We start from the raw sequence: 54,423 nt of genomic DNA, 5'->3' as shown, positions 1-54,423 counted from the left end.
AATGGCCGATCCGCGTAGTGCAAGGACCGATGAACAGCCATCCACCGGGACGCTCAATACGCGCATAGCATTAGGACCCAAGGCGTTTCTGATCGACATCAAGAGTCCCGAGTACATAGGAGATGCAACAAGCTACATCGACGAGAGAGTACAGCGATCGAAAGCAGGCGACAGCCAGGCAAGCTACGAAATACACGCAAGGGTTGCCAGTTGCAAACGCGCCCTCGATCCCGGTGACGACGGTGAGTACAAGGTGTACTCATCCATGGGTCTTGCCGAGCAGTTCTCGAGGCGTATCGAAGAAGAAATCGAGAACTGCAAGGCGATTGCCGAACGAACCGACATCACGGGAGAAAACTGGCTGTCACTGGCAGCCGCCCAAGGGTCGATTGAAGCCCGACTTATGTACGCCCAGAACCCTCGTGCGGCCATCGGCGATCTCACTGACGTTCTGTCAGACCCCAGCAGGCTGATCGACTATCGCCGGAACGCTGTGGAGTATCTAAGCGAATCTGTTTCCTCAGGGAACGTGGATTCGATCGAAGCTCTCGCAAACATCTATGACAGAGGAATAGTCGCCGAGCGCTCCTACACCAAGAGTCTCGGCTACTGGATGGCCCTGCAGCGCGTGCATCCAAGCCAGTACTCCGCGGAATCGATAAGCCGCCTGTCCAGCAGCATGCAGACAGAGCAGATCATTCATGCGCAAGAGCTCTCAAGTGATATCTACCGATCATGCTGCGAACGACTCTCGATTGATAATCCTACGCACCAAGAATAGACAGACGGCTCAATCATGTGAAGACGAAGATACTTATTGCGGCAATCGCAGTCCTGGCAGCAGTCGTCGCACTTCCATTCGCGCATGCGACCTGACCCCTCGGAAACGCTTCATCCGTATTCGGCCCAGCGTCCTGCGCGCAGTGCCGTGGACAAACCCCACTTCCAGATACAGCAACCAGAGTTTTTCTGACCAGATACACGCAGGTGACGAACAAGAACAATTCTGGAACCTTCAAGGAATCCATTCAACCAGGCTCCAAGGTCATCGTCTGCAACGCGTCCCACTGCGTGACCTACCAAATGACCGATAGCCAGGACTGGAATGGGGCTTCGCGTGAGCCCATCACGACGAGCCATCCCCCTCGCGGCGGCGGCGGGAATGGGAATGGCGGCGGAGGCGGCGGCGGCGGCGGCGGTTACACCGGGCCCATCAGTGGCGGCAGCCATGGCGGAGGGGGCGGCGGAGGGTCCGGCAAAGTCACCGTCGGGCCGGCCAAACCGTCCCGCCCCACCCACGAGGATTGACGGAGCTACGCGATAGCGTCATTGGCCTGCTTCTGCAGGCCAATTCACGCGCGAGCAGCCACATACCCGACTGCAAAGCATGGGACACAGACTCAGCGCCGCTTGATCGGCGTCACGCTCTGCACCCGGCCGTCGTTGCGCATCATGCACAGGAAGCGGCCCTCGGGATAATCGATGATCAGTTCCTGGTAATCGGTGCCGACCGGCACCTGGGTCACCAGCGTGCCCTGTGCGCCTTTGCTTGCATTGCACGAACCGAGCGCGGTATCGCCCGCTGGCGCGCGGACTGCGGCCTTGGACATGTTGCGGAACGTCGCGCGGCAGCCGCCATTGACCCAGACCGAATGCCGCGACAGGCCCCAGTTGCTGCCCTGCTCGCAACGGGTACGGCTGAGCTGGCGCACGATCTCCACATTGCCACGCGTGTCCATGTCACAGGACACCTGGCGCTGGTCGGTGGATTCGCAGGTCACCTCGCGTGGCAGTGCTGCATCGTCATCGCGATCCTGATCACGGTGGTGCCTGCCGCCTTCCACGGCAGCCGCCGGCGTGCCGTTGTTGCTGACCTGGCAGATGCCGTTGGCACCGCCGCGTCCGGTGTAGCTGACCTGCGGCGTACCGTCGTCACCGGTGCTGATTGAAAGCGTGGTGCCGCTGCTGGCATCGCGCGCTTCGAAGTAGCGATCGTTGAAGCGCTTGAGCGTGGTTTCGCGGCCCTGCACGTAGACCGGCCCGCCTTCGTCTGCATGGACATCCAGCCCACCGGGGCAGCTGGCATTGAAGAACGGCACGGCGGCCATCGCCGGTGCTGTGAAGGCGCTGGCGAGCAGCGCGACGGTCAACGGCAAGCGGTGGCGGCGCATGGTCAGCTTCCTTGTGAGGAGTGAGCGGAGGGCGCCAGTATGGGGGCTGCCGGAGTTGCTCGACCGTGAGGAATATCAAGCAACCGATCACGGACTGCAGACCACCGCCATCAGGCCAGCGCTATCATCGGGCGCATCACACGGACGTCCGGTATGCACACATGACAGCTCCTCCCTTCGACCACGCGCAGCAGCTGCTGCTGGCGCTGCAGCAACGCATCCACGCCTTCACCCTGGACAGCGCGGCTGAGCATGAGCTGGACATCGAGGACCCAGCCAGCCCGCTCTGGGAAGACCTACAGGAACGGGTGACCGTGGCGCCATTGTACGGCGGCCTGCACGTGGAGTTCTTCGGCAACCCATGGGAAGAGCCATTCGCATGGACGCTGGCCTGCCTGTCCGACCAGCGCGTGGCCGATGCGATCATGTCGCTGTCGTTCACCGGCCCGGACGAAGGGGCCAATGGCACGCGAGTGGGCGTTCACCGCGCTGCTGGACAGCGATGTGCGTTTCCCGCGCCTGCGCGCATTGTCGATCTCCCCCACAGAGCCGGCCGACCACAACATGTCGCTGGTGCAGCGCGCGGGCACCATCATGGAAGAAGACGGCGAGATCGCCCGCTTCGTTTCCAAGGCCCCGTATCTGAGCGAACTGGTCGTGCCGAATGCACCGGACGCCGCGTTCTTCGAGGTTCCGCTGCCACACCTGCACAGCCTGCGCATCGGCGGTGGCTCTGACACCCAGCGCTTCATCGACAACCTCGCCGCATCACGCAGCCTGCCTGCCTTGGGCCTGCTGGATTTTTGCGAATCGACGGAGCTGCAGTTCTCCTGGGCCGACGCGCGCGTGGCTGAAGCGGTCACGCCTTTCGCGGCCTATGAGCGCTTGTTCGCCAGCGATGCCTTCGATGCGCTGCATACCTTCCGGTTGCGAAACAGCGCGTTGGATGTGGCGCAGCTGCAGACGCTGCAGGCCATGCGCCCACGGTTGTCGTTCATGGTCATCCAGGCCGCGACGGGGGGCTATGTCAGCCATTTCGCCAAGGATGTGTTTCCGTGGCGCCACCTGGTGCCGGGTGATCCGGGGACGCGTTGATCGCCGCGCGGGTGCGTATGATGGTTGAGTGGGCCGCTTGGTGACGCGGTTAGGTTGGCTTGACACGGCACGGCGGCGTTACGCCGCACGATCGCGGCGCTACGGCCTGCTTCAGGCTCTAATAGTACGCCGCGCAGGATGTCGTTTTTGCCTTGGGATTGGCCACGACAAGCCAATTGCGATAATTCATTTTTCCTTTCAAACAGCGCGATGCCATCGGAACAATCGACTGGCACCCCGTGATTCTGCGTGCGCATGATGAATCGCCATCGACAACGGATGGCCGGGGCTTCCAATCCCGAATGAGTTGAGTTGTTTACGCTTGTCAGCCGGCGCCACCACCTCGGGGGTGGCGTCGGCTGGCAATCCGTCTGCTGCGTTACGGCGGGCGGTGCGTGGGGGCCTCGCGCCCACCGGCTTCTCAACTCACCGGTATTGGAAACCACGCATCGTCCGCCACCCCCTGCGGTGGCGCCTCTCTTGTACCCGAGGATGCCCACATGCCCGTTCCTGACTATCCCTATCTGACCGCCACGCTGGGCGACGCCGCCGAACGCCTGCCCCCCGAGCTTGCGCAGCCGTTGGAAGCCGCGTTCGCCGCCGCCGTCGATGTCCCGGACCCCATCACGTTGCAAGGCTGCCTGCTGCGCATCCGCAATGGCGATGGTGCCGACGGTCAGCCGTGGCGCGGGCCAACGCTGACACCCGGCCAGGGCATGGCCATGGCACGCGCCGACCGCGCCGCTGCCGGGCTGACCACCTTGCTGGAAATATTCCACGCCGCCGAGCGCGTGCGGGTCGATGGAGGCGACGAGCAGCAGATCGGCGACGGAACGCGCGAAGGGCTGCTGCTGGCGTGCCGGGGATTGGCGGAGTATGTGGAGCTGCAGCTGCATGCGGCGTAGGCACACAGACACTAGCCGGCCCCATGCAACAAAAGGGGCAAGGGAGATTGTCGGGAGATGGTGCCGCTTATCCGAATCGAACGGATGACCTACTGTTTACAAGACAGTTGCTCTACCAACTGAGCTAAAGCGGCACGGGGTGAAACGCCGACGGCAGCGCCGTGGTTTGGGAATTCTAGCGCAGTCGCGTGCATTCCAGCGACCGTTGCTGCGCGGCGCCACTGCGCTGCTGCGCCTGGGCCGGTTCGCTGCCGGTGGCCAGCTGCCCTTCCAGCCACCATTGGCCGGCATCGCCACTGGCCACCAGGCGCGGCTGGAAGCCGGCGGCCTGCACCGCGGCCATGCGCCGTTCGGCGCCCTCGCGGTTGCGGTACTGGCCCAGCGCAATGGCGTTGGTCTCGTCGCCCTGGCTGATGATGTAGTAGTCGCTCAGCCCGGCAGCGACGATGCGCTTGACCGTGGCCTGCGCGTCATCGCGGCTGGCGGCGGCGGGCAGCAGCACGCGGTAACGGGCGCTGCCGCTGGCGGCGGGCTGCTCGCGCAGGCGCACCTGGCCCAGCAGGTTGCCCGCACGACTCTGCGCAGCGCTGGCAGCGGCGCGGTCGGCGAACGGGCCCAGCGCCAGGCAGCGCGGCGGTACGGCCGGGGCTGCGGGTTTCTCAGCCACCGGTTCGGGCGCTGGCTTGGCGACGGCGGCCATCGGCTCAGGCGCCTTCACTGGTTCGGCTGGCTTGCTGGGTGCTGCAGGTGTCGCCGCTGCGGGTGTGGGTACAGCGGCCACTGCGGTAGCCGGCGCCGCCTCACGCTCCACCAGTGCTTCAGTGGGTGCCGCTGCCGAGGCCTGCGCGGCCACGGCCGCATCGGTGCCACCGGGCAACCAGCGCAGCTCGGCCACGCCGGTCGGGGGCGGTGGCAACGGCGCGCGCGCGGGTTCATCGCGCAACAGCCACCAGGTGGCAACACCAAGATTGAGGATCGCCAGCACGACGATCAGGGCACGGGTCAGCATGCGCCGATACTAGCCTGCGGGCTGGTGCACCGCCCAGCGGGCGAGGCCATCCAGCACCAGCGAGGGGTGGTAGTCGGCGCCGTCCAGCAGCGGCATCAGCGCGGGTGCGCCACCGCCGTGCACCAGCAGCGACGGCATGACGCCCAACAGCGCCTGTGCCTGGCGGGCGCTGCGTTCAACCAGCGCCACGGCGGCACCATCGCAACCGGAGGCCAGCGCATCGGCGGTGTCGTTGGCGAATTCGCTGTAGTCACCGCCGCTGGCCGGCAGCTGCACCGCGCGCGCGTGCAGCGCCTCGCGCATGGTGGTCGGCGAGGCGGAAATGCGTCCACCGTGATGCTGGCCGTTGGCATCAAGCAGGTCGATGGTCAACGCGGTGCCGACACCGACCACCAGCACCGGCCGCTGTGCCTTGGCGGCAGCCAGCAGCGCCAGGAAGCGGTCGACACCGAATTTTTCCGGTTTGGCGTAGGCAATGCGTACACCCGCACACTGGGCGCTGGTGCGCACTACATGCACGTGCTCGAAGCGACGCTGCAGCTGATCCAGCATCGCGCTGGTCAGCGATGGCGCGGCGACGCTGGCCACAAACGCGGTGCCGCCACTGGGCAGGCTGTGCGGCGGTTGCCCGGCCATGCCTTCGGCGCCATGTGCCCAGGCCTGCACATCACCGGCACGGTCACCCTGCAACGGCGCGAACTTGAAGCGCGAATTGCCCAGATCGAACAACCAGTCGCTCATGCTTTTCTCACACTGACTTCGCCGGCATGCAGCAGGCGCTCGCGGCCATCGATGCGCACGCGCAGCGCGCCATCGTCAGCCAAGCCGAGCGCGGTACCGTGCTGCCATTCGCCATCCAGCTGCACGCGCACTTCGCGCCCGGCCAGCATGTCGAACGCTGCGTAACGCAGCAGGAACGGCGCCAGCCCTTCCCGGTCGAATTCCTCCAGCGCCGGTAGCAGCCGTGCCAGCACCGCGGCCACCACCGTGTTGCGATCCACCGACGCGCCGGCCAGTGTGTCCAGGTCCACCCACGGCTGGGTGATCTGTTCGGCGAAGGCCGGCGGCATGTGCACGTTGATGCCGATGCCGATCACTGCACGCGCCGGGCCGGCGTATTCGCCACCACCCTCGGCCAGCAGGCCCACCAGCTTGCGGCCATCGACCAGCACGTCGTTCGGCCACTTCAGCTGCGCCTGCGTGTAGCCCAGGTCGTGCAGGGCTTCGGCCACGGCGACGCCGGCGACCAAACTCAGCCCGGCCAAACGGCCCAGGCCACCCTCGAACAGGCGCAGCACCGACAGATACACATGGGCGGCCAGCGGCGACGCCCAGGTGCGCCCGCGACGGCCACGGCCGCCAGTCTGGCGCTCGGCCAACAGGACGCTGACACCGCGCTGGGGCGCGCTGCAGCGCAGCAATTCGGCGTTGGTGGAGTCCACCGTCCAGGCCACCTGCAGGTCGTGCAGCAGTGCTGCGGCCTCCTTGGGCAGGCCGGCGCGGATGGCCCCGGCGTCCAGCAGGTCGACCGGCCGGGTCAGCCCGTAGCCCTCGCCTGCGCGACCTTCAACCTCGACGCCAGCGGCCCTAAGCCCTTGAATTCGCTTCCAAATGGCGGCCCGGGTCTGGCCCAGCTCACGGGCCAGGGCGTCGCCGGACAGGCGACCGGCAGCGAGTTTGGCCAGCAATTGGCGATCGTCCACGGCAGCCTCCACAAGGTCAGGACGGAATTATGCGGGAAACCCGCCAGCGGCGCCCGCCGGCCCCGGTTCCGGCGGGCTTCCAATCTGGCTCCGGGTTCGGGCTAGAATCGGGAACTCACCTTCCCTTAACGTGGATGTCGTCAATGCGCCGTTATGCCCATTGCCTGATCCTGCTGACGATGCCCTTCGCGGCATCTGCCACAGCAGCGCTTGATGACAGCCGTGGCGCCTGCGTCTACTCGGCCAGCGATGCAGCCTCGCAGCGCACGCCGACCACCGCGCCGACAGCGACGGCCGCCAAGCCGGCACCGGTACGTCCGGCCGCCGCGACCAGCAGCGGCGGTGGCGGTGACGACGATGTACTGCAGCGCATCCGTGCGCCGAAGTGGCACAGCTACCTGCCGGGTATGTTCCGCTGATCAAGTCGTTGCTGCAGTGGTTGCGGCCCGCGCCGCGACCGATCGAAGACGCACACTGGAACGATGCCTGCCACCGCGCAGCGTGGTTGCGCGGCCTGGACGACGAACGGCATGCACGCCTGCGCGCGCTGACCACGCGCTTCCTGCATGAGAAGACCATCTCCCCCATCGGCGACCTGCAGCTGCAGCCGGCCGATGGCGTGCTGCTGGCCGCACTGTGCTGCCTGCCGCTGCTGGAGTTCGGCGAGGTGGGGCTGGAAGGCTGGTCGCAGCTGATCGTCTACCCCGATGCGTTCCGCGTGCATCGCAGCCATATGGACGCCGCCGGCGTACTGCATGAGTGGGATGACGAGCTGATCGGCGAGTCGTGGGACAGCGGTCCGCTGATTCTTTCGTGGGCCGATGTGCAGGCCGACCTGGCGGCACCGCATGAGGGTTACTGCGTGGCCGTGCATGAGATGGTGCACAAGCTGGATGCGCTCGACGGTGCGATGGACGGCACGCCACCGTTGCCGCGTGCGTGGCAACGCGAGTGGGCAGCTGACTTCCAGAGATCGTACGACGCGTTCTGTGCGCAGGTGGATGCCGGCGTGGAAACACGGATCGATCCGTATGCGGCCGAGGCGCCGGAAGAGTTCTTCGCGGTGGCCAGCGAGTACCACTTCTCTGCGCCGGACCTGCTGGCCGAAGCGTTGCCGGAGGTGGCTGCGCATCTGCGGCGGTTCTATGGTGAGCCGCCGGCAATGGTCGGGTGATTCATCCGTCCGCCGGGCATGCCCGGCGCTACCCGAGGGTCTACGTCGACCGGATCGGGTTGCAACGGATCGTTACGGCCCCGGCGGCAGCCGCACTTCGAAACGGGCGCCGCCCAGTTCGCTGGAACGGGACACCTGCAGCTCGCCGCGGTAGTCCTTGATCAGGTCCTGCACGATCGACAGGCCGATGCCGTGGCCCTGTACGCGCTCATCGCCGCGCACGCCACGCTGCAGCACCTTGCCGATGTCCTCCGGAGCAATACCCGGGCCATCGTCATCCACCGCCAGCAGCAGACCGGCGCGACGCGCATTCGGCGCCGGCAACGGCTGCGCGGTCAGCAGCACGCGGCGCTTGGCCCACTTGAACGCGTTCTCCAGCAGGTTGCCCAGCAGCTCCTGCAGGTCGCCCGGTTCGCCGTGGAAGCGCGCGGCCGGGTCGATGTCGAATTCGCACAGTACGCCCTTGGACGCATAGACCTTCTCCAGGCCGCGCACGATTTCCTCGGCGTTGGATTCGATCGGCAGCGGTGCCGAGAACAGCTTGTGGCCCGACGAGGCCGCGCGTGCCAGCTGGTAGGACACCAGGTTGTTCATGCGCTGCAGCTGCACGTCCAGCTCTTCGCGCAGGGCGCCATCGCCAGCGCCGCTGTCCATCTGCGTACGCAGCACCGCAATCGGCGTCTTCAGGCTGTGCGCCAGGTCGGCCAGGGTATTGCGCTGGCGTTCCAGGTTCTCACGCTCGCCCTCGATGAAGGCATTGATGCTGTCGGTCAACGGCTCAAGCTCGCGCGGGTGGCGCTCGCTCATGCGCTCGGTCTCGCCGCGCTGGACCTTGGTCAGTTCGGTGATCACCCGCCGCAACGGGCGCAGGCTCCACTGCAGGATGACTGTCTGCAGCAGCAGCAGGATCAGGCCGATGCCGCCCAGGTAGAACCAGACCCGGCTGCGGAACACGCGCAGCTGCGCGCCCAGCGCGCGCGAGTCTTCCATCACGTAGATGGTGTACGGGAATTCGGTGGCCGGGTCGGCGTCGGCATCCCACACCAAGCCTAGGCCATAGCGATACACCGAGCCCTGGCTGCCGTCGATCTGGATCATCGGCAGCGGGCCTTCGAATACTTCCTGGCGCGGAGCCAGCAGGCCGCCGCCGACGGTGGGCAGCATCGGGCCTTCGGCGGACATCGAATTGCCCTTGCCGTCGGGCATGACGACCTGCAGGTACAGGCCGCTGCCGGGCACGTCGAAACGCGGATCCGGCGGCTGCTCGCGGATGTACAGCGAGCGGTCGCGGGTGAAGTCGATGCCGGCCGCATAGGCGGTGGCATAGTTCTTCAGGCGCTCGCGCAGGTTCGCCTTCGCCGTATCGGCGAAGGCGGCATCAAGCGCGTAACCGGCCAGGGCCAGGAACGCGACCAGACCCACTGACGCGGCGAACATCTGGCGCGCCTGCAGAGAGCGCGGCCGCCAGCGTCGGAAGAACCACAGACGGCCGGACATCGTTTATCGCCTGTTGAAGGCCTCAGCCCTCGTTACGCGGAATCGCGAAGCGGTAGCCACGACCGCGTACGGTCTCGATCGGCTTCAGTTCGCCATCCGGGTCCAGCTTCTTGCGCAGGCGGCCGATGAACACTTCCAGCACGTTCGAGTCACGATCGAAGTCCTGCTGGTAGATGTGCTCGGTGAGGTCGGCCTTGGAGACCAGTTCACCGGCATGCATCATCAGGTACTCCAGCACCTTGTACTCGTAGCTGGTGAGGTCGACATTGCTGCCGGCCACGCTGACGGTCTGCGCTGCCAGATCCAAGGCAACCGGACCGCATTCCAGGGTCGGCTTGCTCCAGCCGGCGGCGCGGCGCAGCAGCGCGTTGACGCGGGCCAGCAGCTCTTCCACATGGAACGGCTTGACCAGGTAATCGTCGGCGCCCTGCTTCAGGCCCTCGACCTTGTCCTGCCAGCTCGAACGCGCGGTCAGGATCAGCACCGGGAACTTCTTGCCTTCGTCGCGCAGCGCCTTGATCAGCTCCATGCCCGACATCTTGGGCAGGCCAAGGTCGATGATGCCGACGTCGAACGGCACTTCGCGGCCCATGTACAGGCCTTCTTCGCCGTCCTGCGCTGCATCGACGGCAAAACCTTCGCGCTTGAGCCGGGCTGCCAGGGTCTCACGCAGCGGGGCTTCGTCTTCGACCAGAAGGATACGCATGAACTCTCCCTAGTGTGCTGGGTGCGGCCCGGAGGCCTGTGGGTACGGGTTGATAGCGACAACTATCCCTGTTCAGGGGTTATCGCCGCGTAGTGATGACATATCCGACCGCGGCGTGCGCGGCTGTGAACGTGCCGGGGCGGGGTCGTCCATGTAGCGGACCCGACCGCGGTCGTCCATGTATTTGACCCGGTTGATGTCACGACCATCGAACGGCACACGCTCGGCGCCCAGGATGTGGCCACCGGTGGTGCGCTGCACGCGGCGCACGGCATCGGACAGCGAGCGCTCGTTGCTGGCGCCACGGCCTCCACGCTCCATCATTTCTGCGCGCCCCTGTTCCCGCTGCGGGTCCTGCGCCAGCGCCGAAGACAGCGGGGCAGCCGCCAGGACCACGCAGGTGGCCAAGGCAATACAGCGGTGGAAGGGAGCGGAAGACATCGATGCGATCCTAGCCGAGCACGGCGATTCGTTCAAAAGTCGTAAATCCGGGCACCGGAATGGAACCCGGCGTTTTACAAATCTTTTGCAAATTCTTGGTTTCGGGCAGTGAATCCGGTCTGAACTTTTCCAGATGCTCCAGACCGTTGTTCAGCTAAGTGAACATTCGGGACGAAACGGCCGCCCTTGTCAAGTCAGGAATGTGACTGACGTCACGCAGCGGCGCGATCGGCTTCGCGTTCGGTGACTGCCAGCGCCTGCTCGATCAACGTCCAGTCGGCACCGGGACGATGGGCGCCCTCGCTCAGCACCTGGCGGAATGCGCGGCCGCCGGGCTGGCCGTGGAACAGGCCGAGGATGTGGCGGGTGATGTGCTTGAGGGCCAGGCCCTCGCCCAGGCGGGCTTCGATGTACGGGCGCAGTGCGCGCAGCAGCTCGCCGCGCGGACGCAGTGGCGCGCCGGTCTGCAGCGCTTCCAGCTGATGCAGCAGGTAGGGGTCGTGGTAGGCTGCGCGACCGAGCATGACGCCATCGACGTGCGCGGCCTGCGCCTGCACCGCCTCGATGCTGGCCAGGCCACCATTGAGCACCACCGGCAGTGCCGGGCGCTCGTGCTTCAGCCGGTAGGCCCAGTCGTACTTCAACGGCGGAACCTCGCGGTTCTCCTTCGGCGACAGGCCCTTCAGCCAGGCATTGCGGGCGTGCACCACCACCATCGCGGCGCCGGCCTCGACCTGGCGGTCGACGAAACTGGCGAATACCTCGTAGTTGTCGTCTTCGTCCACGCCCAAGCGGCATTTCACCGTCACCGGGATGTCCACTGCCTCGACCATGGCCGACACGCATTCGGCCACCAGCACCGGCTCGCGCATCAGGCAGGCACCAAAGCGCCCGGCCTGCACGCGGTCGGACGGGCAGCCGCAGTTGAGGTTGACCTCGTCGTAGCCCCAATCGGCGGCGATGCGCGCGGCCTGCGCCAGCAGCGCCGGATCGCTGCCACCGAGCTGCAGTGCCAGCGGTTGTTCGCTGGCATCGAAACCGAGCAGGCGCTGGCGATCGCCATGGATGACCGCATTGGCGTGCACCATTTCGGTGTACAGCCGCGCACCCGGCGCCAGCAGGCGGTGGAACACCCGGCAATGGCGGTCGGTCCAGTCCATCATGGGAGCGACGGACAGGCGCAGGGAATCAGCGTAACGGGCGGTGGCGGACGTCATCGGGCGGTTGATCGTGGAGACTGGCATTGCCAGTGAGATCAATAGTTTACACCGGGCGGATGAATGGCGGCGGGCAGCCGGGGATGCAGGCCGGGTTGCCGCTGCCGCCCTTGCGTGGGGATACTCGGTACGCGAGTTCCTGTTGCACCGCATCTGTTGGAAGGGAAGCCACAATGAAACCGACTGCATCCTCGCTGGCGGGCTCTGGCCTCGCCTGCCTCACCCTGCTGACGGTGCTGGCTTTGGGCAGTGGTTGCAGCAGCGTCCGCGACGCACGCCTCGCCGAAATCAGGCCGGGCCCACGATGCGACCTCACCGAAGGCGCCACCTTCGACAACCGGCCGTCCTACCTGTCGGAAGGACAGGAAAATGCGCCCGTCGGCGCGCTTTCCAGGCTCTTTGGCGTCTACAACAAGGACATCCACCAGGTCACGATCCGCCAGGAGGCGAGCCGGCTGGTGGCCCGCTTCCATGCCGCCGACGGCACCGGCATCGAGGCTGCAGGCAGCGCTGCCAGCAAGAGCTACAGCGCCGAAGGAGAACAGCTGGTCATCAACCGGTGGTCATCGTGCAAACCGGGCGAGGCCGGCGCCGGCTGCGTCTGGTCACGCGTGGAACTGTCCTGCACGGTGGAAAACGATCTGGTGGTGAAGCAGGTGGACGGAGGCGCGGTCCTGCTGGCCCTGATCATCCCGATGGGCCAACGCAGGACCCAGTTCGGGGTGTACCGGCGGGTCGACCCTGCAGAATGAATCGACAGAAGGCCCCGGGTCGTTGGGCCCGGAGACTTCGGCCACAGTGCAGCAGGCTTACAGGCCGCGGTTGCGCACCTGCTCCTGCTGCTGTTCCTGCACGCGCTGGTTGAACTGGACATCCAGTTCCTCGGTCTGGCGGGTGCTGGCCTCGACCGACTGCGACACGGCCTGTCGGCTGTCGACGAAGGTGCGCTGCGCAGCAGGGTCGCCGACATTGCCCTGCACGGCGAACAAGCCGCTGCCATCCGGGCGTGCGACCACATGGTCGATCTGGCGCATGCCGGCGACCTTGCTCTCGTAGGCCAGCTGGCCGGCGGCGCGTTCGGTTTCCTGCGCATTGGCGAACAGCGGGCACAGGCCAGCCTGCACGCGCTGCTGCTGCAGCTCCTGTAGTTTCTCCAGGGCCTGGTTGAAGCGCGGATTCTCGGCATGCGAAGGATCGCGCATGCTGGGCGCTGCCGGTGCGGTCGGTTCGGTGCGTGCCGGGGCGGCGGCGGTCTGTGCGCCGGCCTTCACTGCGGCCGGGTCGTCCAATCGGCCCAGGGTTTGGCGGCCAGCCTTGCCATCCTGCTCCAGGCCGTTGTTGGCCTGGAACTGCTTGACCGCCGCAAAGGTGTCCTTTCCGTAGATGCCATCGGTCGCCAGCGGCTTGCCGTCGGCGCCCACGTGGCCCAGTGCCGCCAGCTTGCCCTGCAGCGCCTTGACCTCATCGCCGCGTTCGCCCTTCACCAGCATGCCGTCGGCCATCGGCGCCTGCTGCGTGGCACGTGCGGCCTGCGCGGCTTCGGGCCCCTGCGCGTGTACCTTGCCGCCGAGGGTGATGCGGTCGTTGAGCATGTCGCCGAGGTAGCGGCGGAACTGCGCTGGCTCTACTTCGATATGCGCGTGCACCGCGCCGGGTGACCCCACATCGGACTGGCGCACCAGCGGCGCACCGTACTCGACGAAATCGCCGGTCTTGTACGGGATGGAGCCGACGGCGCCGTGCAACACCTGGCCCACCAGTTCGCGGCGGGTATCGCCGGCCGGGTGGCTGAAGATGCTGATGGAATTGGTGCCGTCCTTGTTGAGCTGGACGTAGCCAGCCACCGGACTGGGAATCATCAGGCTGCGCCCGCCGGCACGGTCGGTCAGGATCAGGTCCTTCTGCACCAGCGGAATGCCGTTGGTGTCGCCACGCTTGCGCACGGCCTCCAGTTCACCGTCGACCATGTCCGCGGTGCGGTCAACCTTGCTGGCATCGCCAGCGCGCACAGCGGCGGCATTCGTTTTGGGATGGTGGATCTTCAACTCACGGAACGCGTCCTCGCCGCTGATGCCGTGGCGAAGGACGCGGTTGCTGCTGCCGTTGCCGAAGGGTTCCACCACGGAAATGCGCTCGCCACCGGGCGCTGCGGCGCCTGCAGGGCCAGTGTGTTGCTGCGCTGCGGCTGGCGCAGCCCTCGTCGGGGCTGCCGGCACAGCCGGCGTGGCAGGGGTAGCAGGCGAAGGCGCGGCAGGGCGATGCTGTGCGGCCTCGGCATCGATCGTGCGACGCGTCTGTGCGTCGGCCATGCCGGTGGCCGGCAGATGGTGCTGCTGCTGGAACACATTGATGGCGTGCTGGCTGCCCGCCCCAAGGTAGCCATCGGCGGTGATCGCTTTGCCATGCGCATCGGTCAGGCCCAGCGCGGCCATGTCACGCTGCAGCGCGCGCGCCTCGCGGTCGATCGCACCCAGCGTGGTCGGCCCGGCCTTGCCGTCGACCGGAGTCAGGCCATGGTCACGCTGGAAAGCTTCGACGGCCTGCCGGGTGCTGGCATCGAACTGGCGATCAGGATGGATCGCCTGGGCACCCGCGCCGCCATAACCCAGCGCGTGCAGGTTGTGTTCCAGCTTTTCCACCGCGCGGCCGGTAGAGCCCTCTTTCAGCACCTGCGGGCCACCGCCACCGTGCTTGTGCGAGCGCGCCTGTTCCAGCGCTATGCGGATGTCGGGATCGTTGCCTTCGGTGGCCGGCGCGAAGTCGCGGCGCCCCACTTTCAGATGTGCGCGATCCATCTCCGCCGAGTGGCGGGGATAGGCATCTTCATAAGCAGCGGCGACGTCGGCGGCCGCCAAGCCGGCATAGTATTTCTTGTCCTGGCGGATCTCGGCCGCCTTGTCGCGCAGGTCCTGGTAATCACCACCCCGCTTCAGTACGGCTTCCAGCTGCGGCAGTGTCCCCGGCAACTGGTTGGCGGACTTGGCGATCAGCGCGATCGCTTCGAAACGCTTGTCTTCTGCGATACCACTACCGTGCTTGTCCAGCATCGTCATGGCGATGCGGGTGGCGTTGCGCACCTGCGGGTAGTCCACGTGGGTGTGGATCCACTGCTTGCCTTCGGGCGAACCGGCCCAGGCGTTGATGCTGTCGCGGGTCGGGACATCGATGAAGCGGATCGAGGAGCGTTTGCCCTGGCCGTCGCCGTGACTGAGCAGGTCCGCGCGCAGATCGGCGCGGTCGCTGGTGAAGGGCAGATGGTGCGCTTTGGCGTAGCTGCTGGCCTGCTGGATGACTGCGTCCACGTAGGTCGTCTCGCCGGGCTTCAGCGCACGCTCTTCGGTGGCGCCCAGCGGCCATTTGCCGCGCTGGCCGAAGTCGACCTGGATGGTCCCCAGCGAATAGCCACTGTTGGCGGCCACCGCGCTGACCGTGCCCCATTTCGGCTCATCCAGTCCCTTGGTGATGCCGGCGATGCTGAGGTGGTACGACGATCCGCCACCTTCGGTGCCGCGTCCGACAGCGAAAAACACCGCGCCAGCGGTTGCGTCAAGGTTACGGGTATCGATGTTGTTCGGCATGGCTCACTTCCTTGTCCGTGGAGGGATGACCGTGTTGCGGATTACGGACCGATCAGGCGCAGATAGGTTTCCAGCTGATCGGCGCGCGCGCGCAGGCGCTCGGTGTCATTCAATTTCTGCTGCAGGTTGCCCGGCTGCGAATCGTCGTACAGCACGGTTTCCAGTTCGCCATCGCGCTGGCGCGATTGCAGCCACGCCCGTTGCGCGGCCAGCAGGCGGGCCTTGGCCGAGGTGTCGAGATGTCCCTGCAACTGCTGGTATGCCTGGTTCAACCGGCGGTCCTGCCGGTCCGATTCGCTGGACAGGCAGGCGGCCTCTTCGATGGAGCCCTGCGCGCGGCCTGAGCACGCCTGGAAGGCCGCGCTCAGCGCGGGCGCTGCATGCACCTGGCCGGTGCACAGCACCGCCATCGCCGCTAACACAATGCCCGAGGTCCTGCTCGCCATGGTCTGCTTCCTACCGGTCAATGCTTCAATGCGTTGCACAGGACGAATGCCCCGTCAGGGGGCCAGCATGCGCTTCTGCAGCTCCACTGCGCGGTTGGCGTAGCGGTTGATACGGCACGACTGCGCGTCCAGCGCCTGGCCCACGCTCTCCGTGGCCACACCGCAGCGCTTGTCGGTGTCTTCGGCCCAGTTCGCCTGCTCGTCCATCCAGCGGTCCTTGGCCGGGCCGTCGGGGCTGTCCATCAGCCGCGCAACCTGTGCTTCCAGGAGCGCTTTGTGGTGGGCGAGCTCGGTCGTGTCGCAGACTTCCAGCTGATCGTCCATACCCCGGGCATCCTGCACGCACCGGGTGTATTCGGGCCGCAGCGTTGCCTGGGTATAGGAGGTATCGGGCGGGCCACTTTGCGCCATCAATGCGTCGGCACGGTTCGCCACGCGGAACAGGCGGCACTCCTGTGCCTTCTGCAGGTCATCCACACCGGCATTGGACGGAGCGGCGCAATGACGGTCGGTATCGCTGCGCCAGGTTRCCTGGGTGGCAAGGAACGCCTGCTTCGCAGCAGCGTCGAGCCCGGTCACAGCCTTGCTGGCACCCTCCTGCAGGCGCCCTTCCTGATAGGCCAGTTCATCCTTGCCGCAGGCCTGCAGCTTGCCCGCATCCTCCACGCCATCCACGCACCAGCCATAAGCCGGGCGCAGACGACCGTTCGTGTAGGACGCATCGGGGTACCCGGAGGAATCACCAGACGCTGGGTTGGGGGTCGCTGCCGGCGATGCCGCGGCGAGCGGTGCCGGGGTGGGCGCCGCTTCGGCCGACGCAGGGGAAGAAGGTGCCTGGCACGCGGTGAGCGCCAGGCACAGGGCCAGCACCTTCCAGTACCGACGGCCGAAGGCGATCTGTTCATTGCCCCGACGGGCATCCATTGCCTGCATTGCTTGTATCTCCCTTGCGTGTCGCCAGCGGTCGCCGGCCGGGAGGGGCCGTCCATCGGCCCCATCACGGTGGCAATCCTACGACAGCGGCGGTTTCAGATGGCTGACTGGATTCAGCTTGCGCGGACGGCGTCGCAGAAACTGCCTGGCCAGTTCGAGGCATGGAGCCGCGAGCGCGCGGTCAATGTGCGCTGCCCCTGCCCCCCACCTGTTCGATCAGCGTCTGGCTGGCCGCGTTGAGGCCGACAACACTGACTTCGGCGCCATGCGCGGTCAGCTTTTCCTGCGCGCGCTGCAGCGCGGCGACGGCAGTCAGATCCCACAGGTGAGCCTCCCGCAGGTCGATCTGTACCTTCGGCGCCACGTGCTGGTAGTCGAACGCCGCACCCAGCTGTCCGGCGGAGGCGAAGAATACCTGGCCGCGCACGCGGTAGACCTGCATGTCCATGTCCGCAACGTCTTCGCGTTGCACGTCGAGCATGCGGCCCACCTTGCGGGCGAAGAACAGGGCAGACAACAGCACGCCGCTGAGCACACCCTTGGCCAGGTCGTGGGTGACCACGGTGACCACCACGGTCAGCAGCATCACTGCCGACGAGCTGCGCGGATGCGTGCGCAGGTCGCGCAGCGAGCGCCAGCTGAAGGTGCCGATGCTGACCATGATCATCACCGCCACCAGTGCGGCCATCGGGATCTGCCGCACCAGATCGCTGCCGTATACCACCAGCACCAGCAGCAGCACGCCGGCCACCAGGCAGGACAGGCGGCCTCGACCGCCGGAGGTCACGTTGATCACCGACTGACCGATCATCGCGCAGCCGGCCATGCCACCGAGGAAACCGGTGACCGTGTTGGCCAGGCCCTGGCCGACGCACTCGCGGTTGCGCTCACTGGGCGTCTCGGTGATGTCCTCGACAATCTGCAGGGTCATCATCGATTCGAGCAGGCCGACCACCGCCAGCGTGGCTGACACCGGCAGCAGGATGCGCAGCGTTTCCCAGGTGAAGGGCACATCGGGGATGAGGAAGTACGGCAGGCTGTCGGGCAGCTGGCCCATGTCGCCCACGCTGCGTACATCGATGCCGAAGCCGATGACCACGGCGGTGAGCACGATGATCGCCACCAGCGGCGAAGGCACTGCGCGGTTGATGCGCGGCAGCAGGTAGATGATCGCCAACGCGGCGGCGCACAGCACATACACGGTGGGGCCGCGGCCGATCAGCTCGGGCATCTGGGCCAGGAAGATCAGGATGGCCAACGCGTTGACGAAGCCGGTGATGACCGAGCGCGAGACGAAGCGCATCAGCGAGCCCAGCTTGAACACGCCGGCCAGCACCTGCAGCAGGCCCGCCAGGATGCTGGCGGCAAACAGGTACTGCAGGCCGTGGTCCTTGACCAGGTCGACCATCACCAGGGCCATCGCGCCGGTGGCGGCAGAGATCATGCCGGGGCGGCCGCCTGCAATCGCGGTGATGACGGCAATGGAGAAAGCAGCATACAGGCCGACCTTGGGGTCGACGCCGGCGATCAACGAGAACGCGATGGCTTCGGGAATCAGTGCCAGGGCGACGACGGTGCCGGACAGCAGATCACCACGGAGGTTGCCGAGCCATTGCTGGCGCAGGGGATAAGAGGTTTGCATGGGAAAACTCCGCGCACACGTGGGCTGGGCCACGTGGCGCTGCAGTGAAAGACGCGGGTTCCTGAGCCGGTTGGGCCGGCTGCCGAGGGGCGGCAAGGGTCAGGGTGGCGTGATCACTGCAGTGCGTCGTCGGGGAGCGTGGAAGGGGCGCAGTCTACGGGAAGGGGCCGGGCGGCTCAAATGGCCGCCCGGCTGCGCGGCCGCGTCAGTAAGTGTGGGCCGCGATCAGGAAATTAGGTAGCTGCCCGGCAAAGCTCTGATAGGACGCTCCATTCAACGATCGTGGTCGGTTTTCCCGGCGGCGGCAGTAGTTCAAGCGTAGCTGCGAGCTATTCGGGGTATTGATGAAAGGCTGGTAGCGCATGTTGCCGCGCAGGGTTGGACCACTGCCATGGAAGGCATAGATGTCGTGGCAAAGGCCAATGTCGGACATGAGGTAGGCAAGGTTTTCCCCAGGGCCGTTGAACAGGGGCCCCTGACGCAAATTGTCGGTTGACATCTCGGTGAAGCTAGGCACGCTGGCGCCGGACTTGTCGACCAGGCCGGCTATGCGCAAAGGGCGATTGGACATGTCCCATTGAATGGAGCCATCTGGATTGAACACTTGCATACCGGTGCTCCCACTGACCGTTGCACGCCCCCAGGCCCACCAGTCAAAGCTGGTGGTGCCTTGTGCCATGTTCCAGGAAAAACCATTCGTGGAAGATGCCACCTGCGCGGATCCGCCATTGCAGCGGATGAACACAAGATACGGAACGCTCTGAGGCGGAAGGCTGACGTATCCGCCCACGCCATAAACAGATGGGTTGCTTGCAACCGCCTGCGTCCCCTTGGCGATAGCGAAAAAGACGAAAGAGTGCGCGTTCACCAGCACGGGGACGCCACTATCGTTGGTGACTTCAAGACCGACGGACATCAGAAGGTTCCATAGAAAATGTAAGTGGAGGGATTGGCGATCGGTGAGAACGTGAACCGCATCATCAGCGTGTTGCCCCCATCAATGAACGACATGACGCCCATGTTCGGGGCGGAGAACTGATTTCCGTTCTGGTCCTGCCAGCTGTCGGACGTCGGACTGGGAAGAATGGCAAATGGCTGCCCCAGCCCCGCCAGGCCGACCGGACTCTGGGAATTGCCGGTGATCGTCATGCCACCCATCACCTTTCCGGCCCGATCATTGGTGTCGAACCACATCTGCCCATCCGGGCCGAAAATCTGCATACCTGTTGCCATCACCAGATCCCCATGCGGACGCGCACGCGACCGCTGCTGTCGTAAACGTGGATGACACTGTCATTGATGGTCAGGCGGCCACCGTTCTCGGGGCCGCTCATCGTCAACGTGCCGTTCTTGTCGAGTCTCCATCGGGGCTGACCATCGGCCCCCACGGCGTTGGACTGGATCACATCGCCGATCATCGCGTTCTGGATCCAGCCAGTGCCGATCAGTGCCTGGCTGATGAAGGTCTGCCCGCCCTGTACCACGAACGGCGCACTGACCTGGCCACTGTTGGTGTTGAACAATGCGAAGCGATCGGCCTGCATCAGGATCTGGCTCTGGTAACTGCCATCGGGCTGCTGCTCCACGCCCAGACCCATGCCGGCCATGTAGATCTGACCTGCACTGCTGATCTGCGCCTTGACCGTATAGGTCGCGCTGACCTTGCCATCCAGATTCACCACGGCCTGCGAGACCTGCTGCACGGCCGCGCTGACGCCTTCGATCTTGCCAGGTACGCCATCGATGGAGGCTTCAACCGTGTCCACGCGCTTGGCCAGCGCCGCGTCCTTTTCGGCCATCACGCTGTAGACGGTGATGGCGCCGGCGGTAACGTCGTTCTCACCGACGTTGTAGTCCTCCTCGCCCGCACTGTGGTCGCTGACCTGGGCGAACAGGCCATCGACTTTCTGCCCCTGCGCAGCCACCTTGCCATCGACCTCGGTGACATCCATCTCAAGCTGATCGACCCGACCGACAATGGCACCGGCATCGGCGATCGCATCGCCCACATCCTTCCAATGCGTGCCCGGCGGCGTTTCGTTGCCCGCTGCAGTGTCCTGCCAGCTCCAGATCCGGCCGTCATGGATGACGGTCTGGCCCGCGGTATAGGTCGCCTCCGCATCCCAGACCAGCGGCAGCACCTCGCTGACGCGCTCGATCTTCTGCTGCAGTTGCTGGCCAAGTGCACTTTCGTTGATGCGACCGGCGAAGTAGGCGTCATAGTCCGCCTGGTTGCTGCTGGACTCTCCCAGTACGCCAGCGCCCACCGGGTGCCATGGACCTATGTTGCCGCTGCGATCAACCAGGCGACCCCAGAACCAGAAACGTGCGCCGGCCGCCAGGCCATTCATCTGGTGCCGTGCCTGCGGATAGGCAAAGTCACCGAGTTTGATGGCCGCTGCACGGTCAGGACTGGTGCTGTACCAGAGCTCGGTACGCTCGGTATCGGTAGCACCAACAGGGAACTGCCAGTCCAGCTCGATGCCGAAAACGCGACTGCGGACCGTGAGCGAAGACAGCGCTGGCGGTGGCGTGGTCTTGCCCTCAATCGTCGTCAGCGCGCTGACCATCGGCTGCGACACCGCTCCCAGCGCATTGACTGCACGAACCCGGGCCAGGTACTGGCCGGCGTAGATGCCGCGCACTTCCAGGCTCTGCGTACCCACGCGGCCGGCACGGACCCAGTTGAGATCACCACGACGCCATTCCACGTCATAGGCAATCGCCTTGTCCGCCGCGTCCCACTCGATGGTGAGTACGGAAGTGGCGATACCCTGGTCGACGACCACATGCGAGGCCATCCGCACGTTCGCTGGCGGCGGCTGCACGCTGGGTGGCACGATGCTGATCGGCGGCTGCTCCAGGCGCGTGCCATCGTCGATGGCGGCGTACTTGCCCGGCACATGCTTGAGCGCGGTGATCTGGTAGGTCAGCTCTTCGCCTTCACTGATCGACAGCACGCGGTACTGCTGCAGCGCCAGCTCCGGCGACTCCAGTGCCCAGACCGACTGCGCGACCGGTACTGCCGACCACGGCGCGGTGACGGTGACCGTCTCGCCATCAACCGACTGCACGGTACGTGCTTCGGAATGCCCATTGGGCAGCGTCGCACGCAGGGTATCACCGGCTTCAATCTTCTCCGGCGGCTGGTCCAGCACCAAGGTGCGCGCACCCGCGCTGCGGATGCGCCCTGCATTGCGGCGACCGGCGCGGTTCGGGTCGGCCACCTGGATGATGTCGCCGGGCATGCAACCCAGGGCATCCAGCCCCACCGAGAAGCTGATCGTCTCGGTTTCCAGCATCTCGGTGTGCAGGATGTGGTTGCCCACGCGCTGCGCCTGCGAACGCGAATGGCAACCCACCGCCGTCACTTCGGTCTGGTTGATGCCATAGCGGGCGACACCAGGCAGGTGCTGTACCACTTCGACCTTCTGCCGGCCGAAATCATCCGGATCGATCCAGGACACCAGAGCGACGGTGTGCCGCGCCGTGCGGCTGCTGCCTGCATAGTGGAAGCGACCCTCGATGACATTGGCCTGGCTGTAGGTCAGCAGCGGGTCCTTGGGCATGTCGGCCGAAGCCATGACCTGGCCAGCTGCATAGAAGCTGATGCCTCGGAACATGGTGGCGATGTCCTGCAGCACCCTGTATGCCTCAGCGCGGGTCTGCAGGTACAGGCTGCAGGTGAATCGTGGCTCCCTGCCGCCCTGGCCATCGCTGACCAGTTCGTCGCAGTAGCGGGCGATCTGGTAGAGGCGCCACTTGTCCACCCAGTCCAGCGGGATGCGATGACCCAGGCCGAAGCGATCGTTGGTGACGATGTCGAAGAAGACCCACGCCGGATTGTTGGTCCAGCCGCTCTTGAAGGTGCCATCCCACACACCGCTGTAGACGCGGGTGAGCGGGTCATAGTTGGACGGAATACGTACGATGCGCCCCCACAGCTGATACGAGCGCGTGGGAATGTTCTGGAACTGGCTGGCATCGACCTGCACCGCCGCCAGCGCGCAGTTGGGATAGCGCAGCTTGGCATCGATGATCTCGGTCATCGACAGCACGTTGACGGTATCGGCGATGGTGCTGCTGTTGGCGTTCGCGGTCAGCCGTCGGATGCGCACCTGCCACTGGCTGCCTGCCGGAAGATCGATGCGGCGGCTGCGTTCGTACTGGCTGGTGGTCTTGCCACTGAAAGCGTCGTTCAGCACGGTGCTGAACGGGCCGCCGTCGGTGGACAGGTCCACCGCATACATGATGCGATAGCCCTCGGTATCACCGTTTTCGGTGTTGGTCTTCTGCAGCGCGGGCACCGCAAAGCGGATGCGCACCGCCGACAGATCGGCGCCGGACACGGTGCGTACCACGGGCGCATCGCTGCGCAGTTCGACGTTGACGCCGACTTCGTTCTCGATCGAGGGGAAGCCGCTGATGTGCTCCTGGTCCTGGGTGCCTGAGCGCGTCTGCACGTCCACGCCGGAGAAGTTCAGCGTGCCGTCCGGGTTCTCGATCGGCACCTGGTCCAGGTAGATCGACTGCTTGCCCGCTACCAGCCCGCGGATCTCGCCTTCACTGGCCAGGTCGATGATGCGGGCCACTGCCATCGAGTGCAGGCTGTCCGGCGTTTCCACCGGCGTGCGTGCATTGCTGGCGCCCTTCTTTGCACCCACCAATGTGGGTATGGGTGCACTGCGCTCACGCTGTGCGGAATGAATGATCTGGTTCAAAACTGGTCCTCCGCCAGGATGCCGCCGCTGATCACGGCCGAGCCGATGAACATGCCTTTCTTGTCATGGCCGCCGTAAGCGACCGGTACGGGATTGCCCTGTGCCTGGGTGTTGACGGTGCCGTTCATGCTGTAGCTGGGCGCGTTTTCGGGGGAGTCTTTGGCGCTCAGGCCTCTCGGCTGAGGGGAGAGCATCTGAACAACGCCGCCGACCGCCATGCTTATGCCGAACTTGATGAAGGGTGTGCCAGCGGTTCCACCCGTCCACGCATTTACCACCACACCGACGACGATCAGAACGACACCCACGATTGTCTGCAACGCGCCACCCCGCTTGCTACCGACCATCACCGGCGCAATACGGATGTCATCCTGCCCCGGCGGGTCGTGCAACTGCTCCCGGGAGAGATTTTGTTTACCGTTGAACACGGCAAACTCCATGCCCTTGGCCTTTGCAGCCATCAGGTACTGCTGGAACCCAGGCAGCATCACGCATAGGGCATGCACGGCCTCGGCCGGGCTGTTCACCGCCAGCCGGAACTTGCGCCCGAAGCGCGCGCCCAGCTTGCCGTACAGGCGAATGGTACGAAGACGGTCAGTCATGGCGCACCTCGCGATGGCGGACGATGCAACGGGTGCGCTCGGCCCACATGCCGCCGTAGGGCACGGACTCGGAAAGACGACCGTGCAGGTGATGCAGCATCTGCCCGTTGCCCAGGTACACGCCGGCGTGATTGGTCACCGGCGAGCGGATCTGCATCAGGATCATGTCGCCACGCCGCGGTTCGCCTTCGATCAGGTCGAAGCCTTCCGCATGCAGTCGTTCAAGGCTGTACAGGTCCTGGCCCTTGTCCCACCAGTCGTCGTCGCGGGTGTAGTCGGACAAGGAAATGCCCAGTTCCCGCGCATGGAAGTCGCGCACCAGGCTGTAGCAGTCCAGCACGCCGTGGGCGAACTGGCGGCCGACCAGCGGCGCAACATAGCCGTTCGGCTGGATGGTCTGCAGGTCACCGCATTCGGGTGCCTCGCCATCCACCTGACCGACGCTGACGATGTGCCAGGTCAGGCCACTGTGCTCGCACATCACCCGATCCGCGTCGGACGGTGTGGCGGCTGCGTCGGGATGGCTGTGCACCAGGGCCAGCACCTCGCCCTTGTCCTCGGCCACGGCATAGTCCTCGGCCGGCAGGCGGAAGTGTTCACTGGGTGTGCCCGCGAGGTTGCGGCACGGCAGATAGTGCTCGTGGCCTTCGATGGCCACGATCAGCCCGCAGCACTCGCGCGGGTACTCGGCCACGGCATGTGCCTGGATGGCCTGCAGGGTTGTTGGTTGCATGTTTCACCCATGAAAAAAGCCCGCGCGAGCGGGCCTTGAAGTGGAAAGTCGGAGAGCGGGATCAGGAACGAAGCAGGCCAGCGGCCGGGAAGCCGCCATAGGGCAAAGGCTTGTCTTGGCCGAAACGCATCTTGCAGCTGCGCACACGGCCCCCGCACTGGTCGCGGGCGGGATCATCGGTGGCCACGTCGTCGCCATCGGCAACCGCCGGACCGTTGTAGCCGCAGTAGGGGCCGCGGTAGCCACCCCGCACCAGCCAGCCACACATGCCGGCGATGATCTGCCGACCAGGCAGCTGTTCGCCGTTGAGATCGATGGCCGTGGTCAGTTCGAACTCCACCGTCTGCTTGTCCTCACCGACCTTGCGCTCGATGAACCAGACCTCGTCGGGGAAGTGCTCTGCCGGATCGGCGCTGGAATTTCCCTCTTCGAAGTTGGCTGCATCCAGATACTTGGCGAGCGTCTGCCGACGGATGACACGGGCGCCGACCAGATCATCGAACAGCAGGCACATCGCGGTGATGCGGCCATCGATGTTGCTGACCCGAAGTTTGGGGTTCGGCGGCTGGTCGCTGGTTCGTTCAAAGCCGCTGGCTTCGATCGGCCAGGGGCCGTACTCCTGCCCCTGCCAGATGATCACACCGCTCTGCAGGTGCGCGTGGAAGAACAGCTGGTCGGCACCGAAACTGCTGGCGTCCAGTTCGAAGACGGTAATGCGGCTACCCGGCTCGAGTTGCTGGGCATCGGCGGTGATCATGAGGTGCGCTCCTGGGCGGTGGCGGGATGAGGCGGTACGGGATGGGACGGCTGACCGCAGGGCACGATGACACGGTGTCCGGGGCGCAGTGACGCATTGGTGGTGAAGCCGCTGACGCGGCCGGTTTCGGTCGTGATTGTGCTCATGGCTCAGAGCTCCGCGTCTGCGTGCACCAGGACCTGGGAGGTGGTCGACCACACCACGACTACTCCGTACTGCTGCATGCTGTTGGACATCGAGGACAACACGGCCGCGTCCACGGTGGACTGCCAGCCCGGATCGCCGCCGTTGAAGTTGATGAGACTGCCTTCGGAGCCGAAGCCCACCAGGTTGAGCGCGGTGGAGGGCGAGGTGATCCTGGGCGCCGAGCGCTTGCGTACCTTGAACGGGATGCAGGCGCGCGAATCGCCGTTGGCGGTGTAGGTGATTCCCAGGATCCGGTTCACATCAACTGTTTCGTAGTAGCGCTGGCACAGCAACAGTTCAAGCGCTTCGGGCCGGCGATCGAAATCGGTCGCGGTGTCACCCTCCTCGACCTGCATTTCAGCCAGATAGACCACGCCACTCTTCTGTCCCGCCCCGAACGCGCGACCGGCGAAGTTCGCGCCCGCGTCCATCCACAGGCTGAGCTGTAGATAGCTGTCGGCGCCCAGGGTCTGCCCTGCGATGCCAGGCACATCCACGGTCAACTGGTGCCAGCGCCACATCGTATCGAGCGTGACGCCGCCGCCGATGCTGTCCCTTGCCGTTGAGCCGCCGGTGCCGAACGACTGCTGGAATTCCAGGCCCACCTTGAAGTTGTCGACCGTGGCCCTCGCCTTGAAGCTGACGGTGACCCGCTTTCCCGCGAACGTACGCACGTCTTCGATGCGCTGCTGCACCAGTGCCATGCTGTCGGCGCCGGCAACACTTTCGACGACGAGCTTCAGCAGGTGACGGGAACCTGCAATCAGCCTTCCCGCCGCACCACCGCCTGCCGCAATGTCGTCGCGCGATGCAGAGAGAGTGGTCGCCTGCGCGTTCATCAGCCAGCGATCGGCGGTAGGACGGGCACCGGTAGATGCGGAAAACGCCGTACCCCTTTGCCAGACCCGGAAGTCACCGTTGATAAGGCGGTTGCGGCCTGCCATTCGGCTTTCCAGGCCGTCCACGGCGGCTTGTACGCCGTCCAGGCCTGCGTAGACGTCGGCGAAGTTGTCGTTGACCTTGGTGAATGCCGGGCGCTGTGTTTCACCCCGTTTACCATTCGCTTGAATGGTATCTAGGTCGATGATTTTTCTTGCCATGAACGCTCCTCTAGATTCCTGCGGGCCCGCGCTCCGGCGGACCGCCGTCGGAAGTCCCGCACACCCAGTCGAATGTCTCCGGCTGCGGTAGTTTCTGCCTGATCTGTTCCCAGGTCTGCGCATCTTCGGGCGATGCGATGGTCAGATTTGTCAATGCCAGATTGACTGCATCGCGCCACGCCACCATCGCTCGGGCCTCGCAGGAGAGTCCCGAGATCACGCTGCTGATGTAGCTACAGCAGCTTTCTATGGATGTATGCCCCAGTGTCTGGACGTACTCGCACATCCATTGCTCCGCCTGGCGGCGCAGCAGATGGAGGTGCTCGGTGGATCCCGCCGGGTAGGGCGGCGGCGCTGGCGAGGGCGCGTTGCCAGCCAGGATCCACGTCTCATAGTCTCGCCACATCCAGTGGCCACGCGGAATGAACGCTCCGGTGTCTGTGCACTTGATGATGTCCGGATCGTGCGTCAGTTGATACATGTCAAAGCTCCGCATCTGCAGTCCAGTGGAAGGAGGAACCCCAGTTCCCGGGTGCCGACACATAGTTGACCTGGGCTCCGGACTGGCCTGGGTTGACGATCGACGTCACCGTGCCGGCACCACCAGATGCACCAGAGACCTGGCTGACGGCACCGGTTGTGTCGTTGTAGACGGTGTAAGCAGGCGTCGCCCGCTTCAGTACGCGGCAGCGGATGTGCGAGGTACTGCCCACGCCGACCGAGCGGTCATAGAACTGGTTGTCCCGACCGGCCCCATCAGCGGTGCCAGGCGGTACATCTATGTTGTAGCTCTTCTCGAAGTAGCGCTGGCACAGCAGCAGCTCCAATGCGTCTGGTCTACGCTCGAAGTCGGTGGCTGCAGCGCCATCTTCCAACTGCACCATCGCGATGTCGAAGTTGCCTGTCTGATGCCCCAGGCCTGGAACCCGATTGCTGAAGTCCGGACCGGTGGACATCCACAGCGAGACCCATGTGCAGTGTCCGGCACCGTTGGTGTTCTTTCCGGAAACACTGGGTACATCGAACGTCATCGTGTACCTGCTCCAGGTTCCTGTCAGCGTGGCGATGCCAGCAAACATCTGTGTCGAGGAGTCCTGACCACGGAAATCCTGCTCGATTTCCACGGCAATCTTTGATCCGGGCGCTGCCTTCGCATAGAAGGAAAGCGTCAGCTTCCTGCCACTGAGCAGTGTTACGTCTTCGATCAATTGCGAAACGCGCTGGTAGCTGTTCCTGGCCGAAGAGGCGCCTACGTTGACATTCATGTACCAGCGCGGATTGCCAGGAACTGCGGTCTGTCCCGGCTCCAGCGGGAAGCGCGCCATTGAAAGCGTTCCGTTGCCGTTGTCACGCTTCCAGCGATCGGCCAGATAGTTCGAACCTGTGCCCTGTGCCAGGCCCCACCCGCGCTGCCAGAAGCGGAAGTCACCATTGACGAGGTAGTTCCTGGCCAGTGATCTACCGGCCAACGCTGCATCCAGGGCTGCTGGAATTGCCGTGACGGCCTCTTGAGCGTCCTTCAAGCCGCTATACACCTCGGCAAAATTGTCGTTGATCTTGGTGAACGCCGGCCGCTGTGTCTCGCCTCGCTTTCCATTCGGTTGAAGGGAATCGAGGTCGATAATCTTTCTTGCCATGTCGGGATCCTATTGTTCTGGTGAGAGACCGCTACGGATCAGAACTCAGCGTCGGCCCACCAATGCCACCAGCCGCCCCATCGGCCCGGGTTGTTCGACCAACTCACTTCATAGCTGGATGGCGAGGCGTAGTTCACTACGCAGGGAACACGGGAGATGTTGTCCTCGGCGATGTGTCCATCCTGCTGGGTGGTATCAGCCGAAATGATCATCACGTAGGGGTGCGCACGTTTTGCCACCAGGAAGCGCACGCTCTGGTAGTGGGCAACCCCCGGGTTGTTCAACGAGAATGCCTCGCGTCCTTCGTTGTGCGGCGTATTGGGCGGGACATCCAGGTTGTAGCTCTTCTCGTAGTAGCGCTGGCACAGGGCCAGCTCCACGCCGGGCGGCCGCCAGTCGAAGTTCGTTGCATTGAGCCCAGGTTCGACCTGGAACTGGGTAAAGCCGAAGGATCCATTCTGGCCTGCCAACGCCCCGCCATATCCACCGGCGCATAGATCGAAGACCACGTAAATGTGGTCGTTGCCGTTGGTTCCCAGCTTCTTCCCTTTCGTACTCGGCAACGTCACGGTGAGTGACTGACGCGACGCTCCAGTGCTCAACGTGAGGACGCCCGCCTCGGTGGAAACCTGAGGCGAAGGCGTCCCACCGGTTCCAAAGTCCTGGATGACACGCACACCCACCTTGCGCCCGGCTACGTCGCTGTTCGCCCAGACCGAGATCGTGACGGCGCCGCTGGCGCTTCGCACACCTTCGATTCTCTGGCCCATCCAGGCGCCGCTGTTGGCGACTGCACCGGATACCGTGCACACGAGGATGGCGCGGGTGTCTTCGGGATAGCCCAACTGTCCCTCGTACGGTACACGCTGGATGTCATGACTGCAGCTCAACGCGGAGTTGGAGAAGCGATCGGCAAAGAGCGTTTCTGCACCCAGTGTTCCCGAGCCGCTGCCGACACGTCCAGAAGTGCGACGCTGCCAGAACTGCAGGCCGCCATTGATGAAGAGATTGCGCCCGGGCAACCGCCCACTGATCGCGTGGTCCACCGTCTCTGGAAGCTTTTCCACCGCGGCCAGGGCATCGTAGACCTCTGCGAAGTTCTCGTTGATCTTGGTGAAGGCCGGGCGCTGTGTTTCACCCCGCTTTCCATTCGGTTGAATGGAATCGAGGTCGATGATTCGTCGTGACATTTCTGCTGTTTCCTTGTCTTTTCGGGGATTGCACCAAGCAGCGCATTCCGCAGCGGTGCTCGCGGATCTCAGATTTCCGCGTCCAGGATGATTCCGGTACCCGCGTCGGCGGAGTCTGCGCTCTGCAGGATCCCGGCCTGACCAGCAGCGGCTTCGTTCAAGGACCCGATGATGGTCATCCTCGTCGAAGACACTTCGACCGCGTTGAGCGCCGTCAGGCTCGTCGCCCCCGATCCCGTAAGGAGTCGCCACTGCGGCAGGTTTGAGAATCCGACCGTGGGGATGGTCCGCATCCGCTGGCTGAATGGATAGATCAGGTACACCTTGTTGTCACCACGGATGAGGCCGACACCGGCGTTGAAGCGAACTCCGCCGTCAAAGTAGGAACCCGTGGCATCGGCCTGGTAGTAGCGCCGACAACGCTGCACTTCTTCGTCCAGCGGACGCCACTCGAAAGCCGTGGCCGTAGCGCCGCGCTCCCACTGGAATTCTCCGAAGTAGACCTGGCCATGCTGCGCACCAAGGCCGGCGGTGCGGTTGGCAAACTGCGTGCCCGCAGATACCCACACGCACATCACGGCGGCACCTTCATCAGATAGTGTTTTTCCCGAGATGGAGGGCAGCGTCACTGTCTTGCGGATTCTGTTCAGGCCAGGAGCGAGCTCGAAAATCTCAGGTGCAACGGCCAGTACCGGGGCGCTGCCCGTTGCGCCGAAGGTCTGCGCGAACTCCAGTGCGATCCTGCGGCCCCCCGCACCTGCATTGAATACCAGGAAGGACACCGTGCTTGGGGTATCGGCGAAGGTTCGCACGTCCTCCACACGTTGCTCGAACACGAAGAAATGCTTCTCTGCGTCGGTGTTTCCACTCGAGCTGACGGACAGCGTGTACTTGCTCCGGGGAAAATTGTTGTCCCCCATAGCCGTGGGGTTCCGCCTGAACACAGGATCGGCGATGCCCTGCATCTGAAGGAACCAGCGATCGGCCGTGTACCTTCCCGATGTGTTGAAACTCGTACCCCGCTGCCAGCAGTCGAAATTGCCATTGATCAGGCGATTTCTTCCCGAGACCGCACGTGCGACCGCCTCGGGTACTGCATCCACCGCCAAGGCCACTTCCTTGAAATTCTGGTTGATCTTGGTGAAAGCGGGGCGCTGCGTTTCGCCCCGCTTGCCGTTGGGCTGGATGGTGTCCAGGTCGATCTGCTGAAGATCCATGTCCGCTCCTACGGCTGGTACGTCTGTTCGAACGTCGCAGTGATGCTGAACACCGATCCACCCAGATGGCTGTCGGTATAGGTGTCGCAGCCATACAGACCGGTGCCCAGCGGGCCCCGCCAGAAGAAACTCTGGCCCACATGGCCATCCAGGAACGCAACGATCTCGTTGATCGTGCTGCGATTACCGACGAACTGCAGCTGGTAGCTGCGCAGGCGGGCATTGAGCCCATCCGGTGCGGCTTGTGCGTATCCATCGCCGAAGCGCGCGCGCTTGACGGTGGCAGTGGTGGTGCCAGTGCTCTGGCTGGTTGCTGCCCAGGTAAAGGTGTCGGTCATCGTGCTGCACTCCTGCTGAGGACGCCGCCAGCCTTCATGTCACGCATCTGCAGGTCACGGTATTTTCGCTCCACGAACTGGCCGATCTCGTTGCCGAACTGCTGCAGCATGCTTTCGTTGCTGGTGACTTCCTTGCCACCGTTGTTGTCGATGCGGATATTGACTCCCACCCCGCCACCGCCGCCGGCGCCGTGTGCCGCCACTCCCAGGCGGCCATCGGGCCCGCGCTGCAGCGGCATGATCGCTTCAGGCCCCGCTTCACCGAACACGCCGGCGCCCTTGGCGAATGCGAACAGCTGTGGGGTGTTGTAGATACCGCCGGAGTAGGCCGACAGACTCGGCGATTGGTAGACACCACCCTTGGCGTTGGCCTCCACCCCCGTGCCATAACCGAGCATGCCCGTGATCTTTTTGACGCCCCAGACGATTGCCTGCTGGATGGCGATCATCTTGAGGTCGGCGATGATCGACTTGGCCAGTTCCTTGTAATTGGACTTGCCCGTCTTCACGAAGCTCTGCAATGCGGCCTCTGCTCCGGTGAATGCCTTGGAAAATGCATCCTGGGTGGTCTTGGCGGAGTTCTCGGTTTTTTCCATGTACTCGCCGAGCGCGCTGCCGAAACCCTTGCGGAACCCCGAAAACCCCTTGGCGTCCTTGTCATCCTTGCCGCCCTTGGTATCACCTGCCTTGGCATCGCCGGCCTTGGCATCCTTGGGAGCTGCCAGGCCTGCTGCAGCTGCCGCCGCGTCCGTCGCAGCTTCCTTGGGCGTCAGGTCGACCCCCATCAGGCCGGCGATCTTCCTCGCTCCCCAGACCAGAGTCTGCTGTGCGGCAATCATCTTCAGGTCGGACAGGATGGACTGGGCCAGCTCCTTGTACTTGGACTTGCCGGTGGTCACAAAGCTCCGCAGCGCCTCGTCGGCGCCAGTGAATGCCTTGCCGAAGGCCTTCTTGGCGGCCGTGGCGGTGTTCTCGGTCTTGCCGATATAGTCGCCGAGCGCACCGCCCAGACCCTTGCGGATGCCCGCCAGGCCCATGTCGTCCTTTTCCGCCTTCTCCTCCGTCTTCGCGGCCTTGCCGGCGTCACCGCCCGTTGCGGCCGTAGCAGACTTCGCCACCGCCTGCATTTGCGTGTTCAGGGCAGTCAGTTGCGTGGACAGGGCGGTGACCAGCGAGGCGCTGGTTGTCAGCACGGCGTTGAATGCCTGCTGCACCGTATTGATCTTTTCCAGCTGCCGCTGGAACTCCTGTGTGGTGCCGGTCATCTCGGTCATGCTGCGCCTTGCTGCCTGCATGGCCGTTTCCAGTGCATTGCTGGCGTCCACGGTGGCCCGTGTGCTGCCAGGCGATGTAGTGCTCATTGAGTGTTCCTCGGGAGAGTCGGCTCCGCATCGGCGGAGTCGGGACCGGGCATCGGCGTTGCCGCGATGGCCGGCTCATTCCTGCTGCATCTGCTCCAGGGCAGCGCGTTCGATGACGCGGATGGCCGCCATCACCTCGTCGTACTGGTCGCCATCGAGCGCTTCGCGCTCCAGCTCCCGGTAGACCACGTTGTAATCCAGCCCGATCGGGCCACCTGCGCCGACGCGCCACTGGGTGGCAACCCGCGAAAAGAGTTCGATGGGAAGCACGCACTCCGGCCACAGCTCAACCCGTGGCGGCGGAAAATGCTTGGCCTTCAATCCAAGCTGCATCAGCTCGGACTCGGTGGGGGCCCGCCAGTACAGGGCCCCCACCGCCTCGATCAGTTTCCCTTGCGTGCGACCTGCAGGGCCTGGGTGTAGCCACCGATGATGGCGCCATCCAGGCCGGCCTGCTGCTGCAGGGCCAGCTCGACGCCGGCAGTGTCCAGCGGCACGTCGGCATCCCAATCCACCACGATGTCCAGGATCGCCTGGGCCACGCTCAACGTGTCATCGCCCAGGCGCTCCAGCAGCTGCGCATAGTCGGCCACCGGCAGGTGCCGGTAGGTCAGGTTGAGCTTCTGCTCGCGACCGTGACCGACGATGGTCAGGGTGCTCTTGAAGCTCTCTGGCGCCTTTACCTGGAACATCAGGCGCCCTCGACCAGGATGGAGTCGGCCAGCGCGGTGAACGTCGCGGTGGTGCCCATCGGGGTGTTGGCGGCCATCGTCGGGTCGCCGTTGTAGCTCAGGTAACCGTACCAGTACAGCACGTCGCCACCGACCAGCTTGGCGCGCAGGATCACCGGTTCGCCCTTGGCGTCGACGTTCTTCAGGGCCGAGTACCACGGCTTCTTCGGATCGTAGAACAGCGGCAGGGTGATGGTCTTGGCGTTCTTGAAGGTCGGCATCTGCACCTGGCGACCGGTCGGGTCCTCCAGCAGGGTGCCGCTCCAGTACTGCTGCTCGCCACCTGCGGTGGTCGGGTCGCCCTGCTGGTCCAGGTCGACGAAGGCACCGGCCTTGCGCAGCACGCCGGCACCGCTGGTGGCGGGGAACAGCACGTTGTCGGTGGTATCGATGCCCAGCAGTTCAACGCTGCCGGTGGCTTCGGCACCGGCGCGGGTGGCGCGGTTGTTCAGGGCCGGCCAACCCGGCAGCTCGATGACCACCACATCGCCGGTGTCGACGCTGTTGGCGGCGACGCTGGCCAGTGCCGGCGCAGCCTTGGAGATCGCGCTGGTGGCGATGGCGGTGGAGACGACCGGTGCGAAGCCGAACTGGGTGCCCTTGGGAAGCTTGAGTGCCATGTTGCATTTCCTCATGTGGATTGAAAAAGACGAAGCCCGGCGTGTGCCGGGCTTCAGGTGGTACGTGGAGCAGTGGAACTACGGGTTGGCGTACCACAGCCCGAAATCGAGCCGTGCGCCGTACTTCCTGAGTGCCGGTTCATGCACGGCAATGGCGGCGCCAAAGGATTCAGACTTCGGCAGACCCGCGCAGACCTGATCTTCGATGTCACGGATCAGGGTGTTGGCCTGGGCACGAGTGTCTGCCCAGACGGTCAGCTGCACGCGAGCGTGCTTCTGGTCGGGGATGGACCCTTCGTTGAACCACAGCGCCTGCCCACCCACCTGCTGGTAGACCGCGCAGGGATAGGTGACTCGGTCCGGTGGAACATCCGGGTACAGGCGCCCCTGCAGCAATCCGCCAAGCAGTTGCTGCAACTTCGGTTCGTAACTCATCGCAGTGTCCTCGCTCAGGCGGTTGCAGCCAGCTGTTCGGTGAACAGCACGGCGGTGTGTCGCGTGCCAAGGTCGGGCACCACACCGGTAATATCGAACGTGTGGCCGTCGTGCACGATGCGCATTCCGATGCCAATGCCGGCTCGCTGCGCCGGCGCCAGGCGCACCTGGAAGCGCTGGCGGCGGATCGCTGCGGACAGCCCGCTGTCCAGCTTCACCCGCTGCACCGTGTCAGCACGTTCAAGAGGAATTGCCGCCCACAGATCGGCAACGCTCACCCACGCATCCAGAGGTTGGCCCCAGGCATCGACGCGCCCATCCTGGCGCTCGATGCGGATGCGACGGTTGAAGTGACCGGCGTTCATGGGGTCGCTGCCAGTCGGTAGGGATCGAGCAGTGCGGCGACGCCAAACGGCAGCTCCATCGCGATGGCGGCAGCACCGACCGGTACATCCAAGGCGTGCGTGGAAACCACCACCGCTTCCCGATGCGCATACAGATGGCCCAATAGCAGGCGCACCGCAGCGCGGATGCTGTCGTTGGCCGGCAGGCCCTGCAGCAGCTGCGCGCTGCGTTCAGTGGCCACGGCCAGGCGACGATCAGCGACGTCACGCATGGCCTTGGCCTTGGCCGCGTTGGTCTCGGCATTGGCGGCGGCGACCGCGGCTTCATGCCCGGTCACCGCCGCCGCCATGTCCTGCGGCAACTGGTCCAGCGCCAGATCCAGTGCCGCCTGGTCGGCAAACAGCGCCCGCCGCAGGTAGGCCGACGCCGCGTCGGTCGCCGCGGCCAGCAGGTCGTCCAGAATGGCGTCGTCGTAGTCGCCGTCGATACGGCAGTGCATGCGGCACTGCTCAAGTGTCAGCAGGGGCATCGAATCCTCCTTCGTTGATGGATGTTGGATGCCCCGACCCTGCGCACGCGGCTACGCCGCACGCTGTCATCAAGGACGGTGCGAAAAGGGCAGGGTCGGGGCGGAAACAGAAACGGCCCACCAGGACTGGCAGGGCCGCAAATACGATGACAAGGTGCCGACGGGCGGCATAAACGCAAAAAGCCCCCGGCGGTCGCCAGAGGCTTGTATGTCATCGTGGTTGAAAAGATACGCCTGAGGTGTGCACCCGTCAATCCGTAAACCGTCACCAGTCTGGTGACTTTTCCGGGCCCTGCGCCGGTGCAGTCACAGAGGCGAGCGGTGGTCTGGATAGAATGGTGCGGCACCGCTTCCGCGGCGCTTTCCCAGCCGGATTTCTGCATGTCTTCCCGTTCCGAACGTTTCCTCGATCCACGCTCCGAGCAGGGTGTGCTGCGGCTGTCCATCGCCGCCTCGCTGCTGCTGGCCGCCGCCGCAGTGGTATTCGGCCTGCTGGCCAATTCGTCGCTGATCATCTTCGATGGCATCTACGGCCTGATCGACGTGGTGATGACGTGGCTGTCGCTGCTGGTCGCGCGGCTGATCGCGCTGTCCACCCAGACCGACGCAGTGCAGTCGCGTTTGAACCAGCGCTTCACCATGGGCTTCTGGCATCTGGAACCGATCGTGCTGGGAGTCAGTGGCACGCTGATGATCGGTGCGGCGTTGTACGCACTGGTCAATGCGGTCGATGCGCTGATGTCGGGTGGGCGACAGATCGCGCTTGGCCCCGCAATCATCTTCGCGGCACTGTCGATCGTGGCTGAAAGCGCGCTGGCCTGGTTCGTGCTGCGTGCGAACCAGCGCATCGGTTCGGAGTTCATCGCACTGGATGCGAAGAACTGGGTGATCGCCGCGAGCATGTCGGCCTGCTATCTGCTGGCCTTCCTCGGTGGCGTGCTGGTGCGTGGCACGTCGCTGGCGTGGGTCGGGCCGTACATCGATCCGGCCATCCTCGCCTTCGTCTGCGTGCTGGTGATGATCGCGCCATTGGGCACGGTGCGGCGCGCGCTGGCCGGCATCCTGCTGGTTACCCCGCCCGAACTGCAGGCGCATGTGGATGCGGTGGCGCGGGCGATTGTTGCAAAGCACGGTTTCGTCGAGCACCGCAGTTACGTGGCGCAGGTGGGCCGTGGCGAGCAGATCGAGCTGTTCTTCGTGGTGCGTGAGGACGATCCGCCGCGGCCCCTGCTGGAGTGGGATCACCTGCGTGACGAGATCGGCGATGCGCTGGGCGAATCGTCGCCGGACCGCTGGCTGACCATCATGTTCACCACCGACCGGGAATGGACGATCTAGGCCGGCAGGACGTTCAATCAAATTTTTCGGATTTATTGCAACCAAAGGTGTGCAGAATCCGGGCAAAGTAAGCTCCAACGCACTACCCACCCACTGACCAGGAGCATCCCGATGTCCATCGAAAAGGTTCTGTACACCGCCCAGGCCACCTCCACCGGCGGCCGTGAAGGCCGTTCCGTCTCGTCCGACAACGTGCTGGACATCCAGCTGTCGACCCCGCGCGAGCTGGGCGGCGCTGGCGGCCCGGGCACCAACCCGGAACAGCTGTTTGCTGCCGGCTATTCGGCCTGCTTCCTGGGCGCACTGAAGTTCGTCGCCAGCCAGGCCAAGGTCGCGCTGCCGGCCGACACCACCGTGACCGGCAAGGTCGGCATCGGCCAGATCCCGACCGGTTTCGGCATCGAAGCCGAGCTGACCATCAATGTGCCGGGCGTGCCGCGCGAGCAGGTGGAAGAGCTGGTGCAGAAGGCACACATCGTCTGCCCGTACTCCAACGCGACCCGCGGCAACATCGACGTGGCGCTGATCGTTGCCTGATGCGGTGATGCCGGCCAGCGGCCGGCAGTACCAAGCGGCTGGGCAAAAAAATGGGCGGATACCGGTCGAAACCGGGCATCCGCCCATCCCAGCTTCGTTGTCCCGCAAGGGGGCATGAGGTTGCCGGCCAGCGGCCGGCACTACCAGGTCACTTCTCGCTCGTAATGAGCTGCACGACGCTGGAGAAATCCAGCTTGCCGCGGCCGGCCTGGTGGTTCATCGAGTACAGGTTGCGGGCCACTTCGCCCAGCGGGATCGAGGCGCCGACGCTCATCGCCGCCTCCACCGCCAGGCCCATGTCCTTCAGCATCAGATCGCTGCCGAAGCCGCCGCTGTAACCGCGCGACGCCGGCGCGTTTTCCAGCACACCCGGCCACGGGTTGCACACTTCGGTCGCCCAGCTGCGGCCGGTGCTGACCGCCATCATCTGCGACAGCACCTTCGGGTCCAGCCCGTGTGCCACGCCCAGGGCGATGGCTTCGCCGGTGACGGCCATGATCACGCCCAGCGCCATGTTGTTGCACAGCTTGGCGACCTGGCCGGCGCCACTGGCGCCCACATGGAAGATGTTCCTGCCCATCGCCTGCAGCACCGGGCGGGCGCGTTCAAGCGCGTCCTCTTCGCCACCGACGATGAAGGTCAGCGTGCCGGCCTGTGCGCCGGCAGTGCCACCGGACACCGGCGCGTCGATCATCTGCAGGCCACGTGCGGCGGCCGCTTCGGATACCTTGCGCGCGCTGGCCGGGGCAATCGTGCTGCAGTCGATGACCAGCGCACCGGCGGGAATCGCGGCAAGGATGCCGTCATCACCCAGGTACACGCCTTCAACATGGCGGCTGGCCGGCAGCATCGAGATCACCACCTCGGCCTCGGCCAGGGTCTCGCGTGCCGATGCCGCTGCGCTGGCACCCGCGTCGACCGCCGCCTGCACCGCGGCAGGCACCAGATCGAACACACGTACGGTGTGGCCGTTCTTGACCAGATTGGCGGCCATCGGGCCACCCATGTTGCCCAACCCAATGAATGCAACGCGGCTCATGCAAGGCTCCTTTCAGCGACAGGGGTGCCCAGGTCGGCCAGCGGATGCGCGGCATCGGCCCAGGGAGAAGCGAAGAACGTATCGGCCCATGCGCGGTCGGCATCGGCCAGCGTGGCCGGGTTCCACGAGGGATTGCGGTCCTTGTCGATCAGCAGCGCGCGGATGCCTTCAGCAAAATCACCATGYGCGGCGCAATGCAGGGCGGTGATGTATTCCAGCCGGTACACGCTGGCCAGATCCTGGCCGGCGCTGCGGCGCTGCAGTTCGAAGGCCAACCGTGCCGAACCCGGCGCACCGGCGGCAAGGGTCTTCTGTGCGGCCTGCAGCCACGCGTCATCGGTCTGCAGGGTGCTGATGCGTTCGACGACGGCGGCCAGGTCATCGCCTGCGCACAGCGCATCGACCTGCGTAGCGTTGGCCAGCAGCGGGCCGGTAGCCGCATCGCTGGCAAACGACAGCAGCAGCTGTGACAGGCGCTCGTGGTTGCGTGCGGCATCGGTCGACCACGCGACCTGCAGCAGCGCGTCGAACACCGCACTGCGGCGTTCCTCGGCCACATGCACGTCGGCCAGGCCGGCATAGATCGCATCGCCCGGGTTGAGCAGCGCACCGGTCAGGGCAAGGAACAGGCCACCGTTGCCCGGCACGCGCGGCAGCAGCCAGCTGCCACCCACGTCAGGGAACAGGCCCACGGTGATTTCCGGGAAGGCCAGCTTGGAACGCTCGCTGACAACGCGATGGCTGGCGCCGGACATCAGGCCGATGCCCCCGCCCATCACGATGCCGTGACCCCAGCACAGGATCGGCTTGGCGTAGGTATGGATCAGGTAGTCGACGCGGTACTCGACGTCGAAGAACTCGGCGGCGTAGTCGTTCCCGCGGATATCGTTCTGGCCGGCGTCGCGGTAGGCACGCATGCTCTGGTACAGGCTGTGCAGGTCACCGCCGGCGCAGAACGCCTTCTCACCGGCGCCCTGCAGCACCACCATGGCGATGGCATCGTTGTCGGCCCAGGCATTCAACTGCTGCAACAACAGGTGCGCCATCGGCAGCGAGAAACCATTGAGCGTGCGCGGTGCGTTCAGCGTGGCGATGCCGATGCGCGTGCCGTTGCCGGCCACGCGCTCTTCGAACAGCACCGGTGCTTGCTCGGCAACGGTGTCGGTGGTCATGCGTTCTTCCACTGCGCGGCGCGCTTTTCAAGGAAGGCACTCACGCCCTCGACCTGGTCAGCGGTGTCGAACAGATCGACGAAGGCCTCGCGCTCGGCCACCAGCGCCGACGCATGGGTGCCGGTGCGGGTGGACTGCACCAACGTCTTGCAGGCGGCAATGCTGGTCGGGCTCTGCTTGCCGGCCTTCTTCGCCCATTCCAGTGCCAGCGCCTTGGCTTCGCCCTTGCCGACCTTTTCTTCGGCAAGACCAATCCGCACGGCGGTTTCCGCGTTGATGCGCTCGCCGAGCAGGATCATGCGCTTGGCCCAACCCTCGCCGACAAGGCGCGGCAGGTTCTGGGTGCCACCGGCGCACGGCAGCAGGCCGACGGTGGCCTCCGGCAGCGCAACCTGGGCATGGTCTTCGATGATGCGCAGGTCGCAGGCCAGCGCGCACTCCAGGCCGCCGCCCATGGCGTAGCCGTTGATCGCAGCGATCGACACCCCACGGAACCCGGACAGCGCCTCGAAGGCTTCGCCGAAACGGCGTGCCGCTTCGCGTGCGGCAGCCTTGTCGCCGGAAGCGAACTGGTTGAGGTCGGCCCCCGCGGAAAAGAACTTCTCGCCATCACCGGTGATCACCAGCGCGTAGATGTCGCGGTCTGCATTGAGTGCGCCCACCAGGTCGCGCAGCGCCGACAGGCTGTGCACGGTCCAGGTATGCGCCGGCGGGTTGTTCAGGGTGACCACGGCGGTGTGGCCATCGGCCTCGACCTTCAGGCCCACGTGCTCCTGGGTACGCCAATCCTTCATCGCAGTTCCTCTTCGGTGTTGAGCAGGTGACGGGCAACGATCACCCGCATGATCTCGTTGGTGCCTTCCAGGATCTGGTGCACGCGGCTGTCGCGCAGCAGGCGTTCGATCGGATATTCGCGGATGTAGCCGTAGCCCCCGTGGATCTGCAGGGCTTCGTTGCAGATGGTGAAGCCGGCATCGGTGGCGAAACGCTTGGCCATCGCGCACCACACGTTGGCATCGCTGGCACCGGCATCGAGCTTGCGCGCAGCGGTATGCACCATCTGCCGCGCGGCAACCAGCTCGATGGCCATGTCGGCCAGCTTGAACTGCAGCGCCTGGAATTCGGACAACGCCTTGCCGAACTGGCGGCGCTCGCCCATGTAGCGGCGTGCGGCATCCAGCGCGCCCTGCGCAGCACCCAGCGAGCACGCGGCGATATTGATGCGGCCACCATCGAGCCCCTTCATCGCCAGCTTGAAGCCGCCGCCTTCCTCTCCCAGAAGGTGGCTGACCGGTACGCGGACGTTTTCGAAGGTGATGCCGCGGGTGGGCTGGCTGTTCCAGCCCATCTTCTCTTCCTTGCGGCCATAGCTGATGCCCGGCAGGTCGGCCGGCACCGCGATCGCGCTGACCCCGCCTGCACCGGCACCGCCGGTACGTGCCATCACCACCAGCAGCTCGGTGGCACCGGCGCCGGAGATGAAGGCCTTGGAGCCATTCAACACGTAGAAATCGCCATCGCGCACGGCGGTGGTCTTCAGCGAGGCCGCGTCCGAACCGGCGCCCGGCTCGGTCAAGCAGTACGAGGCCAGTTTGCTGCCAGAAGACAGGTCATTGCCCCACGCGTCGCGCAGCGCCGGCTGGCCCCACTTGGACACCATCCACGAGGCCATGTTGTGGATGCTGATATAGGCCGCGGTCGACGGGTCGACGTTGGCGAGCTCCTCGATGACGACGGCGGCGTCCAGTCGGCTCAGGCCGCTGCCGCCCACTTCCGGGTCCATGTACAGACCGCAGAAGCCCAGTTCACCGGCCTTGGCGATCGCCTCGCGCGGAAAGATGCCCTCCGCATCCCATCGCGCGGCGTGCGGCGCCAGTTCGGCCTGTGCGAAGTCACGCGCCGCTTCGCGGTACGCCTGCTGCGCTTCTTCCTGTTCCGTCGTCATCGAGTGGCTCATGGCTGCTCCCTGCGGTTACTTCAGGCTGATCGTGGTGTTGACGCCGTGGCTCAGCGTCTCGTCGTCGAACCAGCGCGCGGTGACGGTCTTGGTCTGCGTGTAGAACAGCACCACCTGCTTGCCGTACGGACCCAGGTCGCCCAGCTTGGAAGCGCGCGAACCGGTGAACGAGAACAGCGGCACCGGCACCGGGATCGGCACGTTGATGCCGACCTGGCCGACGTCGATGTCTTCCTGGAACCGGCGTGCTGCGGCGCCGGACTGGGTGAACAGCGCGGTGCCGTTGCCGTTCGGGTTGCTGTTGACCATGGCGATGGCCTCATCCAGCGTTTCCGCTTCGAGGATGACCAGCACCGGCCCGAAGATTTCTTCCTGGTAGATGCGCATGTCGGTGGTGACACCGGCAAAGATGGTCGGGCCAACGAAATTGCCCTTCTCGAAACCATCGACCTGCGGCTTGCGGCCATCGAGCACCAGCTTGGCGCCCTGCTCCACGCCCGACGCGATCAGGCCCTCAACGCGATCACGGGCGCTGCAGGAAATGACCGGGCCCACGTCGGTGCCGGCGACCGTGCCACCGCTGACCTTCAGGGTCTTGGCCTTTTCGACCAGGTCCTGCACCCAACCGCGTGCTTCACCGACCAGCACCAGGGTGGAGGCGGCCATGCAGCGCTGTCCCGCCGCACCGAAGGCCGCGCCGACCATCGCATTGAGGGTCTGCTCCTTGTTGGCGTCCGGCAGCACCACGGCGTGGTTCTTGGCGCCCATCATGCACTGCACGCGCTTGCCGGCCAGCGAGGCGCGGTTGTACACGTGGGTACCGACGCGGGTGGAACCGACGAACGACACCGCCTTGATGTCCGGGTGGTCGCAGATGGCGTTGACCACTTCTTCGCCACCGTGGACCACGTTCAGCACGCCCTTGGGAATGCCCGCTTCCAGCGCCAGTTCGACCAGGCGCATGGTGACCATCGGGTCCTGCTCGGACGGCTTGAGGATGAAGGTGTTGCCGGTGGCAATGGCCATCGGGAACATCCACAGCGGAATCATCGCCGGGAAGTTGAACGGGGTGATGCCTGCGCACACGCCCAGCGGCTGCATGATCGAGTAGGTGTCCACGCCGTTGGCCACGTTGTTGGCCAGTTCGCCCAGCTGCAGGTTGCCGATGGCGGCCGCGTGCTCGACCACTTCCAGGCCGCGGAACACATCGCCTTCGGCGTCCGGCAGGGTCTTGCCCTGTTCGGCGGTGAGGATGTGCGCCAGCTCGCTCATGTTTTCGCGGATCAGCTGCTGGTACTTCAGGAAGATGCGCGCGCGGGTACCGATCGGGGTCTTGCGCCAGGTCTTGAAGGCTTCCTTGGCGGCAGCCACGGCGGCATCGACTTCACCCGTGGTGGCGAACGGCACCTGGGCCAGCACGTCCTGGGTGGCCGGGTTGATCACGTCCTGCCAGTGGGAGGTGGCCGATTCAACGAACTGGCCATCGATCAGCATGCGGATACGGGGCGCTGCAACAGTCATGACGACAATCCACGGGGTGCGAAAGATTCTTGGCATTATTCACAGGCCACGCCTCGATTTCCGGCCTGAATCCGCTTAATCTGGCCAATGCCCGCCACGATTCCTGTTAATCCTGTGAATCATTCAGCCCCCCAGCGCCAGCTCGGCCTGCGTCTGCTGCGCCTGCGCGAGCAGCGCGGCTACAGCCAGGCCGAGCTTGCCCGCGCCCTGGGGCTGTCGGCCAGCTACCTGAACCAGATCGAGCGCAACAAGCGCCCGCTGACGCCTGCGGTGCAGAAGAAGCTGGGCGAGGTGTTGGGCGATGTTTCCACCCTGTTCGACGACGATGAGCCCGCCGCGCTGCAGGAGTCGCTGGGCGAGACGCTGCGCGATCTGGGCCTGGCCGACGTCAGCGCCACCGAACTGCGCGCGCTGGCCGGCAACCTGCCGCAGGTCAGCCGCGCGCTGCTGGACCTGCATCGCCGCCACCTGGCATTGCGCGAGCATGCCGCCGCGCTGGAGTTCCAACTGGGCGAGCCGGGCGCGGGCAGCACGTTGCCGGCCGGCGACCAGGTGCGCGAGTTCTTCAACCGCATGCACAACCACATCCCCGAGCTGGACGAACTGGCCGAGCAGCTGTTCGCCGAATGGGGGCTGGCGCCGGGGCACGTGGCGCCACGGCTGCGCCAGCTGCTGGCCGACCGCCATGGGGTGCTGGTGGAAGTGGCCGCGCTGCAGGCCGGGCGCGAGAAGCGCCAGTACGATGCCGGCAGCCGTACGCTGTGGCTGCCCGACTACCTGGAGCCGGGCCAGCAGGCGTTCCAGATGGCGGTCGAGCTGGCGCTGCGCGGCTACCTGCCGCAGATCGATGCGGTGATCGCGCGCACCGGCTTCACCGACGAGGCCCGCATCGCACAGGCGCGCATCGGCCTGTCCAACTATTTCGCCGGTGCGCTGGTGATGCCATACATGCGTTTCCTGCGCGCGGCCGAGGCCAGCGGTTATGACATCGAGCTGCTGGCGCATCAGTTCGGTGTGGGATTCGAGGCGGTCTGCCATCGGTTGAGTACGCTGGCACGCCGCAGTGCGCCGGGGCTGCCGTTCTTCTTCATCCGCGTGGACCGCGCCGGCAACGTGTCCAAGCGCCACTCGGCCACCGACTTCCACTTCTCGCAGGTGGGCGGTTCCTGCCCTTTGTGGATCGTCTATGAGGCGTTCAACCAGCCCGGACGCATCCTCACCCAGACCGCGCGCATGCCCGATGGCCGCCGCCATTTCTGGCTGGCACGGCAGGTCAGCAGCGGCCCGGTGGGACACGGCCAGCCACGCAAGACCTTCGCGGTGGCACTGGGGTGTGACCTGCAGCATGCCGATCGGCTGGTGTATTCGCTGGGGCTGGACGTGCAGAGCCCAGGCAATTCGGTGTCGATCGGGCCGGGCTGCCGGGTGTGCCCGCGCGAGGACTGCATGCAGCGCGCGTTTACCCAGTTGCCGGGGCGGTAGGGGGCGGTCCGGCAGGGCTGCGCCCTGCACCTGCGGAGGCAACGTCAACGTCAACGTCAAAAGCTGGCTATACCTGGCATGGCCTGCTGTTGGTGGGTGTCGACCTTGGTCGAAACGGTAGATCCACGCCATGCGTGGAGGCTCTTCGACGAATTGTCGAAATATTCGATTTCGATGGGGATTCATCCGCGCATGGCGTGGATCTACTAAACCTTCCGCGCGTCCGTTGCATCCCAGTTCAACGCCTTCACCGGAGACGACCATGTTCATGCTGCGCCCCTGCCTGGCCTTGCTGCTCGCTGCTGTCGCTGCGCCGGCATGGGCGACCTTTTCCATTGCCGCCTGCAACGAAGCCGGCGACTGCGGGGTGGCTGTCGCCACGCACAATCTCGCCGTCGGCGGTGTCGGCGTGCCGTGGGCGCAGGCGAAGGTCGGCGCGGTCGCCAGCCAGTTCGAAACCAACCCGACCTACGGCTCGAAGGGGCTGGCGCTGCTGGCCGAAGGTCGCACGCCGGCGCAGGTGCTCAAGCAGTTGCTGGACGAGGATGGCGACTTCGATGGCACCACCATCGCCGAGCGCCAGGTCGGGCTGGTCAGTGCGCGAGGCGGCAACGCGCAGTACACCGGCGCGACCGCGCAGCGGGCCGATTGGGCAGGTGCCGTTGGCGAGGGCAAGGTGAGCGTGCAAGGCAACGGACTGGCCGGGCCGGACGTGCTGGCGGCGATGCAACGCGCGTTTACGACCACCCACGGTGCGCTTGCCGCGCGCCTGCTGGCAGCGCTGGAAGCGGGACAAGCGGCGGGTGGACAACGCAGCGGGCAATGGTCGGCGGCATTGCTGGTGCGCACGCCTGGCGGCGACTGGCAGGACACCGACCTGCGCGTGGATGCCGATCCGCGTGCCGTGGCGCGCCTGCGCGAGCTGTACGACATGCGGCTTTCAAATGAAGCGATCATCCGCGCCGAGCAGCAGTGGGAACAGGGCGACGTGGCCGGCGCACATGCGTCGCTGGCCACCTCGCTGGCGCTGGCGCATGGTTGGGACCGGACATGGGCACGCGCGGCGCGGCTGGCGATATCGCACGATGAAACCGCATTGGCCCGCGAATACCTGGCGGGATTGCGCGCGCTCAACCCGGGATGGGTGAAGCAGGAATTGGCCTTGCCGTTGTATGCGCCATTGCGCGGCGATGCGGTGGTCGAGGCGTGGCGATAGCCAACGGTAGCGCCGCGCCATACCCGGCGAGCGCAGCGGCACACCGCGATCAATAGATCGGCGTCACCTTCATCTGTGGCAACGGCCGCGGCGAGCCGTCGGTGAGGTCCGGGCCAAGGTCATCCCAGCTGCGGCCCTGTTCCACCATCAGCCCCCACAGCTGCTGCGACGCCAGCCGCTTGTCTTCCGAACCCAGCTTGTACGACGGCGGTGGCGGCGTGCCGGTGGCCACCATCGCATAGGCCGCGCGATAGGCCAGCACCTGCTGCGCCGGATCATCGGTGCGCGATATCTCCAGCGTGTAGCGCTGGTAAGCCGAGGCCAGGTTGCGCCAACGAATCCAGTAATGGTTCTCGAACGAGAACGAACAGAAGCGCGCACCGGCCAGGCTGCCCTTGTCGGCGATGCGGGTCAGCACCTCCTGTGGCATGTCCAGGTTCATGCCACCCTCGTCGCCCTGCAGGCTCACATGCACGATGCGGTCGCGATACCCCGGCGCACGCGCCTGCAGCAGGTCGCGCCAGTTCTGCATGGTGGCCACCACCGCGAACAGGAAGCGGCCCAGCTCACCGGCCGCCAGCGGCGTGGCGATGGACTGGTAATGCCGCTGCCATCCATGCCGGTTTTCGGTGGGAAGGAACACCGCGCGTTCCAGCGCCTCGCGGTTGTCGCTCTCGCGCACCACCGGCTCGGGGCGTTGCGGATAGACCAGGTTGATGGCGAAGGTCGGCCAGCGCGGCAGTGCGGCATCGAACAGGTGGATCGGGAAGTTGCTGCTGATGCCGCCATCGGAGAACCAGCACACCCGGAACGCGGTGATCACCGGACCACAGGCCTGGCCCGCGCTGGTCAGCCCTTCCATGCTGTCGGCCACGTTGTGCCCGGCCTCTCCTGCAGCCGTCGACGTCGGCTCGCAGCGACGTTCGCGACGCGAGGGCTCATGCAGCGGCACCGCGCTGATCAGCAGCGGGAAGCTGAGGCTCATGCGCGTGGCCACCAGTACCGGCAGCGACGCGCCCTGCGGCAGATGGTAGTAGTTGCGGCCTTCAACCTCGCGCGGTGGACCGGCGCGGTCGACCATCCACTGCACCACACTGGCCGGGAACAGCTGCTCGAACTCCTCGCGCAGGAACCAGAACTGCGCCCCACCCAACGGCAGCGTGCGCGGTTCGTTGTGCGATACGCAGGTGGTGATCATCTGCAGGCTGATCGCATGCGGGCTGTCCGGTTCGCCTGCATAGCGCGGCGCGTCGTGCAGATCGGCGAAGGTCAGCGGTGCATCCATCGGCTTGCCTGACAGCTGCTGCAGGCTTTCATGCAGCCATTCAGTCAGCGCCGGCTTGCCTGCACTGCGGCTAAGCCCGCTGCATAGGCCCAGCAGGTTGCGCCGCGCCACCCGGGCCACCCTTAGCGCAGCGGCGGCCACGCCTGCGCCGTAGGCACACAGCAGCGACGGCAGCAGGGTCGCCGCCACGCCGCTCCAGCCACCGCCCCACCAGCCCAGGCCGAGCAGCAGTGCCAGCGACACCAGCACTTCCAGCGGCGCGATCTGGAACACCGCGATGGCCAGGCACAGCAGCTTGCGTGGCCAGCCGGCGTTGCCGGTCAGCACCACCAGCAGCCGATACGCAGCGCGCGCGCCGGCGGCGGGCTGGAACAGGCTGTAGATGAATCCGCGCCGCGACAGCTGCGCCGACACCGCCGACAGGCCGCCATAGCCTGCGTCGCCAGGCAGCTGTTCGCCCCGTTGCTGGTGGCGGTCGCCGTATGCCGCAGCGGCGGCCACGGCAGCGGCGATCGCACCGGCCGAGGTGCCGCCGATGCTCTTGAAACGGTATTCGCGGGCCAGTGCGAGCACCGCGTTGGGATACACGATGCCGCTGGTGATGCCGCCTTTCATGACCAGATCGCAGTACTTCGCCGCCACGAGCCACCTCCCGTCTGTCGGTGCCCAGTATGGCAAGAGGCACTCTCACAGCCTGAGAAACGCGCCACAGCCCTGCGTTTTCATCGGCCCTTGACCATTGCCGCCAACGCGTCCACCGTGGGCACGCCGAAGGTATCCCTGCCGTGGCTTCGATGGCGGCAGGGATTTAAACGGGAATCCGGTGAAGGCGCCTCACGCGCCCATTCCGGAGCTGCCCCGCAGCGGTGAATGGAAACGAATCCTGCCAACAGCACTGGGCTCGCGCCTGGGAAGCGGCAGGTAGTAGGTGGGCCAGCCGGCCCGTGTCCATCAGCCCGAATACCGGCCCCGGCCGGGGGACACGACAGTCCCCTGACTCGACCTGGAATCTCCGCGGGGAGGTTGCCGGGGCCGTCGTCGTCCTGCGCGTGCAGGCGATGTGGCCGCGCGCGTCCTGTTCACGGTTTCCGTCCAGACCCGCTGCCCACGCCCAGATGCACCCGACGATGACCGAGCTCCAACGCCCCACCCTGACCCTTCCCGACAACGGCCAGCGCCTGTTGCTGCACTCGTGCTGTGCGCCATGCTCGGGCGAAGTGATGGAGGCGATCACCGCCTCCGGGATCGACTACGCGATCTTCTTCTACAACCCCAACATCCATCCGGTGAAGGAATACGAACTGCGCAAGCAGGAGAACATCCGCTTCGCCGAACAGCACGGCATCCCCTTCATCGACTGCGACTACGACACCGACAACTGGTTCAGCCGTGCGCGTGGCATGGAGAACGAACCCGAGCGTGGCATCCGCTGCACCATGTGCTTCGACATGCGCTTCGAGCGCACCGCGCTGTACGCGCACGAGCACGGCTACGACACCATCAGCTCCTCGCTGGGCATCTCGCGCTGGAAGAACATGGCGCAGATCAACGACTGTGGTGTGCGCGCCGCCTCGCGCTACGAGGGCCTGCAGTACTGGGACTACAACTGGCGCAAGGGCGGCGGTGCCAGCCGCATGATCGAGATCAGCAAGCGCGAGCAGTTCTACCAGCAGGAGTACTGTGGCTGCGTCTACTCGCTGCGCGATGCCAACCGCCATCGTCGCGAGAACGGCCGCGAGCGCATCAGGATCGGCCTGCTGTATTACGGGCAGGACAACGACACCGCCAGCGGCGATTGACGTGCGCGCGAGGGGCGGCCACGCTGGCCGCCCATCTTCCGTTGTGCTGGACCTGCCATGACCGCCCTGCCCGCTGATGTCGCCCTGCTGGTGATCGACCTGCAGCCGGACTTCATGCCCGGTGGCGCCCTCGCCTGCGAACAGGGCGATGCGCTGGTGGCACCGATCAACGCGCTGCTGGCCGAGCGCCGCTACCGCACCGTGGTGGCCACCCAGGACTGGCACCCGGCCAACCACGCCTCGTTCGCCAGCCAGCACCCGGGCCATCTGCCTTTTGAAGCCATCCTGCTGCATGCACAGCCGCAGACCCTGTGGCCGGACCACTGCGTGCAGGGCAGCACCGGCGCCGCCCTGCACCCCGGCGTGGACTGGACCGTGGCCGACCTGATCCTGCGCAAGGGCAGCCGCCAGCAGGTGGATTCCTACAGTGCCTTCCGCGAGAACCACGGCCCGGACGGCACGCGCCCGGCCACAGGGCTGGCCGGCTGGCTGCACGAACGCGGCATCCGCGAGGTGCACGTGTGCGGGCTGGCCCGCGACTACTGCGTGCTGTGGAGCGCGCAGGACGCGGTGAAGTCGGGTTTCCGGGTGAAATTCCTGTGGGAGCTGACCCGGCCGGTGACCGAGGCCAATGACGGCATGGTGCGCGAGGCCCTGGCGAAGGCGAGGATCGCGATCCTGTAGGCAGCGTGTCGCCTCTGCCGCTTGTGCGCCCGATTCGCCCCCTGCAGAATCAAGACCATCCAGCCCTCCAAGTACGCCCCCCAACAGATCGCGGGACGGCCGAACCGAGGGCTTTTTCATTGGACGAAGCCAGGAGGGCAACGGTATGCCGACGGCAGTTCTCATTGATGGCGGCTATTTCATCAAACGCTTTCGCCGCATCGAGCCCCACAGCGCCTACAACGCTCAACGCGCCGCCGAGGTCGCTCACCGATGGGCCATCGCCCATCTGAAGCATGCAAGTGGCGAGCAACGCGATCTCTATCGCATCTTCTTCTACGATTGCCCGCCGCTGCGCAAGAAGATGCACAACCCGATTTCGGGGCTGTGCATCGACTACTCGCGATCCGACGAAGCACTGTTCAGATCCAGCCTGCACGAGGCGCTGAAGCAGAAGCGGAAGGTCGCCCTGCGTCTTGGCCACCTCACCGACTTCAGTTCGTGGACGACCGGATCGCGAACCTTCGACGACCTGCTCAAGGGCAAGCGGACCTTCGGCGATCTTCAAGCCGATGAGCTGCAGCCCGATGTGCGACAGAAAGGCGTGGACATGCGCATCGGCATCGACATTTCCTCACTCGCCCTCAAGCGCCAGGTCCGCCAGATCATCCTGATGGCCGGCGATGCCGACTTCGTGCCCGCCGCGAAGCTCGCCCGGCGTGAAGGGGTCGATTTCGTATTGGATCCGATGTGGTCATCCATTCCCAAAGGGCTGATGGAACATATCGATGGCGTGCGCTCCACCTGTCCCAGGACAGTCCAGCAGCAGCAGCGGGCGCATCGTGGGCAATTGCCGGGCTCCATCCCGGGCACTGCCCGCGTTACCTGAACACCACCGTGCGGTGCCCGTTGAGCAGGATGCGGTGCTCCACATGCCGGCGTACCGCCCGCGCCAACACCTGCGATTCGGTATCGCTTCCCAGCCGTACCAGCTCGCGCGGGGTCATCGCGTGGTCCACGCGGGCCACGTCCTGTTCGATGATCGGGCCTTCGTCCAGGTCTTCGGTGACGTAGTGCGCGGTGGCGCCGATGATCTTGACCCCGCGCGCGTGCGCCTGGTGGTACGGCTGCGCGCCCTTGAAGCTGGGCAGGAAGCTGTGATGGATGTTGATCGCCCTGCCCGCCAGCGCACGGCACAGCGTGGGTGAGAGAATCTGCATGTAGCGCGCCAGCACCACCAGGTCGATGCGCTCGCGCTCGACCAGATCGATGATCTGCTGTTCCTGCGCCGCGCGCGTGTCGGCGTTCACCGGCAGGTGGTGGAACGGCACCTGGTAGGACGCTGCCAGTGCTGCGAAGTCGGCATGGTTGGAGGCCACCGCAGCGATGTCCACCTTCAACTGGCCGCTGTGGGCACGGAACAGCAGGTCGTTCAGGCAATGGCCCTGCTTGCTGACCAGCACCAGCAGGCGCGGCCGGCGGCGGCCATCATGCAGCTGCCAGTCCATGCCGAAGTCCGCGGCCAGTGCGGCCATCGCCGCGTGCACGGTGTCCAGCGGCAGGCCCGCATCGCGGTCGAAGTGCACGCGCAGGAAGAAGCGACCGCTCTCCTCGTCGCCGAACTGCTGGGCGTCGAGGATGTTGCAGACGTGGTCGAACAACAGGCCCGACACGCGGTAGACGATGCCGGTACGGTCGGGACAGGAGAGAGTGAGGATGGAATCGGGGCGCATCGCCGGAGTGTAGGGCAGCGCCGCTGCGCGGTGAACGATGGTCACCGATGCAACCGACTGCTTGGGACAGACCCAAGCGATACTTGGCCTTCCGCATGGCAAGCTGGTCGGTCATGAACCTGTTGCAGCTCATCCGCAGCTTCACCCGCACCGCAGAGACCGGCAGCATTGCCGCTGCGGCGCGCACCCTTGGCATCAGCGCCACCGCCGTGGGCCAGAACATCAACCGGCTGGAAGCCCACCTGGGCGTGCGGCTGCTGAACCGCAGCACGCGCCAGCTGGCGCTGAGCGAGGCCGGCACGGTGTATCTGGCGCAGGTGCGGCATATCGAAGCCGACCTGGCGCGCGCGCAGGCGATGGTGACCGCCGGCGACGTGGAGCCGGCCGGGCCCCTGCGCATCGCCAGCAGCAGCGCGTTCGGCCGGCACGTGCTGGCACCGCTGCTGCCCTCATTGCAGCAGCGCTACCCGCAGCTGCAGCTGGAGCTGCGCCTGACCGATCGCGCCGTGCAGCACGGTGCCGAGGCGGTGGATGCCAGCATCCGCATCGGCGCGCAGCTGGAGGACGGGCTGGTGGCACGCCCTCTGGCACGCATCCCGTTCGTGTTCTGCGCCTCGCCGGCGTACCTGCAGGCGCACGGCACGCCGCTGCAACCGGCGCAGCTGGCCGCCCATCGCGGCCTGCTGCATCGCTTTCCCACCGATGGCCGGCCACTGCGCTGGGGCCTGCTGAAGGACGGCGAGCGGGTGGATGCCGCGCTGCCGCCGAGCATGGTCTGCGATGACATCGACGCGCTGGCCGAGCTGGCCGCCGCCGGTGCCGGCATCACCCGGCTGGCGGCGTTCGTGGCCGAGCCCTACCTGCGCGATGGTCGCCTGCAGTGCGTGTTCGGTTGCGGCACCGACTGGCAGCCGGAACCGATGGACGTCTACTTCTGCGTGAGCGACCGCCGCGATTTCACCGCCAAGATCCGCGCGCTGTTCGAGCACCTGCAGGCCGGCCTGCCGCCGGCCTGGCAGGTGTAGTGCTCAGCGCGGGCTGAACACGCCGCGTGCGTCGCGCGGTTCGCAGCGCAGGTACTGCGGTGCCGGCACCACGCTGTCGCCCAGTGCAGCAGCGGCATGCCAAGGCCAGCGCGGGTCGTACAGGATGCCGCGGGCCAGCGCGATGGCATCGGCCTGGTTGTGGCGCAGGATCGATTCGGCCTGCTCCGGCTCGGTGATCATGCCCACCGCGATCACCGGCATGCGCACCTTCTTGGCCTTGATCGCCGCCGCGAACGGCACCTGGTAGCCCGGGCCGACACTGATCTTCTGGCGCTCGTGCAGGCCGCCGCTGGACACATGCAGGAAATTGCAGCCGCGCGCGTCCAGCACCTGTGCCAGCGCCTCGCTCTGCACGATGTCCCACCCCCCCTCGACCCAGTCGCTGGCGGAGATGCGCACGCCTACGGCGACCTTGTCCGACACTGCGGCACGCACCGCGTCGAACACTTCCACCAGCATCCGCAGGCGGTTCGGCAGCGAGCCGCCGTAGCCATCGGTGCGGCGGTTGCTCAGCGGCGACAGGAACTGATGCAGCAGATAACCGTGCGCGGCGTGGATCTCGATCAGCTCGAAGCCCAGGCGCTCGGCGCGCACCGCACTGGCGGCGAAAGCGGCAACGACTTCGGCGATACCGGCCTCGTCCAGTTCCTGCGGTGCCGGATCGGCGGCATGGAACGGCAGCGGCGAGGGGGCCACGGTCGCCCAGCCCCGGGCATCATCGGCCGGCAGCTGGCCACCGCCGTCCCAGGGACGATTCACCGACGCCTTGCGGCCCGCATGGCCCAGCTGCACGCCCAGCGGCATCGGCGACCAGCGGCGCACGCTGGCCAGCATCTGCGCCAGGGCCGCTTCGGTGCCGTCATCCCACAGGCCCAGATCGGCCCAGCTGATGCGGCCGCGCGCTTCGACCGCGGTGGCCTCCAGGATCAGCAGGCCCGCGCCGGACTGCGCCAGGTTGCCCAGATGCATGGCGTGCCAGTCGCTGGCGCGGCCGTCTTCGGCGGAGTACTGGCACATCGGCGCGACGACGATGCGGTTGGACAGGGTCAGGGGGCCGAAGGAGATCGGCGAAAACAGCTGGCTCACGGCAGTGGGGGGTGTACCAAAGGGGGTGCGTATTGCACCGCTGTGCGGCCGATAGATCAACCGTGTGGGTGGATCGCTGTTTCGTGGGGGCGCGTTGTGGGTAGCGCCGGGCCACGCCCGGCGAGCGCACAGCGCGGCAGCCCGTTTCCGCCGGGCATGGCCCGGCGCTACCCGATGACGAACCCGGCCAGCGCCTCGGCGCAGTCGCGCTCGTCCTTGAACTGCAGCAGGTCGTCGGCACGGGTGCGGCCACGGTTCAGCGCGGCCACCGGCAGACCCGCCTTGGCCGCGGCCTGCACGAAGCGGAAGCCGGAATAGACCATCAGCGAGGAACCCACCACCAGTACTGCATCCGCCTGCTGCAGGTGCTCATGCACCGCAGCCACGCGTTCACGCGGCACGTTTTCGCCGAAGAACACTACGTCCGGCTTCAGCAGGCCACCGCAGTGCGGGCAGTCGGGCACCGCAAATGCGGAGAAGTCGGTTTCCAGATCGGCGTCACCGTCGGGCGCGATACCGGCCTGCAGCAATTCCCAGCCGGGGTTGGCCTGCAGCAGCCGCTGCTGGAACGCCTCACGCTCGCTGCGGCGTTCGCAGCCCATGCAGCGCACCAGGTCCAGGCGGCCATGCAGGTCGATCACGTTCTGGCTGCCCGCGCGCTGGTGCAGGCCATCCACGTTCTGGGTCAGCAGCACCTGCAGCTTGCCGCTGTCCTCCAGTGCGGCCAGCGCCTGGTGGGTGCCGTTGGGCCGGGCCTGGCCGAAGCGCGGCCAGCCCAGCAGGCTGCGCGCCCAGTAGCGTTGGCGGGTGGCGGACTCGCCCATGAAGGCCTGGTAGGTCACCGGCGGCGTGCGCTTCCACTGGCCATCGGCATCGCGGTAATCGGGGATGCCCGAGGCGGTGCTGCAGCCGGCGCCGGTCAGCACGAACAGGCGCTGGGCGCGGTCGATGAAGTCGGTGAGCGGCGGGGTCATGGCAGCCAGATGGGGGCGCACCGGCGCCCCCGCAAGCATCGGCTCAGGCCGCCGGCGCGCCGGGCAGCTGCGGCACGGTCACCGGGTGGCCATCGTCGCCCAGGGCGATCATCACGAAGTGGCCACGGGTGCACAGCTTGCGCTCGCCGCTGTGCAGGTCCTCGGCGATCAGCTCCACCTCGACCTTCATCGAGCTGCGGCCGACCTCGACGATGCGGCCGATCGTTTCCACCATCTGGCCGATGCGGATCGGCAGCTTGAAATCGACCTGGTCGCTGCGCGCGGTCACCACGGTGCGGCGCGAATAGCGGGCGGCGGCGAGGAAGGCGGCCTTGTCCATCCATGCCAGGGCCTGGCCACCGAACAGGGTGCCCATGTGGTTGGTGTGGTTGGGAAAGACGATTTCGGCCATGCGCACTTCGGTCGGCGGCACGGTCTCGGGGATGGGGGTCATGGGGGCGGTTCGGGTGTGGGGTGAGACGGATTTTAAGGCAGGTGGTGTGCAGGCGGCGCTACACTTCGGCACCCCCCACTGCGTGAACCCACCATGCCCGCC

The 54,423-nt window shown here is 65.7% G+C and carries 57 protein-coding genes, 1 tRNA gene and 1 riboswitch (2 of these 59 only partly in view); of the genes, 15 read left to right on the top strand and 43 right to left on the bottom strand.

Annotated features, from left to right (window positions below; genetic code table 11):
* A protein-coding gene (locus AC1DCU_RS15455; RefSeq protein ID WP_442251465.1) for an SEL1-like repeat protein crosses the window boundary here: on the top strand, positions 1 to 781 show its 3' portion. 164 nt of this gene lie to the left of the window's left edge; only the last 781 of its 945 coding nucleotides appear in the window; its start codon lies beyond the left edge, outside the window; the stop codon is at positions 779 to 781.
* 619 nt (positions 782 to 1,400) lie between these two features.
* On the opposite strand, the gene AC1DCU_RS15450 is transcribed toward AC1DCU_RS15455, so the two are convergent.
* Together AC1DCU_RS15450 and AC1DCU_RS15445 are read right to left on the bottom strand one after the other, a co-directional pair.
* A complete protein-coding gene (locus AC1DCU_RS15450) occupies positions 1,401 to 2,171 on the bottom strand; it encodes a DUF3011 domain-containing protein (RefSeq protein ID WP_032978249.1) in 771 nt (256 codons plus the stop codon).
* A 110-nt stretch (positions 2,172 to 2,281) separates the two neighbouring features.
* Entirely contained in the window at positions 2,282 to 2,425 is a 144-nt protein-coding gene (locus tag AC1DCU_RS15445) for a hypothetical protein (protein WP_442251466.1), read from the bottom strand.
* 208 nt (positions 2,426 to 2,633) lie between these two features.
* Here AC1DCU_RS15445 and AC1DCU_RS15440 point away from each other — a divergent pair, with 208 nt between their 5' ends.
* Positions 2,634 to 3,266, top strand: coding sequence for a hypothetical protein (locus tag AC1DCU_RS15440; protein WP_442251467.1), 633 nt, complete (start codon positions 2,634 to 2,636; stop codon positions 3,264 to 3,266).
* Between the two features lie 500 nt (positions 3,267 to 3,766).
* Complete coding sequence (locus tag AC1DCU_RS15435; RefSeq protein ID WP_032978243.1) at positions 3,767 to 4,171, top strand: hypothetical protein; 405 nt, start codon at positions 3,767 to 3,769, stop codon at positions 4,169 to 4,171.
* A 58-nt stretch (positions 4,172 to 4,229) separates the two neighbouring features.
* Here the strand turns inward: AC1DCU_RS15435 and AC1DCU_RS15430 are convergent.
* The 4 genes from AC1DCU_RS15430 to birA form a co-directional block, all read right to left on the bottom strand.
* A tRNA-Thr gene (locus AC1DCU_RS15430) sits at positions 4,230 to 4,305 on the bottom strand.
* A gap of 41 nt (positions 4,306 to 4,346) precedes the next feature.
* Entirely contained in the window at positions 4,347 to 5,180 is an 834-nt protein-coding gene (locus AC1DCU_RS15425; RefSeq protein WP_140227891.1) for an SPOR domain-containing protein, read from the bottom strand.
* Between the two features lie 9 nt (positions 5,181 to 5,189).
* Positions 5,190 to 5,921, bottom strand: coding sequence for a type III pantothenate kinase (locus AC1DCU_RS15420; protein WP_025878323.1), 732 nt, complete (start codon positions 5,919 to 5,921; stop codon positions 5,190 to 5,192).
* Positions 5,918 to 6,883: a bifunctional biotin--[acetyl-CoA-carboxylase] ligase/biotin operon repressor BirA gene (birA, locus tag AC1DCU_RS15415; RefSeq protein ID WP_032978357.1), complete on the bottom strand. Its 966-nt coding sequence runs from the start codon at positions 6,881 to 6,883 to the stop codon at positions 5,918 to 5,920. Before birA ends, AC1DCU_RS15420 begins: the two co-directional genes overlap by 4 nt.
* 143 nt (positions 6,884 to 7,026) lie before the next feature.
* Here birA and AC1DCU_RS15410 point away from each other — a divergent pair, with 143 nt between their 5' ends.
* Together AC1DCU_RS15410 and AC1DCU_RS15405 are read left to right on the top strand one after the other, a co-directional pair.
* Entirely contained in the window at positions 7,027 to 7,302 is a 276-nt protein-coding gene (locus AC1DCU_RS15410) for a hypothetical protein (RefSeq protein WP_032978241.1), read from the top strand.
* Positions 7,269 to 8,057, top strand: a complete 789-nt coding sequence (locus AC1DCU_RS15405; protein ID WP_193600430.1) for a M90 family metallopeptidase — start codon at positions 7,269 to 7,271, stop codon at positions 8,055 to 8,057. Before AC1DCU_RS15410 ends, AC1DCU_RS15405 begins: the two co-directional genes overlap by 34 nt.
* Positions 8,058 to 8,129: 72 nt before the next feature.
* Here the strand turns inward: AC1DCU_RS15405 and AC1DCU_RS15400 are convergent, their stop codons facing one another.
* From AC1DCU_RS15400 to dusA, 4 genes are all read right to left on the bottom strand, one after another.
* Positions 8,130 to 9,554: an ATP-binding protein gene (locus AC1DCU_RS15400; protein WP_032978238.1), complete on the bottom strand. Its 1,425-nt coding sequence runs from the start codon at positions 9,552 to 9,554 to the stop codon at positions 8,130 to 8,132.
* Between the two features lie 22 nt (positions 9,555 to 9,576).
* Positions 9,577 to 10,260, bottom strand: coding sequence for a response regulator transcription factor (locus AC1DCU_RS15395; protein ID WP_004136763.1), 684 nt, complete (start codon positions 10,258 to 10,260; stop codon positions 9,577 to 9,579).
* Between the two features lie 72 nt (positions 10,261 to 10,332).
* Entirely contained in the window at positions 10,333 to 10,701 is a 369-nt protein-coding gene (locus AC1DCU_RS15390) for a hypothetical protein (RefSeq protein WP_025878314.1), read from the bottom strand.
* A gap of 212 nt (positions 10,702 to 10,913) precedes the next feature.
* Positions 10,914 to 11,945, bottom strand: a complete 1,032-nt coding sequence (dusA, locus tag AC1DCU_RS15385; RefSeq protein WP_282280309.1) for a tRNA dihydrouridine(20/20a) synthase DusA — start codon at positions 11,943 to 11,945, stop codon at positions 10,914 to 10,916.
* 146 nt (positions 11,946 to 12,091) lie between these two features.
* Between dusA and AC1DCU_RS15380 the strand changes: the two genes are divergently transcribed.
* On the top strand, positions 12,092 to 12,670 hold the full coding sequence (locus AC1DCU_RS15380) for a hypothetical protein (protein ID WP_282280310.1): 579 nt from the start codon (positions 12,092 to 12,094) through the stop codon (positions 12,668 to 12,670).
* A gap of 57 nt (positions 12,671 to 12,727) precedes the next feature.
* Here AC1DCU_RS15380 and AC1DCU_RS15375 read toward each other — a convergent pair whose 3' ends face one another.
* The 23 genes from AC1DCU_RS15375 to AC1DCU_RS15265 form a co-directional block, all read right to left on the bottom strand.
* On the bottom strand, positions 12,728 to 15,496 hold the full coding sequence (locus tag AC1DCU_RS15375) for a peptidoglycan-binding protein (RefSeq protein WP_313114737.1): 2,769 nt from the start codon (positions 15,494 to 15,496) through the stop codon (positions 12,728 to 12,730).
* A gap of 41 nt (positions 15,497 to 15,537) precedes the next feature.
* The gene (locus AC1DCU_RS15370; RefSeq protein WP_033832800.1) at positions 15,538 to 15,942 is read right to left on the bottom strand and encodes a lysozyme inhibitor LprI family protein; all 405 of its coding nucleotides are present in this window, start codon (positions 15,940 to 15,942) and stop codon (positions 15,538 to 15,540) included.
* A 54-nt stretch (positions 15,943 to 15,996) separates the two neighbouring features.
* Positions 15,997 to 16,866, bottom strand: a complete 870-nt coding sequence (locus AC1DCU_RS15365) for a hypothetical protein (protein WP_478014210.1) — start codon at positions 16,864 to 16,866, stop codon at positions 15,997 to 15,999.
* 190 nt (positions 16,867 to 17,056) lie between these two features.
* Complete coding sequence (locus tag AC1DCU_RS15360; protein ID WP_282280313.1) at positions 17,057 to 18,517, bottom strand: SulP family inorganic anion transporter; 1,461 nt, start codon at positions 18,515 to 18,517, stop codon at positions 17,057 to 17,059.
* A gap of 205 nt (positions 18,518 to 18,722) precedes the next feature.
* On the bottom strand, positions 18,723 to 19,433 hold the full coding sequence (locus AC1DCU_RS15355) for a hypothetical protein (protein ID WP_180164437.1): 711 nt from the start codon (positions 19,431 to 19,433) through the stop codon (positions 18,723 to 18,725).
* On the bottom strand, positions 19,433 to 19,711 hold the full coding sequence (locus tag AC1DCU_RS15350; RefSeq protein WP_235190001.1) for a hypothetical protein: 279 nt from the start codon (positions 19,709 to 19,711) through the stop codon (positions 19,433 to 19,435). The genes AC1DCU_RS15355 and AC1DCU_RS15350 overlap by 1 nt, the downstream gene beginning before the upstream one ends.
* A 38-nt stretch (positions 19,712 to 19,749) precedes the next feature.
* Complete coding sequence (locus tag AC1DCU_RS15345; protein ID WP_032978208.1) at positions 19,750 to 23,238, bottom strand: TipJ family phage tail tip protein; 3,489 nt, start codon at positions 23,236 to 23,238, stop codon at positions 19,750 to 19,752.
* A complete protein-coding gene (locus tag AC1DCU_RS15340) occupies positions 23,235 to 23,840 on the bottom strand; it encodes a tail assembly protein (protein WP_282280315.1) in 606 nt (201 codons plus the stop codon). Before AC1DCU_RS15340 ends, AC1DCU_RS15345 begins: the two co-directional genes overlap by 4 nt.
* Entirely contained in the window at positions 23,833 to 24,573 is a 741-nt protein-coding gene (locus AC1DCU_RS15335) for a C40 family peptidase (RefSeq protein ID WP_032978202.1), read from the bottom strand. The genes AC1DCU_RS15340 and AC1DCU_RS15335 overlap by 8 nt, the downstream gene beginning before the upstream one ends.
* A gap of 61 nt (positions 24,574 to 24,634) precedes the next feature.
* Positions 24,635 to 25,330, bottom strand: a complete 696-nt coding sequence (locus AC1DCU_RS15330) for a phage minor tail protein L (RefSeq protein ID WP_312962815.1) — start codon at positions 25,328 to 25,330, stop codon at positions 24,635 to 24,637.
* A gap of 149 nt (positions 25,331 to 25,479) precedes the next feature.
* Positions 25,480 to 26,616 carry a hypothetical protein gene (locus AC1DCU_RS15325; protein WP_442251472.1) on the bottom strand — a complete coding sequence of 379 codons (1,137 nt, stop codon included), beginning with the start codon at positions 26,614 to 26,616 and terminating at the stop codon, positions 25,480 to 25,482.
* Positions 26,617 to 26,626: 10 nt separating this feature from the next.
* Positions 26,627 to 27,097, bottom strand: coding sequence for a hypothetical protein (locus tag AC1DCU_RS15320; RefSeq protein ID WP_312962819.1), 471 nt, complete (start codon positions 27,095 to 27,097; stop codon positions 26,627 to 26,629).
* A gap of 1 nt (position 27,098) precedes the next feature.
* Complete coding sequence (locus AC1DCU_RS15315) at positions 27,099 to 28,253, bottom strand: carbohydrate binding domain-containing protein (protein ID WP_134831859.1); 1,155 nt, start codon at positions 28,251 to 28,253, stop codon at positions 27,099 to 27,101.
* Positions 28,254 to 28,291: 38 nt separating this feature from the next.
* Positions 28,292 to 29,443 (bottom strand): hypothetical protein, encoded by a 1,152-nt coding sequence (locus AC1DCU_RS15310; RefSeq protein ID WP_051585143.1) that lies wholly within the window; start codon positions 29,441 to 29,443, stop codon positions 28,292 to 28,294.
* A 68-nt stretch (positions 29,444 to 29,511) separates the two neighbouring features.
* Entirely contained in the window at positions 29,512 to 30,660 is a 1,149-nt protein-coding gene (locus tag AC1DCU_RS15305) for a hypothetical protein (protein WP_478013595.1), read from the bottom strand.
* A gap of 8 nt (positions 30,661 to 30,668) precedes the next feature.
* Complete coding sequence (locus tag AC1DCU_RS15300; RefSeq protein ID WP_025875719.1) at positions 30,669 to 30,998, bottom strand: phage tail protein; 330 nt, start codon at positions 30,996 to 30,998, stop codon at positions 30,669 to 30,671.
* Positions 30,995 to 32,272 carry a phage tail tape measure protein gene (locus AC1DCU_RS15295; protein ID WP_333622402.1) on the bottom strand — a complete coding sequence of 426 codons (1,278 nt, stop codon included), beginning with the start codon at positions 32,270 to 32,272 and terminating at the stop codon, positions 30,995 to 30,997. Before AC1DCU_RS15295 ends, AC1DCU_RS15300 begins: the two co-directional genes overlap by 4 nt.
* Before the next feature lie 162 nt (positions 32,273 to 32,434).
* Complete coding sequence (locus tag AC1DCU_RS15290) at positions 32,435 to 32,692, bottom strand: DUF1799 domain-containing protein (RefSeq protein ID WP_032978329.1); 258 nt, start codon at positions 32,690 to 32,692, stop codon at positions 32,435 to 32,437.
* A 50-nt stretch (positions 32,693 to 32,742) separates the two neighbouring features.
* On the bottom strand, positions 32,743 to 33,051 hold the full coding sequence (locus AC1DCU_RS15285; protein WP_442251475.1) for a phage tail assembly chaperone: 309 nt from the start codon (positions 33,049 to 33,051) through the stop codon (positions 32,743 to 32,745).
* Positions 33,051 to 33,710: a phage tail protein gene (locus tag AC1DCU_RS15280; RefSeq protein WP_025875728.1), complete on the bottom strand. Its 660-nt coding sequence runs from the start codon at positions 33,708 to 33,710 to the stop codon at positions 33,051 to 33,053. The genes AC1DCU_RS15285 and AC1DCU_RS15280 overlap by 1 nt, the downstream gene beginning before the upstream one ends.
* A gap of 78 nt (positions 33,711 to 33,788) precedes the next feature.
* Positions 33,789 to 34,145, bottom strand: a complete 357-nt coding sequence (gene gp17, locus AC1DCU_RS15275) for a tail completion protein gp17 (RefSeq protein ID WP_025875730.1) — start codon at positions 34,143 to 34,145, stop codon at positions 33,789 to 33,791.
* Positions 34,146 to 34,159: 14 nt separating this feature from the next.
* Positions 34,160 to 34,510: a head-tail adaptor protein gene (locus AC1DCU_RS15270; protein ID WP_080150362.1), complete on the bottom strand. Its 351-nt coding sequence runs from the start codon at positions 34,508 to 34,510 to the stop codon at positions 34,160 to 34,162.
* On the bottom strand, positions 34,507 to 35,019 hold the full coding sequence (locus AC1DCU_RS15265) for a head-tail connector protein (RefSeq protein WP_032978182.1): 513 nt from the start codon (positions 35,017 to 35,019) through the stop codon (positions 34,507 to 34,509). Before AC1DCU_RS15265 ends, AC1DCU_RS15270 begins: the two co-directional genes overlap by 4 nt.
* Before the next feature lie 381 nt (positions 35,020 to 35,400).
* On the opposite strand from AC1DCU_RS15265, the gene AC1DCU_RS15260 reads away from it, so the two are divergent.
* Together AC1DCU_RS15260 and AC1DCU_RS15255 are read left to right on the top strand one after the other, a co-directional pair.
* Positions 35,401 to 36,357, top strand: a complete 957-nt coding sequence (locus tag AC1DCU_RS15260; protein ID WP_059064021.1) for a cation diffusion facilitator family transporter — start codon at positions 35,401 to 35,403, stop codon at positions 36,355 to 36,357.
* A gap of 111 nt (positions 36,358 to 36,468) precedes the next feature.
* A complete protein-coding gene (locus AC1DCU_RS15255; RefSeq protein ID WP_442251476.1) occupies positions 36,469 to 36,894 on the top strand; it encodes an organic hydroperoxide resistance protein in 426 nt (141 codons plus the stop codon).
* A gap of 148 nt (positions 36,895 to 37,042) precedes the next feature.
* Here the strand turns inward: AC1DCU_RS15255 and mmsB are convergent, their stop codons facing one another.
* The 5 genes from mmsB to AC1DCU_RS15230 are packed head-to-tail and all read right to left on the bottom strand — an operon-like array spanning position 37,043 to position 42,583.
* Positions 37,043 to 37,933, bottom strand: a complete 891-nt coding sequence (mmsB, locus tag AC1DCU_RS15250; RefSeq protein ID WP_099844659.1) for a 3-hydroxyisobutyrate dehydrogenase — start codon at positions 37,931 to 37,933, stop codon at positions 37,043 to 37,045.
* Entirely contained in the window at positions 37,930 to 39,105 is a 1,176-nt protein-coding gene (locus tag AC1DCU_RS15245) for an enoyl-CoA hydratase/isomerase family protein (RefSeq protein ID WP_442251477.1), read from the bottom strand. Before AC1DCU_RS15245 ends, mmsB begins: the two co-directional genes overlap by 4 nt.
* The gene (locus tag AC1DCU_RS15240; RefSeq protein WP_032978174.1) at positions 39,102 to 39,899 is read right to left on the bottom strand and encodes an enoyl-CoA hydratase; all 798 of its coding nucleotides are present in this window, start codon (positions 39,897 to 39,899) and stop codon (positions 39,102 to 39,104) included. Before AC1DCU_RS15240 ends, AC1DCU_RS15245 begins: the two co-directional genes overlap by 4 nt.
* Complete coding sequence (locus AC1DCU_RS15235) at positions 39,896 to 41,062, bottom strand: acyl-CoA dehydrogenase family protein (protein WP_025875746.1); 1,167 nt, start codon at positions 41,060 to 41,062, stop codon at positions 39,896 to 39,898. The genes AC1DCU_RS15240 and AC1DCU_RS15235 overlap by 4 nt, the downstream gene beginning before the upstream one ends.
* A gap of 15 nt (positions 41,063 to 41,077) precedes the next feature.
* Positions 41,078 to 42,583, bottom strand: coding sequence for a CoA-acylating methylmalonate-semialdehyde dehydrogenase (locus AC1DCU_RS15230; protein WP_025875748.1), 1,506 nt, complete (start codon positions 42,581 to 42,583; stop codon positions 41,078 to 41,080).
* A gap of 87 nt (positions 42,584 to 42,670) precedes the next feature.
* On the opposite strand from AC1DCU_RS15230, the gene AC1DCU_RS15225 reads away from it, so the two are divergent.
* Together AC1DCU_RS15225 and AC1DCU_RS15220 are read left to right on the top strand one after the other, a co-directional pair.
* Entirely contained in the window at positions 42,671 to 44,065 is a 1,395-nt protein-coding gene (locus AC1DCU_RS15225; protein ID WP_442251478.1) for a helix-turn-helix domain-containing protein, read from the top strand.
* A gap of 262 nt (positions 44,066 to 44,327) precedes the next feature.
* Positions 44,328 to 45,281, top strand: coding sequence for a DUF1028 domain-containing protein (locus AC1DCU_RS15220; protein WP_442251479.1), 954 nt, complete (start codon positions 44,328 to 44,330; stop codon positions 45,279 to 45,281).
* Between the two features lie 49 nt (positions 45,282 to 45,330).
* On the opposite strand, the gene AC1DCU_RS15215 is transcribed toward AC1DCU_RS15220, so the two are convergent.
* Positions 45,331 to 47,181, bottom strand: a complete 1,851-nt coding sequence (locus AC1DCU_RS15215; RefSeq protein ID WP_442251480.1) for an RpoH suppressor — start codon at positions 47,179 to 47,181, stop codon at positions 45,331 to 45,333.
* 154 nt (positions 47,182 to 47,335) lie between these two features.
* A riboswitch (cobalamin riboswitch) is annotated at positions 47,336 to 47,552 on the top strand.
* 141 nt (positions 47,553 to 47,693) lie between these two features.
* Here AC1DCU_RS15215 and AC1DCU_RS15210 point away from each other — a divergent pair.
* The 3 genes from AC1DCU_RS15210 (at position 47,694) to AC1DCU_RS15200 (ending at position 49,917) form a co-directional block, all read left to right on the top strand.
* On the top strand, positions 47,694 to 48,365 hold the full coding sequence (locus AC1DCU_RS15210; RefSeq protein WP_025875757.1) for an epoxyqueuosine reductase QueH: 672 nt from the start codon (positions 47,694 to 47,696) through the stop codon (positions 48,363 to 48,365).
* A gap of 57 nt (positions 48,366 to 48,422) precedes the next feature.
* Entirely contained in the window at positions 48,423 to 49,049 is a 627-nt protein-coding gene (gene pncA, locus AC1DCU_RS15205; protein ID WP_032978166.1) for a bifunctional nicotinamidase/pyrazinamidase, read from the top strand.
* Positions 49,050 to 49,194: 145 nt separating this feature from the next.
* Positions 49,195 to 49,917 (top strand): NYN domain-containing protein, encoded by a 723-nt coding sequence (locus tag AC1DCU_RS15200; RefSeq protein WP_442251481.1) that lies wholly within the window; start codon positions 49,195 to 49,197, stop codon positions 49,915 to 49,917.
* Here the strand turns inward: AC1DCU_RS15200 and purU are convergent.
* A complete protein-coding gene (gene purU / locus AC1DCU_RS15195; RefSeq protein ID WP_442251487.1) occupies positions 49,910 to 50,761 on the bottom strand; it encodes a formyltetrahydrofolate deformylase in 852 nt (283 codons plus the stop codon). The two genes, AC1DCU_RS15200 and purU, sit on opposite strands and share 8 nt — an antisense overlap.
* Before the next feature lie 113 nt (positions 50,762 to 50,874).
* Here purU and AC1DCU_RS15190 point away from each other — a divergent pair, with 113 nt between their 5' ends.
* A complete protein-coding gene (locus AC1DCU_RS15190; RefSeq protein WP_025875767.1) occupies positions 50,875 to 51,786 on the top strand; it encodes a LysR family transcriptional regulator in 912 nt (303 codons plus the stop codon).
* Positions 51,787 to 51,789: 3 nt separating this feature from the next.
* Here the strand turns inward: AC1DCU_RS15190 and AC1DCU_RS15185 are convergent, their stop codons facing one another.
* The 3 genes from AC1DCU_RS15185 to AC1DCU_RS15175 all read right to left on the bottom strand — a co-directional run bounded on the left by AC1DCU_RS15185 (position 51,790) and on the right by AC1DCU_RS15175 (position 54,321).
* The gene (locus AC1DCU_RS15185; RefSeq protein ID WP_442251482.1) at positions 51,790 to 52,893 is read right to left on the bottom strand and encodes an NADH:flavin oxidoreductase/NADH oxidase; all 1,104 of its coding nucleotides are present in this window, start codon (positions 52,891 to 52,893) and stop codon (positions 51,790 to 51,792) included.
* A gap of 167 nt (positions 52,894 to 53,060) precedes the next feature.
* Entirely contained in the window at positions 53,061 to 53,867 is an 807-nt protein-coding gene (locus tag AC1DCU_RS15180) for an NAD-dependent protein deacetylase (protein ID WP_442251483.1), read from the bottom strand.
* Between the two features lie 43 nt (positions 53,868 to 53,910).
* Positions 53,911 to 54,321 carry an acyl-CoA thioesterase gene (locus tag AC1DCU_RS15175; protein WP_025875773.1) on the bottom strand — a complete coding sequence of 137 codons (411 nt, stop codon included), beginning with the start codon at positions 54,319 to 54,321 and terminating at the stop codon, positions 53,911 to 53,913.
* 93 nt (positions 54,322 to 54,414) lie between these two features.
* On the opposite strand from AC1DCU_RS15175, the gene AC1DCU_RS15170 reads away from it, so the two are divergent.
* Positions 54,415 to 54,423 carry the 5' portion of a LysE family translocator gene (locus AC1DCU_RS15170; protein WP_442251484.1) on the top strand. It continues 627 nt past the right edge of the window, so the window shows 9 of its 636 coding nt (coding positions 1–9); its start codon is at positions 54,415 to 54,417; its stop codon lies beyond the right edge, outside the window.

The organism is Stenotrophomonas sp. 10L48, from assembly GCF_056395105.1.
Note: the sequence above shows the minus strand (reverse complement) of the source record. Positions and strands in the feature narration are given on the sequence as shown.

What these genes read in the sequence shown, in the direction of transcription:
- AC1DCU_RS15445 (WP_442251466.1), bottom strand. Translation starts at nt 2,425, where the DNA reads ATGCTCAGCCGCGCTGTCCAGGGTGAAGGCGTGGATGCGTTGCTGCAG.
- AC1DCU_RS15330 (WP_312962815.1), bottom strand. Translation starts at nt 25,330, where the DNA reads ATGATCACCGCCGATGCCCAGCAACTCGAGCCGGGTAGCCGCATTACC.
- AC1DCU_RS15200 (WP_442251481.1), top strand. Translation starts at nt 49,195, where the DNA reads ATGCCGACGGCAGTTCTCATTGATGGCGGCTATTTCATCAAACGCTTT.
- AC1DCU_RS15425 (WP_140227891.1), bottom strand. Translation starts at nt 5,180, where the DNA reads ATGCTGACCCGTGCCCTGATCGTCGTGCTGGCGATCCTCAATCTTGGT.
- AC1DCU_RS15420 (WP_025878323.1), bottom strand. Translation starts at nt 5,921, where the DNA reads ATGAGCGACTGGTTGTTCGATCTGGGCAATTCGCGCTTCAAGTTCGCG.
- AC1DCU_RS15265 (WP_032978182.1), bottom strand. Translation starts at nt 35,019, where the DNA reads ATGCCCCTGCTGACACTTGAGCAGTGCCGCATGCACTGCCGTATCGAC.
- AC1DCU_RS15380 (WP_282280310.1), top strand. Translation starts at nt 12,092, where the DNA reads ATGAAACCGACTGCATCCTCGCTGGCGGGCTCTGGCCTCGCCTGCCTC.
- AC1DCU_RS15280 (WP_025875728.1), bottom strand. Translation starts at nt 33,710, where the DNA reads ATGGCACTCAAGCTTCCCAAGGGCACCCAGTTCGGCTTCGCACCGGTC.
- AC1DCU_RS15335 (WP_032978202.1), bottom strand. Translation starts at nt 24,573, where the DNA reads ATGCAACCAACAACCCTGCAGGCCATCCAGGCACATGCCGTGGCCGAG.
- AC1DCU_RS15225 (WP_442251478.1), top strand. Translation starts at nt 42,671, where the DNA reads ATGCCCGCCACGATTCCTGTTAATCCTGTGAATCATTCAGCCCCCCAG.
- AC1DCU_RS15350 (WP_235190001.1), bottom strand. Translation starts at nt 19,711, where the DNA reads ATGTGGTTCGACACCAATGATCGGGCCGGAAAGGTGATGGGTGGCATG.
- AC1DCU_RS15260 (WP_059064021.1), top strand. Translation starts at nt 35,401, where the DNA reads ATGTCTTCCCGTTCCGAACGTTTCCTCGATCCACGCTCCGAGCAGGGT.
- dusA (WP_282280309.1), bottom strand. Translation starts at nt 11,945, where the DNA reads ATGCCAGTCTCCACGATCAACCGCCCGATGACGTCCGCCACCGCCCGT.
- AC1DCU_RS15375 (WP_313114737.1), bottom strand. Translation starts at nt 15,496, where the DNA reads ATGCCGAACAACATCGATACCCGTAACCTTGACGCAACCGCTGGCGCG.
- AC1DCU_RS15320 (WP_312962819.1), bottom strand. Translation starts at nt 27,097, where the DNA reads ATGTATCAACTGACGCACGATCCGGACATCATCAAGTGCACAGACACC.
- AC1DCU_RS15310 (WP_051585143.1), bottom strand. Translation starts at nt 29,443, where the DNA reads ATGTCACGACGAATCATCGACCTCGATTCCATTCAACCGAATGGAAAG.
- AC1DCU_RS15235 (WP_025875746.1), bottom strand. Translation starts at nt 41,062, where the DNA reads ATGAGCCACTCGATGACGACGGAACAGGAAGAAGCGCAGCAGGCGTAC.
- AC1DCU_RS15300 (WP_025875719.1), bottom strand. Translation starts at nt 30,998, where the DNA reads ATGACCGACACCTTTACCTGGGCAGCAACCAGCCAGAGCACTGGCACC.
- AC1DCU_RS15295 (WP_333622402.1), bottom strand. Translation starts at nt 32,272, where the DNA reads ATGACCGAGATGACCGGCACCACACAGGAGTTCCAGCGGCAGCTGGAA.
- AC1DCU_RS15240 (WP_032978174.1), bottom strand. Translation starts at nt 39,899, where the DNA reads ATGAAGGATTGGCGTACCCAGGAGCACGTGGGCCTGAAGGTCGAGGCC.
- mmsB (WP_099844659.1), bottom strand. Translation starts at nt 37,933, where the DNA reads ATGAGCCGCGTTGCATTCATTGGGTTGGGCAACATGGGTGGCCCGATG.
- AC1DCU_RS15355 (WP_180164437.1), bottom strand. Translation starts at nt 19,433, where the DNA reads ATGTCCGTCGGTCTTGAAGTCACCAACGATAGTGGCGTCCCCGTGCTG.
- AC1DCU_RS15435 (WP_032978243.1), top strand. Translation starts at nt 3,767, where the DNA reads ATGCCCGTTCCTGACTATCCCTATCTGACCGCCACGCTGGGCGACGCC.
- AC1DCU_RS15210 (WP_025875757.1), top strand. Translation starts at nt 47,694, where the DNA reads ATGACCGAGCTCCAACGCCCCACCCTGACCCTTCCCGACAACGGCCAG.
- purU (WP_442251487.1), bottom strand. Translation starts at nt 50,761, where the DNA reads ATGCGCCCCGATTCCATCCTCACTCTCTCCTGTCCCGACCGTACCGGC.
- AC1DCU_RS15390 (WP_025878314.1), bottom strand. Translation starts at nt 10,701, where the DNA reads ATGTCTTCCGCTCCCTTCCACCGCTGTATTGCCTTGGCCACCTGCGTG.
- AC1DCU_RS15400 (WP_032978238.1), bottom strand. Translation starts at nt 9,554, where the DNA reads ATGTCCGGCCGTCTGTGGTTCTTCCGACGCTGGCGGCCGCGCTCTCTG.
- AC1DCU_RS15230 (WP_025875748.1), bottom strand. Translation starts at nt 42,583, where the DNA reads ATGACTGTTGCAGCGCCCCGTATCCGCATGCTGATCGATGGCCAGTTC.
- AC1DCU_RS15410 (WP_032978241.1), top strand. Translation starts at nt 7,027, where the DNA reads ATGCGCCGTTATGCCCATTGCCTGATCCTGCTGACGATGCCCTTCGCG.
- gp17 (WP_025875730.1), bottom strand. Translation starts at nt 34,145, where the DNA reads ATGAGTTACGAACCGAAGTTGCAGCAACTGCTTGGCGGATTGCTGCAG.
- AC1DCU_RS15215 (WP_442251480.1), bottom strand. Translation starts at nt 47,181, where the DNA reads ATGAAAGGCGGCATCACCAGCGGCATCGTGTATCCCAACGCGGTGCTC.
- AC1DCU_RS15180 (WP_442251483.1), bottom strand. Translation starts at nt 53,867, where the DNA reads ATGACCCCGCCGCTCACCGACTTCATCGACCGCGCCCAGCGCCTGTTC.
- AC1DCU_RS15285 (WP_442251475.1), bottom strand. Translation starts at nt 33,051, where the DNA reads ATGTTCCAGGTAAAGGCGCCAGAGAGCTTCAAGAGCACCCTGACCATC.
- AC1DCU_RS15190 (WP_025875767.1), top strand. Translation starts at nt 50,875, where the DNA reads ATGAACCTGTTGCAGCTCATCCGCAGCTTCACCCGCACCGCAGAGACC.
- AC1DCU_RS15440 (WP_442251467.1), top strand. Translation starts at nt 2,634, where the DNA reads ATGGCACGCGAGTGGGCGTTCACCGCGCTGCTGGACAGCGATGTGCGT.
- AC1DCU_RS15255 (WP_442251476.1), top strand. Translation starts at nt 36,469, where the DNA reads ATGTCCATCGAAAAGGTTCTGTACACCGCCCAGGCCACCTCCACCGGC.
- AC1DCU_RS15450 (WP_032978249.1), bottom strand. Translation starts at nt 2,171, where the DNA reads ATGCGCCGCCACCGCTTGCCGTTGACCGTCGCGCTGCTCGCCAGCGCC.
- AC1DCU_RS15340 (WP_282280315.1), bottom strand. Translation starts at nt 23,840, where the DNA reads ATGACTGACCGTCTTCGTACCATTCGCCTGTACGGCAAGCTGGGCGCG.
- AC1DCU_RS15290 (WP_032978329.1), bottom strand. Translation starts at nt 32,692, where the DNA reads ATGCAGCTTGGATTGAAGGCCAAGCATTTTCCGCCGCCACGGGTTGAG.
- AC1DCU_RS15305 (WP_478013595.1), bottom strand. Translation starts at nt 30,660, where the DNA reads ATGGATCTTCAGCAGATCGACCTGGACACCATCCAGCCCAACGGCAAG.
- AC1DCU_RS15175 (WP_025875773.1), bottom strand. Translation starts at nt 54,321, where the DNA reads ATGACCCCCATCCCCGAGACCGTGCCGCCGACCGAAGTGCGCATGGCC.
- pncA (WP_032978166.1), top strand. Translation starts at nt 48,423, where the DNA reads ATGACCGCCCTGCCCGCTGATGTCGCCCTGCTGGTGATCGACCTGCAG.
- AC1DCU_RS15325 (WP_442251472.1), bottom strand. Translation starts at nt 26,616, where the DNA reads ATGGCAAGAAAAATCATCGACCTAGATACCATTCAAGCGAATGGTAAA.
- AC1DCU_RS15360 (WP_282280313.1), bottom strand. Translation starts at nt 18,517, where the DNA reads ATGCAAACCTCTTATCCCCTGCGCCAGCAATGGCTCGGCAACCTCCGT.
- AC1DCU_RS15370 (WP_033832800.1), bottom strand. Translation starts at nt 15,942, where the DNA reads ATGGCGAGCAGGACCTCGGGCATTGTGTTAGCGGCGATGGCGGTGCTG.
- AC1DCU_RS15315 (WP_134831859.1), bottom strand. Translation starts at nt 28,253, where the DNA reads ATGGCAAGAAAGATTATCGACCTCGATTCCCTTCAACCGAATGGAAAG.
- AC1DCU_RS15270 (WP_080150362.1), bottom strand. Translation starts at nt 34,510, where the DNA reads ATGAACGCCGGTCACTTCAACCGTCGCATCCGCATCGAGCGCCAGGAT.
- AC1DCU_RS15220 (WP_442251479.1), top strand. Translation starts at nt 44,328, where the DNA reads ATGTTCATGCTGCGCCCCTGCCTGGCCTTGCTGCTCGCTGCTGTCGCT.
- AC1DCU_RS15395 (WP_004136763.1), bottom strand. Translation starts at nt 10,260, where the DNA reads ATGCGTATCCTTCTGGTCGAAGACGAAGCCCCGCTGCGTGAGACCCTG.